Source organism: Promicromonospora sp. NFX87 (assembly GCF_048564965.1).
GTDB lineage: Bacteria > Actinomycetota > Actinomycetes > Actinomycetales > Cellulomonadaceae > Promicromonospora.
The window spans coordinates 5,911,425-5,967,255 of sequence record NZ_CP183413.1 but is presented as its reverse complement, the minus strand read 5'-3'; the positions used below and the strand labels follow the sequence as shown (position 1 = coordinate 5,967,255).

The following is a 55,831-nucleotide window of genomic DNA, read 5'->3' as shown; positions in this document are numbered from 1 at the left end:
GGCGCGTTCGTCGTGAACATCGGCGAGCTGCTCGAGATCGCCACCGACGGCTACCTGAAGGCGACCCTGCACCGGGTCGTCTCCCCGGCGCCGGGCACGGACCGGATCTCCATCCCGTACTTCCACGGCCCCGCGCTGGACGCGTCCATCCCGACGATCGACCTGCCACCCGCGCTCGCCGCCGACGCGCCCGGCGTGACCGCCGACCCGGCCAACCCGCTGCACGCGGTGTTCGGCGACAACTGGCTCAAGAGCCGGCTGCGCGCGCACCCGAACGTCGTGGAGGCGCAGCACCCGCACCTGCTGCAGAACGTCTGAACGGTGCGGATGTCGGGGTAGCGCGGCTTACGGATCCTTCAGAGACCGTGGGGGTCCGCCCTCTTGCCGCCGGTGCCCCGGCATCCGCACACTCTGGCTATGACGACCTCCCAGGACACCTCCGCCGCCGTCGCGCACTTCGCCGGACGCCTCGCCTTCGAGACCGACGTCGCCGACGTCCACACCGCGCTCGCGGGGCGGACCGCGGCGGACGCCCCGTTCACGCTGGTCGACGTCCGGTCCCAGGAGTCGTGGGACCAGGGCCACGTGCCCGGTGCGGTGCACCTGCCCGGCGGCAAGGTGCGCCTGCGGGCCGAGCAGACCATCGACCGCGACCGGCCCGTCGTGACCTACTGCTGGGGCCCCGGCTGCAACGCGGCGACCAAGGCGGCGCTCGAGCTCGCCAGGCTCGGCTACGAGGTCAAGGAGATGATCGGCGGCTTCGAGTACTGGGTCCGCGAGGGCTTCGCGTACGACACGGCGACCGGCCAGGTCCAGCCGGCCCCGGACCCGCTGGCCGCCCCGCTCTGACGGTTCGCCGGGGTCAGGCCGGGCGGTAGCGGTTCTCCGGGCGGCCCGTCGAGCCGTACCGGGGGCTGACCTGCGCGTGTCCCTCCGCGACCAGGTGCTCCAGGTAGCGACGGGCGCTGACCCGCGACATCCCTACCGACTCGGCGACCTCGGCCGCCGACGCGTCCTCCGCCCGGCCGTCCTCCGCGGTGCCGCACAGCCGGCTGAGAGCCTCCTGGACCAGGGTGCGGCTCCGCTCGGAGAGCCCCTTGGGCGGCAGGGTGCTCGCGGTCCGCGGCCCGGCCAGGAGCTGGTCCACCTCGTCCTGGTCGAGCGTGGTCTGGGCGCGGCGCACGTCCTCGCGCCGCTGCCACACCTCGTCGAGCCGCTCGCGCAGCGCGGCGGACGTGAACGGCTTGACCAGGTAGGCGACGACGCCCCCGGCCATCGCCTGCCGCACGCTCTCCAGCTCGCGTGCGGCGGTCGTGGCGACCACGTCGACGGGCGGGCCGGGCAGCAGCCGCAGCCGCCGGAGCACGTCGAGCCCGCCGATGTCCGGCAGGTGCAGGTCGAGCAGCACCAGGTCGGGCCGCAGGGCGGAGGCGAGCTGCAGCGCGTCGGCGCCGTTCCGGGCCTCGCCGACCACGACGAACCGCGGGTGGCTCTCCACGAACCCGCGGTGCACGACGGCGACCGCCGGGTCGTCCTCGACGACGAGCGTCCGCGCCTGCTCGGTCATGATCTCGTCTCCCTGGTTCCCGCGGCGGCCGGGGTGCGTTCGGCCGCCGCCGGCACCGACGCCGCCGGCACAGGCAACGGCAGCTCCACGGTGATCAGCGCCCCACCGAGGTCGCCGATGCCGATGACCGCCTCGCCGTCGCGCCGGTCCACCACGCGCCGGACCAGGGCCAGGCCGATGCCGCGGCTGTGCTCGCGGTCACCGGGCACCTTCGTGGAGAACCCTGCCTTGAACACCTGGTGGTGCAGGTTGGCGGGGATCCCGGGGCCGTCGTCGTCCACCCGGAGACGCAGGAGCTCGCCGTCGACCTGCAGCAGCACGCGGACGCGGCCCTCCGGGCCGACGGCGTCGACCGCGTTGTCGATGAGGTTCCCGAGCACGACGAGCGCGTCCGTGTGCAGGGACGAGGCCTCCGGCGTCGTGGGCCGGTCGAGCGCTGACGCGTCGTCGACGTCGAGGATCACTCCCCGCTCCCGTGCCGTGATCGTCTTGACCAGGAGCAGCGCCGCGAGCTCGGGGGACCGCACGCCCGGCGCCACGGCGGACGAGGTGAGCAGCCCGCCGTAGCCCGACCGCTCGATGAACGCGACCGCCTCCTCGGTGCGGCCCAGCTCCAGCAGGCCGGAGATCACGTGCACGGTGTTGGCGAACTCGTGCGACTGGGAACGCAGCGCGTCGGTGAGGCCGCGGGTCTCCAGGAGCCCCGCGATGTCCTCGGGCTCGAGCAGGTAGATCCGGCGCCGGACGAGGCGGGTCACCCAGGCCGCGCACAGCACGCCGACCGCCGCCGCGACGGCGAGCGCCCCGAGCAGCCAGCCGCGGTCGTCGGTCAGGTCGGCGCGCAGCTCGGACTCGAGGATGCCGACGCTGGCGGTGCCGATGACAGGGGCGGGGGCGGCGTCGTCGGCGGCGTGGCCGAAGACCGGCACCTTGACGCGCCAGGACGTGCCGAGCGTCCCGGTCTGGGTGCCCGTCCACACGTGCCCGGACAGCGGTACGGAGGGGTCGGTGGAGACGCGCCGCCCGATCTGCTCGGGGTCGGGGTGGGAGTAGCGGACGCCGTTCTCGTCGGTGACGACCACGTAGGTGACCTCGGAGGCCTCGCGGATCACCTCGGCGATCGGCTGGATCGTGGCGGACGGGTCCTCGTCGTCGTACGCCTCGAGGATGGCGGGCAGGCGCGCGACCGACTGCGCCACCCCGGTCATCCGGTCGACGTAGGCATCACGGAGCTGGCGCTCCTGCAGGGTGGACGCCACGAGACCGGTAGTGCAGACGAGCACGAGCACTATGACGACCTGCAGCATCAGCAGTTGTGCTCGGAGCGTCATCGCTCTTCTCACGGACGCCAGTGTGCACCGGCTGGCGGCAGATGCGGTAGCCGAGGGGTCGTGAACAAAACGACCACAACCTCCGTTGCGACCACAACCCGGCCCGTCGCGGGGGCGCTCCCTACGCTCACGCCGAGGTGGGCCGAGTACCGGCGACGTGGCCGAGCACAGGGCCCACCCTCTCGCGACTTTCAATCTGCCGCATCCGCTCAAAGGAGAAGACATGCGCGTCATACGAACCGGGGCTGCCTCGGTCGGGATAGTTCTGGCCCTGACCCTCACGGGCTGCTCGGCCCTGGAGGCAGGCGGCAGCGGTGGCGGCGACACGGCCATCGACGAGCTCAGCATCGTGGTCCCGGCGGGTCCGGGTGGCGGCTGGGACCAGACGGGCCGTGCCATGCAGGCCGACATGCAGGAGGAGGGTCTCGTCGGCAGTGCGACGGTGACCAACGTCGACGGTGCGGGCGGCACGGTGGGCCTGGCGAACATCGCCAACGCCACGGACCCGAACACCCTGCTCGTCATGGGCCTGGTCATGGTGGGCGCCGTCGAGACCAACGAGGCGCAGGCCCGGATCGAGCACACCACCCCGATCGCGCGCCTCACGGAGGAGCAGGAGGTCATCGTGGTCCCGGCGGAGTCGCCGTACGAGACCGTCGACGACCTCGTCGAGGACATCACGGAGAACGGCAAGGACGTGTCGATCACCGGCGGGTCCGCCGGCGGCACGGACCACATCCTCGCGGGGATGCTGCTCCAGGCCTCGGGCATGCCGTCGGAGCACATCCAGAACAAGCTGAACTACATCGCCTACTCGGGCGGCGGCGAGTCGCTGGCTGCGCTGCTGGGCAACAACGTGAGCGCGGGCATCTCCGGTGTCAGCGAGTACGCCGAGCAGGTTGCGGCCGGCGAGCTCCGTGCGCTCGCGGTGTCCGGCGAGGAGCGCGTCGACGCCCTGCCCGACACCCCGACCCTCACCGAGGCCGGGTATGACGTCGTCCTCACCAACTGGCGCGGCGTGGTCGCCCCGGGCAACCTCGAGGACGCCGACAAGGAGGCGCTGACCACTGCCGTCACCGAGCTCGCCGGGTCCGAGGCGTGGCAGGCCACCCTGGAGGAGAAGGGCTGGGACGACGCCTTCCTCGCGGGCGACGAGTTCGACACGTACCTTGAGGGCAACATCGCGGAGATCCAGGTGGTGCTCCAGGACATCGGTCTCATCCAGTGAGGCCCGACGACGCGGCGCCCTTCGCGCCCACAGCACCGGGTGAGCCGACGGCGGAGGCCGGCCCTCCGCCGTCGGACAGGCTCGAGCCGGGGGCCGCAGGGCCGCCGCGCCGTCGTTGGGGCGAGCTCGTCCTGGCCCTCGCCACGACCGTGCTCGGTGTGTACGTGCTGGTCGCCGCGGGCAGCATCACCGTGCCCAGCTCGACCAACACGCTGGGGCCGCGGGCCTTCCCCTACCTGGTGGGCGGGCTGCTCGCCGTCATCGGCGTGGTGCTGGTCCTCCTGGTCCTGAGCGGCCGGGGCGGCGAGGAGGAGGGTGGCGAGGACGTCGATCCCACCGTCCGCACCGACTGGCTGACGGTGGTCCTGCTCGTGGTCGCCCTGGTCGTCCACGTGTTCCTGATCAACGTCATCGGCTGGCCGTTCGCCGCGGCCGTCCTGTTCGCGGCCGCCGCGATGATCCTGGGCGCGCGCCCGTGGTGGCGCGCGGCCCTGACCGGGCTCGTGCTGGGCCTGATAGTTCAACTGATCTTCGGCGGGCTGCTGGGGCTGTCGCTCCCGCCGGGCCCGCTGCTCGAAGGGGTGCCGTTCCTCCATGGATAACTTCTCCGCGCTGCTCGAGGGGTTCACCACCGTCCTGCACCCGGTCTACCTGCTGTGGGCGCTGTTCGGCGTGTTCATCGGCACGGCGGTCGGCGTGCTGCCGGGCATCGGCCCGGCCATGGCCATCGCGCTGCTCCTCCCGCTGACCTACACGCTGGAGCCGACGGCGGCGATCATCGCCTTCGCCGGTATCTACTACGGCGGCATGTACGGCGGCTCGACGACGTCGATCCTGCTCAACACACCCGGCGAGTCCGCCTCGATAGTCACGGCGATCGAGGGCAACAAGATGGCCCGCGCCGGGCGCGGCGCCGCGGCGCTCGCCACCGCGGCCATCGGCTCGTTCGTCGCCGGCACCATCGCGACGGTCGCGCTCACGTTCCTGGCGCCGGTGATCGCCGACGTGGCGGTCCAGCTGGGCGATCCCGACTACTTCGCCCTCATGGTGGTCGCGTTCATCACCGTGGGCGCCCTGATCGGGTCCTCGGTCCCGCGCGGCCTCGCGTCGCTCGCGCTCGGCCTGTTCCTCGGGCTGGTCGGCACCGACACCCTGACGGGCCAGCAGCGCTTCACGTTCGGCGTGCCCAACCTGGCCGACGGGATCGACGTCGTGGTGGTCGCCGTCGGCCTGTTCGCCGTCGGAGAGGCCCTGTACGTGGGCTCGCGGATGCGGCACGGGCCGATCAAGGTCATCCCGATCGAGAAGGGCTGGCGCTCCTGGATGAAGCCGGACGACTGGCGTCGTTCCTGGAAGCCGTGGCTGCGTGGCGCCGCCATCGGCTTCCCGGTGGGCACCATCCCGGCGGGCGGGGCCGACGTCGCGACGTTCCTCTCCTACGCGTCCGAGAAGCGGCTCGCGAGCAAGGAGCGCCGCAAGGAGTTCGGCAAGGGCGCCATCGAGGGCGTGGCAGGTCCGGAAGCGGCGAACAACGCCGCCTCGGCGGGTGTGCTGGTCCCGCTGCTCACGCTCGGCCTGCCCACGACGGCGACCGCTGCCATCATCGTCGTCGCGTTCCAGTCCTACGGCATCCAGCCGGGCCCGCAGCTCATGCTGAACGAGTCCGGGCTGGTGTGGGCGCTGATCGCGAGCCTGTACATCGGCAACCTCATGCTCGTCGTGCTGAACCTGCCGCTCGTGGGCATGTGGGTGAAGGTGCTGCGCATCCCGCGGCACTACCTCTACGCGGGCATCCTCATGTTCGGTGCGCTCGGCTCGTACGCGCTGAACTTCTCGCCGGTCGACGTGCTGCTCCTGGTGCTCATCGGCGCGGCAGGGTTCTTCATGCGGCGCTACGGGTACCCCGTGGCACCGCTGGTGGTCGGCATGATCCTCGGCCCGATGGCGGAGGACCGGCTGCGCCGTTCCCTCGCGATCAGCCAGGGCGACCTGAGCTACCTGGTCGCGAGCCCGTTCGCCGCCTCGGCGTACGTGGCGATCATCGTGCTGGTGGTCGTGGGTATCTGGCTGAAGCGCCGGGAACGCGCTCAGGCCTAGGCTGCGGACATGGGTACAGCACTGATCACCGGCGGGTCCGCCGGCCTCGGACTCGAGTTCGCACGGCAGCTCGCGGCGGCGGGACACGGCCTGGCGCTCGTGGCCCGCGACGAGGAGCGGCTGAACCAGGTCGCCGCGGAGCTCCGCGCCGCCCACGGTGTGGCGGTCGAGGTGCTCCGGGCGGACCTGTCGGTGCCCGACGACGTCGCGCGGGTCGCACAGCGGCTCGCCGTCGTCGGCGGCAGGCCCGAGGACGGCGACCTGCCGCCCGTGGGGCTGCTCGTCAACAACGCGGGCTTCGCCACGAGCGCGAGCTTCGCGAAGGGGCGCGTCAGCACCGAGCGCCGCGGGATCGACGTCATGGTGAAGGCGGTCGTGGAGCTGAGCCACGCCGCCGTCGGGCAGATGCTCGAACGGGACCGGGGTGCGATCCTCAACGTCGGCTCGGTGGCGGCCCTCACCGCCGGCGGCACCTATGCGGCGGCCAAGGCGTACGTGCGGACCTTCACCGAGTCGCTCGCGGTCGAGCTCAAGGGCACGGGCGTCACCGCGACCCTGCTGTCCCCTGGCTTCACGCACACGGAGTTCCACGAGCGGGCTGGCATCCCCGAGTCGGCGATCCCGGAGTGGGGCTGGCTCGACGCCTCCGACGTCGTCCGGGTGGCGCTGGAGGACGTGCGCCGCGGCGTCGTCCTGTCCACACCCTCGGTGCGCTACAAGGTGGCCGCCGCCCTGCTGCGGGCGGCGCCGCGCTGGGCTGTCCGCGCCGTCGGCAAGTACCGCTGACCGACGACGTGGCCCGGCCGGCCGGGCGGTCCCGGCGCCCCCTGGCGCCGGGCCGTCAGAGCCAGCCGACCTTCTTGAAGATCCAGTAGAAGATCCCGCCCAGGCCGAGCATGCCGGTGAGCGCGAGCGGGTACCCCAGCGCCCAGTGCAGCTCGGGCATGTAGTCGAAGTTCATGCCGTAGATGGTGCCGATCAGCGTCGGCGCGAAGAGGATCGCGGCCCAGGCGGAGATCTTCTTGGTCTGCTCGCTCTGCTGGAGGCTGATCTCCGACATGCGGCGCATCTCCTCGTTCTGCTCCTGGGTCACCAGGGTGGAGTGCACGTTGAGCGCGTTCGTCAGCAGCGCGCGGAACGTGCCCGACGTCTCCGCGTGCTTGACGGCGTGGTCCAGCACGTTGCGGAGGCTGCGCAGCAGCTCGACCCAGAGCGGGTCGTGCGGGAGGTCGGCCTCCGCGTGCTCCGTGCCGGGCTCCCCGCCGACGTACCGCTGCTTGGCGTCGTGCAGCTCCTGGAGCATGTCCACCAGGGGGCCGGTGGCACGCTGCAGGCTGATCACCTCGCGGGTCGCCTCGTAGATGCGGAGCGACACCTCCGGGTCGCGCGAGAACAGCTGGTCCTCGATCTGGTCGATGTCACCGCGCAGCCGCGCGACGACGGGGCGATAGGTGTCCACGACCTCGTCCAGGAGCGCCGCGAGGATCGCGACCGGCCCCAGGCGCAGCAGGTCGGGCTCCTGCTCCAGCCGGCTCCGCATGGCGCCCAGGTCCGGTGCGGCGGACCGCCGGATGGTGACCACGAAGTCGGGCCCCACCCAGGCGTGCACCTCGCCGAACTCGACCCGGTCGATGTGCCCGTCGCCGTCGTCGTCCACGCTGCGCGCCGGATGTAGCACCACGAACAGCACGTCGTCGTAGTGCTCGATCTTCGGGCGCTGGTGCGCGTGGATGGCGTCCTCGACGGCGAGGTGGTGCAGGGAGAACTCCTCGGCCACCGCCCGGATCTCGTCGGGTTCGGGCCAGGCCAGGTCGACCCAGGCGGTACCGCCCCGCTCGCGGGTGACCTCGCAGGTCTCCTCGATGCTCGCCGGGTTCGCCGTGCGCTTTCCGTCCACGTACACCGCGTTGTCCATGATGCTCACAGCAGAACCCTCCCAGAGGTCCACGGCAACCCGGACCGGCGTCCGCCGCGACGTACCCTTGCACCGTGAACGCTGACTTCTCCCCGACCCCGCGCGAGCAGCTGGCAGAGCTCATCAAGGAGCTCGCCGTGGTGCACGGCAAGGTGACCCTGTCCTCCGGCAAGGAGGCCGACTACTACGTCGACCTGCGCCGGATCACGCTGCACCACCGGGCGGCCCCGCTCGTCGGGCACGTGCTCCTGGACCACCTCGAGGAGGTAGGGCTGGGCACCGCCGAGATCGACGCGGTGGGCGGGCTCACCCTCGGCGCCGACCCCATCGCGGACGCCCTGCTGCACGCCGCGGCCTCCCGCGGCCAGGACCTGGACGCGTTCGTGGTGCGCAAGGCCGCGAAGGCGCACGGCATGCAGCGCCAGATCGAAGGGCCGGACATCGCCGGGCGCAAGGTCGTCGTGGTCGAGGACACCACCACCACCGGCGGCTCGCCGATCGCCGCGATCGAGGCGGCGCGCGCGGCCGGCGCTGAGGTGCTGGGCGTGGCCACCATCGTCGACCGGGCCACCGGGGCAGGCGAGAAGATCGAGGCGCTCGGCGTGCCGTACCACTACCTGTACGGCCTGCAGGACCTCGGCCTCTCCTGAGCTGGTCAATACCGTAATCCGGTCGTCTCGATATCACTTGCCGTGAAGACTTTTGCCTAGCCCTACTGTATCTTTAGATTCATGGGGCCATTTGTCGCTTTAGTCCTGCTCGTCATCGGTCTGGTGGTGTTCACCATCGCCGCGGTGCGGGTGATGAAGCGCGGGCGCTCGCAGGATGTCGAGCAGTGGGCCGAGGCGAACGGGTGGGAGTACATCGGCAAGGATCCGATGCTCGCCCAGCGCTGGAGCGGACGGCCGTTCGGCATGGGCCTGGACCGTGAGGCTCGTGACGTGATGCGGGGGCACGTCGACGGCCACGACATCGTCTCCTTCACGTACACGTGGCGCTCGGGCTCGCCCGACGCCGACACGCGCCGCGCGGGTCTGCGCCGCATGGCGCACGTCGTGGCGCTCGACGCGCTGCCGGGCGAGCCGGTCGTGGACCTGTCGCCGGAGGGCATCCGCGAGAAGTGGCAGAAGCTCTTCGGTGCGCAGGACGTCCAGATCGACAACCCCGCGTTCGACGGCCAGTGGCTCGTGCGCACCTCGGACGAGTACTTCGCGCGCCGGGCTCTCGACGCACGCCTCGCGAACATCGTGATGCTGCCCGACTTCCACGGCTCGCGGCTCCGGATCGAGGGGCCGTCGATCATGCTGTGGCGGCCCGGCCGCACCGACGTGACGACCCTGACCGAGCGGGCCAAGCGTGTCGCGGAGGTCGCACGGATCGTGCTGCCCATGGAGAAGGGCGGGCCGCGCTTCGAGTCGGGCGGGACGATCAACGGCTTCGGGATCCCCGGGCTGACCTGACCTGGCCCGACCCCCGTCAACGAACCACGGCACGGGCGTCTGCGACCCGACCGCTAGGCTGGCGGCCATGATCGAGCGGACCACCGAAGCCTGGCTGACGGACATGGACGGCGTGCTGGTGCACGAGGGCACCGCCCTCCCCGGCGGCCCCGAGTTCATCAAGGCGTTGCGGGACAAGGAGCTGCCGTTCCTCGTCCTGACGAACAACTCGATCTTCACGCCACGCGACCTGCGCGCCCGGCTCGCCTACAGCGGCATCGACGTGCCGGAGGAGAACATCTGGACGTCGGCCCTGGCCACCGCCCAGTTCGTGGCCGACCAGATCCCGAACGGCAGCGCGTACGCGATCGGTGAGGCGGGTCTGACGACGGCGCTGCACCAGGCGGGCTACACGCTCACCGAGTCGGACCCGGACTACGTCGTGCTCGGCGAGACGCGCACCTACTCGTTCGAGGCCATCACCAAGGCGATCCGGCTCATCACCGGTGGTGCGCGGTTCATCTGCACCAACCCGGACGTGACGGGGCCGTCGCAGGAGGGCCTGCTGCCCGCCGCCGGGTCGGTGGCCGCGATGATCACCGCGGCGACGGGCCGCCAGCCCTACTACGTGGGCAAGCCCAACCCGGTGCTGTTCCGGTCGGCGCTCAACCTGATCGGCGCGCACTCGGAGTCGACGACGATGATCGGGGACCGCATGGACACGGACATCCTGGGCGGCATGGAGGCCGGCCTGGAGACGTTCCTGGTGCTCACGGGGTCGACGTCGGCCGAAGAGGTCGAGACGTACCCGTTCCGCCCGAGCCACGTGGTGAACTCCATAGCGGACATCGTCGACCTGGTCTGATGGGCACGACGACGGATACAGCCGGCCCCGAGCCCGAGGTCGGCGTCGGCCCCTGGTCCGGACCGCTGCCCGACGACCCGCGCTACGACCCGGAGCTCCTCGCCGACGGCGACCGCCGGAACGTCGCCGACCACTACCGGTACTGGTCCGTGGAGGCGATAGTCGCCGACCTGGACACGCGCAGGCACCCGTTCCACGTGGCCATCGAGAACTGGGCGCACGACCTCAACATCGGTTCGGTGGTCCGCACCGCCAACGCGTTCAACGCGGCGGGCGTGCACATCGTGGGCAGACGCCGGTGGAACCGCCGCGGCGCGATGGTGACCGACCGGTACCTGCACGTGACGCACCACCCGGACGCCGAGGCGCTGGCCGAGTGGGCACGAACGCTGAGCCCCGGCGGGCTGCCGATCGTCGGCATCGACAACGTGCCGGGCTCCGTGCCGATCGAGGGGTACGCGCTCCCGCGGGAGTGCGTCCTGCTGTTCGGCCAGGAGTCCACCGGCCTGACGGCGGAGGCGCAGGCCGCCTGCGACGTCGTCCTGCACATCACGCAGTACGGCTCGACACGGTCGATCAACGCGGGAGCCGCCGCCGCCATCGCGATGCACGCCTGGGCGACGCAGCACGCCTCGTAGGCCGTCGTACCAGGGCGAGCACGGGACGCCGTCGGCCCCGGGAAACATCGTTGCCTCCGGGTGAGGACTGGGCCAGGATCGTCCGGTGGGCCGGAACGACGAATGAGCAACGAGTCCCTGACCCGGGACCGGAACTTCGTGGTCTTCTGGGGTACCCAGACGCTCTCTGTGCTGGGCGACTCGTTCTCGATGATCGCCTTCCCGCTGCTCATGCTGGAGGCCACCGGCTCGCTGGTGCAGATGGGCCTGCTGACGAGCGTCATGGCGGTCGGTTCGCTCTCGATGGGCCTCGTCGGCGGGGCAGTGGTCGACCGGTTCGACCGGCGCAGGCTCCTGATCGCCTGCGACGTGGCCCGCCTGCTGCTGTTCGCCGCGGTACCCGTCTGCTGGGCGTTCGAGCCCCAGGTGTGGCTGCTGTTCGTCGTCGCGGGTGTCGCGTCGGTGTTCGGGCAGCTGTTCCAGATCACCTACATCACGGCGGTGCCCACCATCGTCGGCCGGGAACGCGTGGCCGAGGCCAACAGCAGGCTCCAGGCCACCGCCTCGCTGGCCAGCATCGGCGGGCCGGCGCTCGCCGGCCTGATCGCCGCGACGGCGGGCGTCACGGCGGCGATCGCCATGGACGCGGCCACCTTCGGCGTCTCGGCGCTCGGGCTGCTCGCCGTCCGACTCTCACGGGTGGCGCCCGCCGCGTCGGTGGAGCGTCCCGGTCTCGGACGCGACCTCCGGACGGGCTTCGTCACCGGCGCGCGGTTCCTGTGGCGCCACCCGGTGCTGCGCGTGCTGACCATCTCCCTGACGATCACCACCTTCGTCACGTACGGCCTGACCGACGTGATCATCTACCAGGTCCGTCACGGCCTCGGGGAGAGCGAGAACGTCGTCGGCTACGTTATGGCCGCGGCAGGGGCCGGGACATGCCTGGCAGCGGTCCTGTCCGCCCGCCTGCGCCGGACGCTCGGCTTCGGGGCCTGCTGGATCAGCGCCATGACCCTGTGCGGCCTGGCAGGCGTGGCGCTCGCGCTGAGCCGCGACGCGGTGGTCATGGGAGCGGCGGTCTTCGTGTTCTGGTTCGGGCTCATGCTCGCGGCGGTCTGCTCGATGTCGCTGCGCCAGCTCGTCACGCCCGACGCCCTGCTCGGGCGGGTCACCGCGGCGTTCTGGACCATCCACTACAGCCTGGCGCCGCTCGGCGCGGCAGTGCTCACGGCGGCCGCCGACCGCTTCGGCGCGTCCGGGCCGCTGCTCGCGGTGGCGGTCATCTATCTGACCGTGGTCAGCGCGGCGGTCTTCACCCCGATCCGCGAACGCAACCCGGAGGACCGCCCCGTCAGCTGAGGTCAGAGGGTCTTCGAGGGCGTCCGAAGGCGACGGACAGACGAAAACCACAGTGTTTCGGCCGTTCGACTGTCGAACGACCGCACACAGCTGCCTGTGGATCGTGGCAAGATCGAAGGTGCATACCCGGGCGGCCTTGGACAATCATTGCGACCGCCCATCTCACCAGTCATTTGGAGTTTCGCAGATGCCCATCGCAACCCCTGAGGTCTACGCCGAGATGATCGACCGGGCGAAGGCCGGCAAGTTCGCCTACCCCGCCGTCAACATCACCTCGTCGCAGACCATCACTGCCGCACTTCAGGGCTTTGCCGAGGCGGAGTCCGACGGCATCATCCAGGTTTCCGTGGGCGGCGGCGAGTACGCGTCGGGCTCGACGGTGAAGGACCGCGTCTCGGGCTCGCTCGCGCTCGCTGCCTACGCGACCGAGGTCGCCAAGGGCTACGGCGTCAACATCGCCATCCACACGGACCACTGCACGGCCGACAAGCTCGACTCCTGGGTCAAGCCGCTGCTCGCGATCGAGGCGGAGCAGGTCAAGAACGGCGGCCTGCCGACGTTCCAGTCGCACATGTTCGACGGTTCCACCGTGCCGATCGAGGAGAACCTCGTGATCGCGGCCGAGCTGCTCGAGCTGTCGCAGGCGGCGCGCACGATCCTCGAGATCGAGATCGGCGTCGTCGGTGGCGAGGAGGACGGCCACATGGCCGAGATCAACGACAAGCTGTACACGACGGTCGAGGACGGCCTGGCCACGGTCAAGGCGCTCGGCTCGGGCGAGAAGGGCCGCTACCTGACGGCCCTCACCTTCGGCAACGTGCACGGCGTGTACAAGCCGGGTGCCGTCAAGCTCCGCCCGGAGATCCTGCTCGACATCCAGAAGGCCGTCGGCGCGGAGATCGGCAAGGAGAACCCGTTCGACCTCGTGTTCCACGGTGGTTCGGGCTCGACGGCGGAGGAGATCTCCGCGGCCGTCGACAACGGCGTCATCAAGATGAACATCGACACCGACACGCAGTACGCGTACACGCGCCCTGTCGTCGAGCACATGTTCAAGAACTACGACGGCGTCCTGAAGGTCGACGGCGAGGTCGGCAACAAGAAGGCCTACGACCCGCGCGCGTGGGGCAAGGCAGCGGAGGCCGGTATGGCCGCCCGCATCGTCGAGGCCTGCCAGCAGCTCCGTTCGGCCGGCCACAAGATGTGAAGTAGGTCCGCGAAGTAGAGCGCCTGTCCGAGTCTCCCTGGTGAAACAGGGGAGACTCGGACAGGCGCTCTACTTCGCGGACCTACTTCGGCGCTACGAGGCGGGCGGGCCGCCCACACCTGCCGGGGCCGGCGTGTCGCCGGACGGCGGCGGGCCGGACGGGCCGTCGTCGTCCAGCTCGAAGCCCGGGTCCTCGTCCACGATGTCGAGGAGGTCGCCGATCCGGGTCACCTCCAGCAGGAAGCGCACCGTCGGCGGTGCACGCAGCACGCGTACCCGGTGCGGGCTGCGGCTCGCGAGGCGCGCGAGGAACGCGACGCCTGAGGAGTCCATGAAGGTCACGTGGTGCGCGTCGATCTCGACCGGGAGGCGTGACTCCTCGGCCGCGGCAGTGGCCTCGTGCAGATCGCCGCCGATATCGGCGTCGATCTCCCCGGAGAGGACGATCCGCGCACGCGAGCGGCCCACTATGACGTGGATACTGGCGGGGTCGCCGATCTCGGGGGTCTTGTGGCCGGGGTCCTGGGGGCTCCCGCCCTGCGGACCGCGCGGGGGGTCGTAAGTTCCGTCCTGCACGGTTCTCCTTCCGGGAGCAGTGGTCGTGGCGCTGTGTCGGTCCGATGATAGAGGTTGAGGTTCAGATCTCGGACCGTCCCAATCTACGGTTGAATGTCCTGCTGGAACAGCACCTCGAGCAAGAGATACCGTTGGGAGGGCATTTTGACCGATTCATCCGGTCTAACACCGTCCTCTCCGCCGCCGCGGCACCCCGGCCTTTCCGTATTCGGCCTCGGTCCGACTCAGGACGGGACAACGAACGGTAGAACCGACGGCGTGTCGAACGGAACGTCTGACGGAAACGGCTTGGACGCCGGCCCGCCCGCGATTCCCGCCGCCGCGAGCGTGCCCCCGAGCGTTCCGTCGAACCCGCCGTTCGGCGCCTACCGGACGTCCGGCGCGGAGCCGCGCAGGCACGCACCTAGCACCGGCATCCCGCGCACCCTGCCGCCGTCGATCGGCGACGTGGTCCTGCGCGCCGCGGTCAACGTGGGTATCCCCGTGTTCCTCACCGGGCCCACCGAGGACGGCATGCCGATGCTGTGGGCGAACAGCGCCTTCGAGCACTACGCCGGCGTGCGGTTCACCGACTTCGCGGGGTACACGGTGCGCCGCCTGGGCGAGATGCTCGTCGAGCCGCAGGACCTCGAGCGCATGACCGAGCTGGTGAACGCGGGCCAGGAGGTGCACGCGACCGTGAAGTCCCACCTGCGTGGCGGCACGCACGGCTGGGCCCAGCTGACGCTCACCCCTGCCCGAGCCGGCCACAGCGACCGCATCACCCACTGGATCGGGTTCAGCGTGGACGTCTCCGACCACATGGAGCAGCACGCGGCCCAGCTCGCGAGCCTCGAGGTCGAGCGGCAGCAGCGCGAGGACCTCGACCTCATCGCGCAGACCACCGAGATCCTCACCGACCTCGAGTACCCGTACGCCCTGCGCGACATCGCGGAGCTGCTCCAGTCGATGGTGCGCTGGGCGGGCTTCTACGTGAACGACGACGGCCTCAAGCACGCCGCCGGCATCGACGTCGCGGCGCCTCCCAGCGGCCGCGGACGCCGTCATGCGCGGTACATCGAGGGCGACAACATCGCGGACAAGTCCCTGCGCCGACGCCCGTCCGTCGACGCCCTCGGCGACTCCGTGACCACCGGGCCGATGCCCATCCTGGAGGTCGTCGACTCGGTCCAGGACGTGCTCGACGGCGTGCTCGACGGCCCCGTCCTGCTGCACCTCGACATCCCGCACGCGCCGCACTCGGCGTCGGGCTGGCTGCAGCGCGACCTCACGCTGCGCCTCGCCGACGAGCTCGGCAAGGCACCCGACTCGGTGGTGGTGCACCCCGTCGCCGGACGGCGGGACGTGCTCGGGCTGGTCGTGATCGTCCCGGACGAGGACGAGCCCGGCGACTACGTCGAGGCCGACGAGCCGGACACGCTGCGCACCGTCGTGGAGGTCGTGGCCCGCCGTGCGGGCAGCGCCATCGACAACGCGCGCATGTACGCACGGGAGCACCGCCTCGCCGAGACCCTGCAGCGCGCCATGCTCCCGGAGCAGGCGGACGTCGCCGGGCTCGACGTGTGGACCTACTACGCCCCCAACGCGGAGCACGCGCAGGTGGGCGGCGACTGGTACGACGTGCTGCAGATCTCGCCCGAGCTCGTCGGCCTGGTGATCGGCGACGTCGTGGGGCACGACGTCGAGGCGGCCGCGACCATGGGCCAGCTGCGTTCCGTGGTGCGCTCGTACGCCTTCGAGCTGTCGACGCCGAGCCGCGTGCTCGAACGTGTGGACCAGCTCGTGGCGGGCATGGGCATACCGCGCTCGGCAAGCATGGTGTACGCCTCCCTGAAGCGCGAGGACGAGCCGGACGTCTGGACCATCGGCTACTCGCGTGCGGGGCACCTGCCGCCCCTCCTGCTGCGTGCCGGCCAGGTGATCAAGCTGGACGAGGGCGGCGGCGCGCTCGTCGGCTTCGGGTCGCGCGAGCGGACGACGGGCGAGGCGCGCCTCCAGCCCGGCGACACGCTGTTGTTCTACACGGACGGCCTCATCGAGCGGCGCGACCGGTCCCTGCGGCTGGGGCTGGAGGCCCTGCTGGAGACGGCGTCGGCCATCACGGCGCGCGACGCCGCGGGCGTGGGCGAGGAGCTGCTGTCCCGCCTGGCCGACGCGCCGGAGGACGACGTCGCGATCGTCGTGGTGCGGATCCCCGACCCGACCGGCGACGCCGGCGAGACGGCCCTGTCGCCGCGGTGGCGGCGCTGGATGCTCCCGAGCGAGCCCTCCTCCATCGGACGGGCCCGGCACGCTGTGCTGCGCACCTGCCAGGCGTGGGGTATCGAGGAGTCGGCGCAGGCCGAGCTGGTCGTGTCGGAGCTGGTGGCGAACGGCGTGCTGCACGGCTGGGGGCACATCGCGCTGCGTCTGTACGACACGGGCGACGGCCTGCGGATCGAGGTCGAGGACAACAACCCGGCGCCGCCCGTGGCGACCGACGGGCACCCGAACCGCCTGGGCGGGTTCGGCATGCAGATCGTCGACCGCCTCGCGGAGTGGGGCTGGCGCCCCTCAGGCAGCGGCAAGCTGGTGTGGGCGAAGCTCCGCCGCCAACCCACCCCGCCCAAGTAACCCACCCCACCGAAGTAACCCACCCCACCGGTGATCTGTCGAAGTAGAGCGCCTGTCCGAGAAACGCGGGACTTACCCCCGCATTTCTCGGACAGGCGCTCTACTTCGACAGATCACCGGTGCCAGGCCAGGTGGATAACGTTTTACGCAGTTGACACGTCGCGGTGGGACAACGGGGAGCCGTCGTCGTCCCGCGATGTCATCACCGCGAACCCCGAGTCGGGAGCCGAGGGCTCGCACGAGTGCTCGTCGTCGATCCGGAAGAGCTCCATCGCCCCGCACACCTCGAGCACGAACAGGTCGCGCTCGTCGGCCCCGCGGATCACCGTGGCGCCGCCGCGCTTGCGGCCGGCGTCGGCCAGCGAGATGAGGAACGCGGCGCCTGTCGAGTCCATGAACGTGACCCGGCACATGTCGATCACGAGCAGCTGTCGGCGCAGGCCGACCACGCGCGCTGCGATCTCCGGGAACTGGTCTCGTTCGGCGAGGTCCAGGTCGCCGGCGATCACGAGCGTCGTCGTCGTGGGAGACGTCGCGATCTCGATCATGTGTCGAGCGTAACGACTGTTGCCCGATCGCACCGGATGAAAGGCAAAATTCACCGTCCTGGGCGCTGTCGCGGGCAATCCGGTGCGGCCTGGTTTGTCCATCCGCGCCCCGGAAGGGTCCGGAAGTGTGAGGATCTGAGCATGAGCACCCACGACAACCTCCTGCAGGGCCCGGCCCCCACCCTGCTTCCCGACGATTTCCCGGCCGCCCGTGAGCGCCTGACCAGCGGTGACGACCCCGTGGACGTGGCAGCGGAGGCCCCGGCGTCGTCCCTCGTCTGGGCAGTCCTGGCCGAGGGCGCGCTCGCGACGGGCAGCGCCCCCGGCGACGTCGAGGCCTACGCCTACGCCCGGACCGGCTACCACCGCGGCCTCGACGTGCTGCGCCGTGCCGGCTGGCGCGGGCAGGGCCCGATCCCGGCGAGCCACGTGCCGAACCAGGGCTTCCTCCGCGCGCTTCTCGCGCTCTCCGAGGCGGCCCACCGCATCGGCGAGGAGGACGAGGCGGAGCGCTGCGCGAAGTTCCTGGTGGACTCCGGCACGTCCGTGGACGAGGTACGCGCCCTCACGCCCACCACGAAGTAGACTCGGGCGCGGCCCGCGGGCGCCATCGTGCGCACGACGCGGGCAACCCGAGCAATCCGAGAAGGTGGAGATCCATGCCAGGCGTCGTGCTCGTCGGGGCCCAGTGGGGCGATGAGGGCAAGGGAAAGGCGACGGACCTCCTGGGCTCCCGCGTCGATTACGTGGTCAAGTTCAACGGTGGGAACAACGCGGGGCACACGGTCGTCATCGACGACGAGAAGTACGCGCTGCACCTCCTGCCGTCCGGGATCCTGTCGCTGGGCGTCGTGCCGGTCATCGCCAACGGCGTGGTGGTCGACATCGAGGTCCTGTTCCAGGAGCTCGACGCGCTGATCGCGCGCGGCGTGGACGTGTCCAGGCTGCTCGTGTCGGGCAGCGCGCACATCATCGCGCCCTACCACCGCACCATCGACAAGGTGACCGAGCGGTTCCTCGGCAAGCGCCGCATCGGCACCACCGGCCGGGGGATCGGTCCGGCGTACGCCGACAAGATCAACCGCGTCGGCATCCGCATGTGGGACCTGTTCGACGAGAAGATCCTGCGCGCCAAGATCGAGGGCTCGCTCGACCAGAAGAACCACCTGCTCGTGAAGATCTACAACCGGCGCGCCATCACGGTGGACGAGACGCTCGACGAGCTGCTCCAGTACGCCGAGCGCCTGCGGCCCATGGTCACGGACACCGCCGTCGAGCTGGACAAGGCCATCCAGGCGGGCAAGACCGTCCTGTTCGAGGCCGGGCAGGCGACCATGCTCGACATCGACCACGGCACCTACCCGTTCGTGACGTCGTCCAGCGCGACGGCGGGCGGCGCGGTGACCGGCTCCGGCGTCGGGCCCACCCGGATCGACTCCGTCATCGGCGTCATCAAGGCCTACACGACCCGCGTCGGCGAGGGCCCGTTCCCCACGGAGCTGTTCGACGACAAGGGCGAGTTCCTGCGCAAGACCGGCGGCGAGTACGGCGTCACCACGGGCCGTGCGCGCCGCACCGGCTGGTACGACGCCGTCATCGCCCGCTATGCGACCCGCATCAACGGGCTCACCGACATCGTGCTCACCAAGCTCGACGTGCTCACCGGCATGGAGAAGGTGCCCGTCTGCGTGGCGTACGACGTCGACGGCGTCCGCCACGACGAGATGCCCACGGACCAGACGGCGTTCCACCACGCGAAGCCGATCTACGAGGAGTTCGACGGCTGGTGGGAGGACATCTCCAAGGCCCGCTCCTTCGAGGACCTGCCGCCCAACGCCCAGGCCTACGTGAAGGCGCTCGAGGAGATGTCGGGTACCCGGATCTCCGCGATCGGCGTCGGCCCCAAGCGCGACGAGATCATCCCCGTGCACGACCTCATCCACAGCCGCTGAGTCCGTACCCGCTCAGAGAACCCACCAGAGAGCACGCCGCCACAGTGAAGATCCTCGTCATCGGGACCGGTGCCCGCGAGCACGCCATCATCCACTCCCTGCACCGGGAGACCGCGTCCGGGTCCGCCGCCCACGAGCTGCACGCGGCGCCCGGCAACCCGGGTATCGCCGGGCTGGCCACGCTGCACAAGGTCGACCCGCTGGACGGGACGGCCGTGACGGCGCTCGCCGAGCAGGTGGGCGCGGAGCTGGTCGTCGTCGGTCCCGAGGCGCCGCTGGTCGCGGGGGTCGCGGACTCCGTGCGGGCGGCCGGCATCCCGGTGTTCGGGCCGTCCGGCGAGGCCGCCCGGCTCGAGGGCTCGAAGTCGTTCGCCAAGGAGGTCATGGCCGCCGCGGGCGTGCCGACCGCCATGGCGCACGTGTGCACCGACGTCACGGAGCTCGCCGCCGCGCTGGACGCGTTCGGCGCCCCGCACGTGGTCAAGGACGACGGCCTGGCGGCCGGCAAGGGCGTGGTGGTCACGGACGACCGCGCGGCCGCGCTGGCCCACGGCGAGGCCTGCCTCGCGGGCGGGGGCACGGTAGTGGTCGAGGAGTACCTCGACGGACCCGAGGTCTCCCTGTTCTGCATCTCGGACGGCGCGAAGGTGGTCCCCCTGGTCCCCGCGCAGGACTTCAAGCGCGTCGGGAACGACGACGAAGGTCCCAACACCGGCGGCATGGGCGCCTACAGCCCGCTGGACTGGGCGCCGCAGGGCCTCGTGGACGAGGTGATGGCGCGCGTCGCCCAGCCGACCGTCGACGAGATGGCCCGGCGCGGCACGCCGTTCTCCGGCGTCCTGTACGTGGGGCTCGCGCTCACCAGCCGGGGCACGCGCGTGGTCGAGTTCAACGCGCGCTTCGGCGACCCGGAGACCCAGTCCGTGCTGGCCCGGCTCCTGACGCCGCTCTCGGAGGTCATGCTCGCGGCGGCCCTCGGCAAGCTCGCCGAGCTGGAGCCGCTCCGCTGGCGCCGGGAGGCCTCGGTGACGGTCGTCGTCGCGTCCGAGGGTTACCCCGAGCTGGCCCGGTCGGGTGACCAGATCACGGGCATCGAGGACGCCGAGGCGCTCCCCGGCGTGCACGTGCTGCACGCAGGTACGGGCCTCTCCGAGACCGGCGAGCTGGTCAGCGCCGGCGGCCGCGTGCTGTCCGTCGTGGCCCTGGGCACCGATCTGGCCGACGCCCGGCGCCGGGCCTACGAGGGTGTCGCGAGGATCGACCTCAAGGGCTCGCACCACCGCACGGACATCGCGCTGAAGGCCGAGCGCGGCGAGGTCACGGTTCCGTAGCAGCAGGGTCGCGGGACCGGGCGGGCAGCCGCACCGGAGGTCCGGTGCGGCCGCCCGCGTCAGGCTCCGCTAGGCCGTGCGCCGCCACTGCTGGGTGGCGGCCGCGGCGTCACAGGTCGCGAGCGCGAGGTCCCAGGAGTCCGCCGGGGTGGCGAGGCACAGGGTCGGGTCGACGACGCTGCTGATCGTCGCGTCGGCGTTGAGCTCCCACTGCTGCTCGGGCGTGCCCGTGCAGTCGGCGATGGCGAGCTTGCCGCCGACGGCGAGCGCACCGCTCGGCGCGACGCACATGTCGCCGTAGACCGTGAGCTGCCGGCCCGCACTCCAGTCGAACGACTGGTTGCCGCCCCCGTTGCAGTGCCACAGGCCGAGCTGCGTGCCGGCCGTCGTCGAGAAGCCCGGCACGTCGACGCACACGCCGTGCTGGACGCTGACGAGCGGCTCACCCGGCGGCGCGGGCGGCAGGTCGTTCAGGGCCTCCTTCTTGAGCAGGCGCCAGCCCCACTGGATCTGGGCCAGCCCCGAGGCGTTGGTGACCTCGAGGTCGCCGTCGCCGACGACCTCCGTCAGCGTGTAGGCGTCGCCCGTCCGCAGGCCGGGCCAGTAGACGATCCCGATGCCCTGGTCCCGTGCGACCTCCGTCAGCGCGCCGAGGTACGAGGTGTAGACGTCGCCCTCGTGGTTGCCGTAGTTGAGGCCTGTCGTCATCGGTGAGCCGGCCTCGCTGACGACCGTGCGCCACCCGTACCCGCCGAGGCGCGGGAGCAGGTTCGCCTTCCACTCGTCCTCGGTCGTGTGGTCCGCCCAGAACCCGTAGAAGTGCAGCGAGAGCAGCGTCCCCTTCAGCTCCCTGGCCGCGCCGACACCGGTGACGTCGTCGTTGTAGCCGGTCCCCGAGACGATCACGCGACCGCGGGGCACGTCGTCGTGGTCGTCCAGCCAGCCGGCGGTCAGGTCCACCCACTCGTCGAGGGTGTAGCCGAACGGCTCGTTCATGGGCTCGAAGTACACCTTCGGGTTGCGGCGGTACTCCGCCACGACCGTGTCCCACATCGCGTCGAAGGCGGCGGGGTCGTCGGCCAGTCCGTCCTTGGCGCTGTCCGCCTCCCAGTAGCTGAGGATGACCTTGAACCCGTGGTCCGTGGCGGAGTCGACGGCGCCCTGGTACGAGTCCCACCACTCGGTGCCGACGCTCGAGGGGTTGATCGGCAGCCGTACCGTGTTGGCGCGCGTCTCGAGCCGGAACTCCGAGAGGATGTCGGTCGCCTTGGCGTACGTCGTGGCGTAGTCGTCCTCCGTGCTCAGGCCGGAGGGCACGACCTCGTCGTCCGCGTAGTTGTCGCGGGGGTCCGCCCAGTTGACCCCGCGGAACTCGCTGGTGCCGGACGGCCCGACCGAGGGGGCGGCGACAGCGGTGCTGGGAACCACCGCCACCGCCGCTATGAGGAGGCCGGCGACCGCAAGGGCGCCGGTCCGGACTGCTCGTGTCATGGGGGGCTCCGATCTGGGGGCGCTTCGCTGCGCCGCCGTCCGAGGCCTCGAGGCGACTGTGCCGGCCCGATGCCTATGTTGGCGCAAACATTGCACGTCCGTCCGCAGTTGCGCAAGGTCCTGCTTCCTTCCCGGTTCCCTTGCGCGGCAACTCCCCAGGTCGTGCGGCCCTAGCGCGTCACCCCCCGGCGTTCCCGCACCGGCATGCCCGTCACGTCCATCAGGACGCCGATCATGCGCGCGCGGATGCCCGCGTCGTCGGTGACCGTGGTGGCGCGGCAGCGCACCCACATCTCACGGCCGTCGGCGGCGAGCAGCCGGTGCTCCAGGTCGAGCGGCTCGGCGGCCCCGGCGAGCTGCCGGGCGATCGCCGTCTGGACGGTCCGCACGTCCTGGGGGTGCACCCGCCCGGTCCACTCCTCGATGCCCGTGCACGTGGCGTCGTCCGGCAGGCCGACCAGGGCACGCCAGGTGCGGGAGTAGAAGACCTGGCCCGTGGCGATGTCCCAGTCCCAGGTGCCCTCCAGCGCCACGTCCTGGACCAGGGCGTTGCGCTCGACCTCGGTGCGCAGGTCGAGCACGAGCGCCCGTTCCCGGTACGCGGCCTCCGCGAGCGCCGCCTGCTGCCGCTGCAGGGAGGTGAGGCGGTCCTCCCGGTCGAGCGCGACGGCGACCATGGCTGCCCAGTGGTCGTACTTGTCGCGGGAGCTGGTGGCATGGATGTCCACGCCGCCGCCGATCGCGAGCATTCCCCAGTCGCTCTGGTCGAAGGTCACGGGCACGACGAACACGACGCCCTCGCCGGCCAGCGCGGGGGGCGGGAACTTGCTCACCGGCACGTGGGTGCCCACCAGGGCGGTCGCCTTGCGGGAGACCGCGGTGGTGCCGACGATCTCGAGCGTCCGTGCCCCGTTCACGGGGCCGGACGCCGGAGACGCGCCGGGGGCAGGCGCACCCTCGGGGCTCGTCCACAGGGCGAGCGTGGCGGGGCCGGGATGCCCGCGCGGGAGCCAGGTGAGGGCTCGGATCGCCCGGCCGTCGGCGTGCAGCAGGTCGAGGTCGAGCTCGTACTGCTCGGTGATCGTGCGTTCGAGCCGGCCGGACCGGGCCAGCAGCGTCTGCGTGCATCCGGCACTGAGGGCGACGAGCACGTCGGTGGCGGTCTGCGTGACCGCGCGGGACCGGGCGGCACGGCTGGGGGCGCGGGGTGCCTTCGGCGCGGGGTCGCCGCTCCCGCCGACGGGGCTCGGCCGCTCGCCGGGGGCCGTCGGCACCTGTCCCCGTCTGACCTGCTGGTGAAACTCCTCCTCCACCGACCGCAGCGCGGGGATGAGCTGCTCGATCGCCTCGGGGTGGGGTCGTAGCGCTCGTGTGCTCTCGGCGAGGCTGGTGAGCGTGGCCTGGGTGGGCGGCTGGCCCAGGGCTGCGGCGCTGCGGAACACGCGCTGCACGCCGCGCAGCCACGAGTCGAGGTCGGCGCCGGGTCCGAGGCGGGCCTCCGCCCCGTCGAAGGTCGCGCGTGCCACCTCGCCGAGCCGCCGCCACGCCGACGAACCCTCCTGGGTGGGCGGTCCCTCGACGAGCGCACCCGTACGCGCATCGAGGCAGCCGCACGACTCGCGCGTCACCAGGGTCGAGCGCGACAGGTGCTGGCCCACGACGCGCTCGCCCCGGATCCGGGCGAGCAGCAGCGAGACGGCGAGCTCCCCGACCTGGTCGTGGTGCGGGTCCACCGACGCGAGGCGGGGCCGCACGCGGGCGCCCGCCTCGGAGTGGTCGAACCCGACGATCGCCTGGTCACCAGGGAGCGACAGGCCCTGGGCCTGCAGCGCGCGGGAGAACCCGATCGCGTTGCGGTCCGTCGCGGCGAACGTCGCAGTGGTCGGCAGTCCGGGACCGCCCACGACGGCCTGCGCGACGGTGGCGGCGCTCGCCTCCTGGTTGTCGGCGGTGCGGTAGAGCCACTCGGGCCGGGGCGTGATGCCGTGCGCGAGCAGCGTGGCGCGGTAGGCCTCGTGGCGCTGGACGATGTCGGCCTGCCGCAGGCTGCCGAGGAACCCGATCTGCCGGTGCCCGTGCGCGATGAGGTGCTCGACGGCGGCCCGTGTGCCGCCCTCGTTGTCCGGGGTGATCACCGGGGCGTCGATGCTGGTGGTGCGCCCGCTGATCAGCACGACCGGCGTTCCCTCCTCCTCGATCCGGAGCAGCGTCGCCTCGTTCACGGCCGAGGTGATGACGATGACGCCGTCGACCTGGCCGAGGCTCACGGACGCCGTGCCCGGTGGCCGGTCCGGGAACTGCTCCCGCTCCAGGTCCGCCGGGTAGGTCTGCACCGCGACCACGCGATGCCCGTCCGGCCGGACGGTGCGTGCGATCCCGGCGAGCACCCGACCGAAGTAGTAGCCGCCGACCACCGGGGACAGCACCCCGATCACATACCTGCGCTTTCCGATAAACATGCAAATACACCCGTCTTCGTTGACGTTGTGCAAAATTCACCCGAGGGTGCATGCTACGTGGTTATGGTCCCAACGTCGCGACCGAATGATCCTGAACTGTCAGAATTTTCGACTCATCGGCGCCGACCGACGATTGTTGACGTCGCCAGAGCCGCCGGCGTGTCCACGGCGGTCGTCTCGTACACCCTGAACGGGCGCAGCGGGGTCTCGCCGACGACCCGTGAACGGGTGCTCCGGGTCGCGGACGAGCTCGGCTGGCGCCCCGCCACGGCCGCCCGGTCGCTCCGTAGCGGCCCGGCGGCGGCCGCCCTCGTCGTCGTGCACGACCAGCCTTTCGGCACCCGTGCGGCGTTCCCGCTCGACCTCGTGTCGGGCGCGCTCCAGACCCTCGGCCCGGACACGCTCACGCTCGCCGTGCACGTCGCGGGGTCGCCGGCGGACGCCGCCCAGCTCATGGACCGCTGGTGGACCGAGCGCCGCTACGCGGCCTTCGTCGTCACCGGTGTCCGGCGGGACGACGCCCGGCTCGCCGCCCTGCGCACCCTCCCCGCGCCGACGGTGGTGGTGGGCGCTGTCTCCGACGGCGCCCCCGCCACCTGGCAGCACGTGGTGCTGGACGACGGCGACGCCTTCGCGCAGGTGGGCGTCTTCCTCGCCGAGCTGGGGCACCGCCGGATCGCGATGGTCGCCGGGTCGGAGCACCTCCTCGCGCCGGTCCGCCGCGCCGCCGCGCTCGAGGCGTCCCTCGTGCGGTACGGCATCGAGCTGCGCACGGTCGCGGGCGACGGCCCCGAGCGCGCGGCGGCGGCGCTGCGCCCGCTGCTCTCGGCGAGCGACCGCCCCACGGCGATCGTGACCGACGACGACGCCACCGCCGGGCTGGTGCTGGACGTCGCCCGGCGGCTGGGCCTCGGCGTGCCGTGGGACCTGTCGGTGGTGGCCGGGACCGACTCGCCGGCGTGCTACCTGACGACGCCGTCGCTCACCGCGGTGCCGTACCCCGTCGAGGAGCTCGGCCGGGCCACCGGCTGGGCCCTGCGCGCGGCGCTCGGCACTGCCGTGTCCCGGCGTGCGGTGGGGGTGGACCCGACGGAGGGCGAGGCGCCGCCGTCGGGCACCGTGCCGGTGGGCAGGCTCGTCGTCCGTGGCTCGACCGCGCCCCCGGTCGGTGACTAATCGTTTAAGGCGGTTCTGCGGGAGCCAAACGGTAGGCAAAGTAGCGACATGCCACGGCGGAACGAGCCGCCGCGGTGCGCGTGTCGCCATCCGGCCTCCTGTGCCGGCGCGGGACGCGCTCGGTACGGCCAACGGAGGTCACCGTGTCTACAGCACAACGCCGCACGCGCGGCACATCCCCACTCAGGTCCCGCCCACGCAGGTCCCGCACCGTGGTGGCGGCAGCAGTGGGTGCACTCCTCGCAGCCCCCGCACTGGTCGCCGGGAGTGCGCCGGCCGTCGCGCTCGAGGACAACCCGTTCGTCGGGGCCGGGCAGTACGTCAACCCGGACTGGGCGGACCTGGTCGAGACGGCCGCCGGTGAGGTCGGCAACGCGGGCGTCGCCGCCGACATGCTGGCGATCGCCGACGAGCCGACGTCGGTCTGGATGGACCGGATAGCGGCGATCGCGGGCACCGAACGCCAGCACGGCCTGGAGTGGCACCTCGACCAGGCAGACGCCCAGTCCGGTGGCGCGCCCTTCGTGTTCAACGTGGTCATCTACGACCTGCCGGGCCGCGACTGCCACGCCCTCGCCTCGAACGGTGAGCTGCCGGCCACCGCGGCGGGGATGCAGCGGTACAAGACCGAGTACATCGACCCGATCGCCGCGCTGCTGAACCAGCCGGAGTACGAGAACCTGCGGATCGTCGCCACGATCGAGCCGGACTCGCTGCCCAACCTCGTGACCAACCAGTCCGACGCCGACTGCGCCGCCTCGGCGCCGTACTACCGCGAGGGGGTGCAGTACGCGCTGACCGAGCTGTACGAGGTCGGCAACGTGTACTCCTACATCGACGCCGGCCACTCGGGCTGGCTCGGCTGGCCGAACAACTCCAGCGGCGCCGCGCAGGAGTTCGCCAACGTCATCGAGGGCGGCACCTACGGGTGGTCCGCGGTGTCCGGCTTCATCACCAACACGGCGAACACCACGCCGCTCGAGGAGACGTACCTGCCCAACCCCGAGCTCCAGGTCGGCGGCAGCCCGCTCAAGTCGGCCGGCTGGTTCGAGTGGAACCCGGACTTCGACGAGGTCGACTGGACCGCGCACCTCTACGACCTGATGGTCGCGCAGGGCGCACCGTCGAGCATCGGCATGCTCATCGATACCGGCCGCAACGGCTGGGGCGGCTCTGCCCGTCCGACGGCGGCCAGCACGTCCACGGACCTGAACACCTACGTGAATCAGTCCAAGGTGGACCGCCGCAACCACCGCGGCGCCTGGTGCAACCCGTCGGGCGCGGGGATCGGCGAGCGGCCGACCGTCACGCCGTCGGGTCACCCCGAGTCCCACCTGGACGCCTACGTCTGGGTGAAGCCCCCGGGTGAGTCGGACGGCGCCTCGACCGAGATCCCGAACGACGAGGGCAAGCGCCTCGACCGGATGTGCGACCCGACGTACCAGTCCAGCGAGCTGGGCGGGAAGCTCACGGGCGCTCTGCCGGGTGCGCCGCTGTCGGGCCACTGGTTCCAGGCGCAGTTCGAGATGCTGGTCGCCAACGCGTACCCGGCCATCAGCCCGACCGATCCCACGGACCCGACGGACCCCACGGACCCGACGGACCCGACCGACCCGACCGACCCGCCGGTCGAGGAGTGCACCGCGGCGGCCTGGAGCGCTTCGGCCATCTACGTGGGCGGGAACACCGTGTCGCACAACGGCCACGAGTGGCGCGCCAAGTGGTGGACGCAGAACCAGGCGCCCGCGCCGTCCGAGTGGGGGGTGTGGCAGGACCTGGGCGCCTGCTGACGCGGGGTCTCGACAGGCTCGACTGACGCAACAGACGGTCTCGGCAGGCTCGGCCAACGGTGGTCGAGCCTGCCGAGACCGTCTCGCTGCGTGTCGGCGTCATCTCCACGAACTCGGGTGACGTTAATATCGCCGCCTGCCGACAGGGGAGTTGTCGTGGCTGAGCGCGTCACGTTCGAGAGCACCACGGGGCCTCGCCTCGCGGGCATCGTCGATCTGCCCGAGGGCGAGGTGCGCGGCTGGGGGGTGTTCTCCCACGGGTTCACGCTGGGCAAGGACTCGCCGGCCGCCGCCCGGATCTGCAAGCAGCTCGCGGTCGAGGGCATCGGGATGCTCCGGTTCGACAACCTCGGCCTCGGCGACTCCGAGGGCGACTGGGGCGACGGTTCCTTCACGCACAAGGTCGCCGACACCGTGCAGGCGTGCCGGTTCATGGCCGACCAGGGGCGTCCGGTCCACCTCCTGGTCGGACACTCGTTCGGCGGCGCGGCGGTGATCGCGGCCGCCGGGGAGGTCCCGGGCGTGCAGGCGGTCGCGACGATCGGCGCACCGGTCCAGCCGCGGCACGCCGAGCACAACTACGACGCCGTCCTGGGCCGGGTCTTCGACGACGGGCACGCTCCGTGGATGGTGGGCGGGCGTGCGCTGACGCTCAAGCGGCACTTCGTGGAGGACGTCCGGCGGGCCGAGCTGCGCTCGAAGATCCGCGAGATGGGCTCACCGCTGCTGGTCATGCACTCGCCCACCGACAGCACCGTCGACATCTCGAACGCGGGAGAGATCTTCCGCGAGGCGCGGCACCCGCGCTCGTTCGTGTCGCTGGAGGGCGCGGACCACCTGCTCACAGCGCCGGGTCAGGCCAAGCGCGCGGCCCGCATCATCAGCGCCTGGGCGGACCAGTACCTGACGGTCTGACGGCGCGGCGCAGGTCACTGCTCCTGGGCAGCGGGGCGCCCTGGCGCACAAGTAGACTCTCCCCGGAATCCCCATCGCCTTTCGCCAGTCAGCTAGGAGCTTTCGTGGGACGCGTTGTCGTCGAGGTCATGCCCAAGCCCGAGATCCTGGACCCCCAGGGCAAGGCTGTGGTCGGAGCGCTGCCGCGCCTCGGCTTCACCCAGTTCTCCGGTGTGCGTCAGGGCAAGCGGTTCGAGCTCGAGGTGGACGGTGAGGTGACGCCCGAGATCCTCGCGGCCGCCCAGGAAGCCGCAGCCACCCTGCTGTCCAACCCGGTGATCGAGGACGTGGTCTCCGTCACCGAGGCCACGGAGGACGCCGACGTCGCCGGTGAGGCGAGCGGCGCGCCGGTGAACGCCTGATGTCGGCCACCGAGCCGACGTCGGCCGCCACGCCGATGCCCGGGATCGAGGACGCCCGCATCGGCGTCATCACGTTCCCCGGCACGCTCGACGACCGTGACGCGGCGCGCGCCATCCGCCTGGCCGGTGCCGAGGCGGTGTCCCTGTGGCACGCGGACGCGTCGCTGCAGGACGTCGACGCCGTGGTGCTGCCCGGCGGCTTCTCCTACGGCGACTACCTGCGCGCGGGTGCGATCAGCCGGTTCGCGCCGGCGATGGCCGCGGTGGTCGACGCCGCCAACGGCGGCATGCCGGTGCTCGGCATCTGCAACGGCTTCCAGGTCCTGACCGAGGCGCACCTGCTGCCGGGCTCGATGGTCAAGAACGACCACCTGCACTTCGTGTGCCGGGAGCAGTCGCTGGTCGTCGAGAACGCGCGCACGGCCTGGACCAACGAGTTCCGCCGCGGGCAGCAGATCAAGATCCCGCTGAAGAACCAGGACGGCCAGTTCGTCGCGGACGAGCGCACGCTCGACGAGCTCGAGGGTGAGGGCCGCGTCGTGTTCCGTTACGACGGCTGGAACCCGAACGGCTCCCGCCGCGACATCGCGGGCATCACCAACGACCGCGGCAACGTGGTGGGGCTCATGCCGCACCCCGAGCACGCGGTCGAGGCGGGCTTCGGTCCGGCGTCCGCCGAGGGGCCGCGCGCCGGCGTCGACGGGCTGACGTTCTTCACGTCGGTGCTGTCCTCGCTGGTCCACGCGTGACCTTCGGTCCGGTCCGGGCAGGCGTGCATGGCCGCTGAGGTTCTCGCCGGGATCAGCATCGAGAACGTCGGCTGGGAGCACGGCGAGGCCGTCCGGCTGCGTGCCGAGCAGCAGCGTGAGATCGACGCACGGTACGCGCAGCCGGGCGTGCCTCCGGTGACGTCCGGGCCGGACCCGCGCGACCAGGTGGATCCCTCGATCGTGTTCGCGACCCTGCTGCTGCGCGTCGACGGCGAGCCCGCCGGGCATGCCGCGATGCGCGACCTGTCGGGCCGCGACGACCACCAGGGCGGCCTGCACCCCGACGGGACCGCCGAGGTCAAGCGTGTGTACGTGGCGCCGGGCTTCCGCGGTCGTGGGCTGTCCCGCACCCTGATGAACGCGGCGGAGGACGTGGCCCGCGCCGCGGGCGTGCGGCACCTGATCCTGGAGAGCGGGCTCATGCAGCCCGAGTCGCTGGGGCTGTACCTGCGGCTGGGCTACGACCCGGTCGAGCCGTTCGGCGTGTTCGCGGACGAGCCCGACTCGCGGTGCTTCGGCAAGTGGCTGGGGTCCGGGTCTCGACAGGCTCGACCAACGGAAGACGTCGAGCCGCGCCCGCTGGTCGAGCCTGTGTCGGTGGTCGAGCCTGTCGAGACCCCGCAGATCCACGAGGTGTCCTGGGACGACCCCGCCGCCGCAGCGCTGCGCCGCGGCATGTGGGCCTTTCACCAGGAGCGCTACCCCGAGCTCGTGCGCGACGTCGAGGCGCGCGGCGGGTACGACGTCTTTGACGCCGAACGCGGCCGCGACGCGCGGGCGACCTTCCTTGCGACGCTCGACGGGCAGCCGGTGGGCTGCGCGACGCTCGCGGCGGCGCAGGTCGGACCGGCGCACCTCACGGCGGACCCGCTGACCGGCTATGCCGGGCTCGCGCGGCCGGGCGTCGGCCTCGGCGCCGAGGACCCTCGCGGCTTCGAGATGCGGAGCGTGTTCGTCGACCCGTCCGCCAGGCGGGCGGGCGTCGCGAAGGCGCTGGTCCGGCAGATCGAGGAGAGTGCCCGACGCCGGGGCGGGCTCGCGCTGTACCTCGTGACGGGCGTCCGGCAGCCCGAGGCGCTGCGCCTCTACGTGCGGCTCGGCTACCGGCCGGTGCTGCCGTTCCCGCCGCACGCCGCCGCGGACGACCCGCTGCTCCTCTTCCTGGGCAAGGCCCTCTGACCCTGCGCTCTCGGGGCGGGGCTCACCGCCCCCGGAGATACTCCAGCTGCGCCCGCACCGACGAGCGGGCCGCGATCAGCACGGACGCGTCGACGTCGGCGTAGACGGCGCCGGTGACCGCGTCCAGGAGCGTGTCCGGGAGCGGCGACGCGACGTCGGGCAGCTCCGCCCCGAGACCCGTGAGCGCCGCACGTACCTGCTCCAGCCGCTCCAGGCGGTGCTGGCGGTACGCGTGCACCGCCGAGCCGAGGTCCTGGATCACCGGCCCGTGCCCGGGCAGACCGAGGACGGGACCCGGCAGGCCCAGCGCGCTCAGCCGGTCGAGCGAGGCCAGGTAGTCGCGCAACGATCCGTCCGGCTCGGCCAGCACGGTGGTCCCGCGGCCCAGCACCGTATCGCCGGTGAGCACGACTGACGACGACCCGTCTGACACCACGAGGCACACCGAGTCGGCGGTATGCCCGGGTGTGGCCAGCGCCTCTATGCGCAGGCCGGCGACCTCCAGCACCTCGCCGTCGGCCAGCGAGTCGACGCCCGCACCGCGGCTACCAACGCTGAACTCGGGCAGCCCACCTCGCGAGGGCGCCCCGGTCAGTTCCCGGAACCTGGCCAGTCCGCCCGTGTGATCCGGATGCCGGTGGGTCACGAGCGCGAGCTCCACCGGGCCGGCTCCGGCCAGCTCGGTGAGGTGCGGTTCCAGCGCCGGGCCCGGGTCCACCACCACACAGCCCGACGAGCCGGGCGCGCGCAGCACGTACGACCGGGTGCCGTCGAGGGTCATCGGGCCGGGGTTGTCGGCGCGCAGCATCCGCGCGTTGGGGGCAACGGAGTCCACCGCATCACCCTATCCAGTGGTCAACAGGGCTTGTGCGAGTACGAACTCCGGTGTGAGATCGGTAAATCACCTCCCAAGGTCGAGAGGAACTCCAGGATGTCTGCCATCCATGGCGCAGCGCAGCACCCCCGCGCCCGCACGACCGTCCTCCGCGCAGCAGCGGCACTCCTCGCCGCGACCGCACTCGCCGTGACTCCCCTGCTCGTCCCGGGTGCGGCACCGGCCGCCGCGAACGCCGAGGTGGTAGTGAGTGCGGGCCCGGTCGTGTTCGTGGAGGACGGCGACACCGCGACCGTCACGGTCACCGTCCAGGCAGACAGCGCGGTCCTCGCCGAACCGGTCCGCGTCGACTGGCGCACGGGTTCCGGCACTGCCACCGCTGACACGGACTACGAGGCAGGTTCGGGCACCCTCGAGTTCACGGCGGGTACGCCGTCGGGCACCGAACGCACGATCACCGTCCGGACCAGGGTGTCGGAGGCGGGGGAGACGGCGGAGACCGTCCCCCTGGCGCTGGCATCCCGCGACGCGGAGGTCGCTGCCGACCCCACCGTCGTCGTCCGGGCGCACGGCCTGCCCTACCTGGACGAGCGCCTGCCCGTCGAGGAGCGCGTCGCCGACCTCGTGAGCCGGATGACGCTCAAGGAGAAGGTCGGGCAGATGACGCAGGCGGAGCGCGGCAACGTGGCCGGCTCCCCGGCGGTGATCACGGAGCTCGGCCTGGGCTCGATCCTGAGCGGCGGTGGCTCCACGCCCGCCGACAACACCCCGGAGGGCTGGGCCGACGCGATCGACGGCTTCCAGGGGCGTGCGCTCGCCACCCGCCTGCAGATCCCGCTGCTCTACGGCGTCGACTCGGTGCACGGGCACGGCAACCTGGCCGGCGCGACGATCCTGCCGCACAACATCGGGCTCGGCGCCACGCGCGACCCGCTGCTCGTCGCCAGGGCCGAGCGCATGGTCGCCACCGAGACCCGGGCGACGGGCATCCCGTGGACGTTCGCACCCTGCCTGTGCGTGGTGCGCGACGACCGCTGGGGCCGGACCTACGAGTCGTTCGGGGAGCACCCGGCGCTGGCGAGCGTGCTCGGCGCGGCCGCGGTGCTCGGGTTCCAGGGCTCGCGCCTGGACAGCAGCAGGTCCGTCCTCGCGACGGCCAAGCACTTCGTGGCCGACGGCGACACCGCCTACGGCACCGGCGAGGGCGACTACACGGTGGACCAGGGCATCACCGAGCAGAGCCGCAGGCACGTCGAGTCCGTGGACCTGCCGCCGTACGCCGCGGCGATCGTGGCCGGCGTCGGCTCTGTCATGCCCAGCTACTCCAGCATGGACTGGACCGACGACGGTCTCGGCAACCCCGTGAAGATGCACGCCCACGACGAGCTGATCAACGGGTGGCTCAAGCGGGACCACGGCTTCGACGGGTTCGTCATCAGCGACTACCAGGGCATCCACCAGATCCCGCCGCTCGCGGCCGACTCGCCCACCACCCAGCAGATCGTCACCAGCGTGAACGCGGGCGTGGACATGTTCATGGAGCCGTCGCAGTTCGAGCGGTTCCACACGCGGCTGGTGGCGGCGGTGCAGGACGGCGCGGTGACGCCGGAGCGCATCGACGACGCCGTGTCCCGCATCCTCACTGCTAAGTTCGAGCTGGGGCTGTTCGAGGAGCCCTTCGCCGACCGGTCCCACGCGGACGACATCGGCTCGGCGGCGCACCGGGAGATCGCCCGCACGGCGGTCGCGGAGTCGCAGGTGCTGCTCAAGAACAGCCGGCGCGCGCTGCCCGTGGACGACGACGACAGCATCTACGTGGCCGGCCGCAACGCGGACGACCTCGGCAACCAGGCCGGCGGCTGGACCGGCACCTGGCAGGGCTTCTCGGGCGACGTCACCGAGGGCACCACGATCCTGGAGGGCATCGAGGCCGCCGCCGACGACGTGACGTTCAGCGAGGACGCGTCCGCCCCGACCGACGGGGCCGACGTCGGCGTCGTCGTGGTAGGCGAGACCCCGTACGCCGAGGGCTTCGGCGACGTGGGCGGACCGGAGTGGGCCTGGGACCCGGCCGACGGCGGCATTCCCCGCGAGGAGAAGTCGATGTCCCTCCAGCCCGGCGACGCGGAGGTCGTCGAGAAGGTCTGCGCCGAGATCGAGACCTGCGTGGTCCTGATCGTGTCGGGAAGGCCGCAGGTGATCACCGAACAGCTCGGCTCGATCGACGCCCTGGTCGCCTCCTGGCTGCCAGGCACGGAGGGCGCCGGAGTAGCCGACGTCCTGTTCGGCGACCGCCGCTTCACGGGCAAGCTCCCGCTCTCCTGGCCCCGCTCAGCAGACGACCCGGTGGTCAACGTCGGCGACAAGAACTACAACCCGCTGTTCCCCTTCGGTTGGGGCCTGTCCACAGGCGGCCGCACGTCAACCCTGGACGACCACCGCCTAGACCTCCAGGACACCGTCCTGGACGAGACCACCGGCGTCCCACCGCAGGCCGCACAGGCGATAGCCAAGTCCGACGTGGCCCTCCTGGAAGGCAAGAAGGCCCAAGCCCTCCGCCTCCTGAAAGCAGCCACCACCACCCCGCCGAGATAGAACTGCAGCGAAGTAGAACTCCGGCCCGCCAGGGTTCTACTTCGCTGCAGTTCTACTTCATCACGGTTCTACTTCGCGGAGGCGAGAGCCTGTTCTACGTCCTCGATCAGGTCCCGCGTGTCCTCCAGGCCGATCGACAGCCGCACCGTGGTCTCCGCGATGCCGACGGCGGCCCGCCCCACCGCACCGAGCTTTCGGTGCGTGGTCGTCGCCGGATGCGTGATGAGCGACTTCGCGTCCCCGAGGTTGTTCGAGATGTCGATCACCTGGAGCGCGTCGAGGAACCCGAAGGTCCGCTTCTTCGCGGTCTCGGCGTCCGTGCCCTTCGGCACCGCGAGGTCGAACGTGACCACCGTGCCGCCGCCGCTCATCTGCGCACGCGCCAGCTCGGCCTGCGGGTGCGAGTCGAGGAACGGGTAGCGCACGGCGCCCACCCCGGGCAGCTCCTCCAGGGCGTGCGCGACGGCGAGCGCGCCCGCGCCCTGCGCCGCGAGCCGCACCGGCAGCGTCTCCAGCCCCTTGATCAGCGTCCACGCGTTGAAGGGCGAGAGCGACGGCCCGGTGTTGCGGATGAACGTCTGCACGGGCCCGGTCACGTACTCGGTCGTGCCGAGGATGGCCCCGCCCAGCACGCGCCCCTGCCCGTCGATGTGCTTGGTCGCGGAGTAGACGACGACGTCCGCGCCCAGCTCCAGCGGCCGCTGCAGCAGCGGAGTGGCGAACACGTTGTCGAGCACGACGGTCGCCCCGGCGGCGTGCGCGAGGTCGGCGACGGCGCGCACGTCCACGATGTCCTGCATCGGGTTGGAGGGCGTCTCGAAGAACACGACGTCGGCCGGCGTCGAGAGCGCCTCCTCCCACTGGGCGAGCACGTGCCCGTCCACGTAGTCGGTGCGCACGCCCCACTTCTTGAAGATCTCCTCGAAGATCACGACGCTGGACCCGAACAGGGCCCGGGCCGCGACGATCCGCGATCCGGACTGCACGAGCGCGGCGAGCGACGTGAACACCGCGGACATCCCGGTCGCCGTCGCGTAGCAGGCCTCGGCGCCCTCCAGCAGGCGCAGGCGCTCCTCGAACGTGTGGACCGTCGGGTTGCCGTAGCGCGAGTAGACGAACCGGTCGATGTCACCGGCGAACGCGGCCTCGGCCTCGGCCGCCGAGTCGTAGACGTAGCCCTGGGTGAGGAACAGCGCCTCGCCCGTCTCCTGGAACTCGGTCCGCTGGTGCCCGCCGCGCACGGCGAGCGTCGCGGGGCGGACGTTCCGGGGCAGCGGCTTGCGGCCGGACCCGCCGGGGGTCGCGTCGGGCGGGAACGCCCCGGTGACCGTCACTGAGCGCCCTCCGTCCAGGGCAGCCCGGCGACCTTCCAGCCCTGCTGGTCGCGGACGCCGTCGGCTCCGGGCGCGCCCTCGAAACCCTCCAGCACGTTGTACGACGGCGCGATGCCAGCCGCCGTGGCGAGCCGCGCCGCGCCGATCGAACGCTGGCCGGAGCGGCACAGGAAGACGACCGGGCCATCCGTGACACCCGCGGCCTTGAGCTCCTCCAGGAACTGCTGGTTGGGGCGGCCACCGGCCCGCACCCACTCGCTGAACACCGGCTGCTTCTCGAGAGACGCCGTGTCGGGGATGCCTATCGCGCGCCACTCACCCTCGGTGCGGACGTCCACGAGGGTGGCGGCCGGGTCGGCGGCGAGCAGGTCCCAGGCCTGCTGGGGCGTGATGTCGCCGGCGTAGCCGTCGGCGGGGCGGGCTTCGATGTGCGCGGGGACGCTCATGTGCTCCTCCATCGGTCGTGGCGGTAGCACCCTCGTCCGTCCTCGCCAGGGGCGGGAACGCTGGGTTGCTGCGGCGTCGTCGTGCCACGTCACTCGGCCGCTCGGGATGGTCGCTGTGATCCTACGACACGACGTCCGGCAGGTGGGATGCCGTCTCGCTCACTGGTCGGGACTACGGTCGGAGTGTGGATGACACTGTGGACAAACCTGTGGAAGCTGTGGATGACGCTGTGGACCACGTTGTGGACGAGCAGGAGCTGACCGGCGGCAACACCACCGGCGTCGTACGGATCGGCGACACCGTCCACCGCGCGGCGGGCCCCTGGACGCCCACCGTCCAACGGCTGCTCGCCCACGTCCGCGCCGCCGGGGTGACCGAGCTCCCCGCACCGCTCGGCCTCGACGACCAGGGCCGGGAGATCGTCTCGTACCTGCCCGGCGACGTCCCCGGCTGGCCCGCTCCGGCGTGGCTCTGGTCCGAGGACGTCCTGGCCGAGGCGGGCCGCCTCCTGCGGCGCTTCCACGACGCGACCGCCGGGTTCCCCCGGTCGGACGCCGTATGGCGCCTCCCGGCCACCGAACCGGCCGAGGTGATCTGCCACAACGACGCCGCGCCGTACAACATGGTCTTCCGCGACGGCCGCCTCGCGGGCCTGTTCGACCTCGACACCGCCTCGCCCGGTCCGCGGGTCCGCGACCTGGCGTACCTCGCCTACCGGATCGCGCCGTTCTCCTCGGACGCCTTCGCGGGTGCCACCTACGACGTCGCGCACCTGGATCCGACGGCGCGGCTCGACAGGCTGACCGAGGCGTACGGAGCGGAGTTCCGGCGCGCGGAGGTGCTGGACGCGATGGCCGACAAGCTCCGCGACCTGGCCGCCTGGTCGGCGGCCCGGGCGGACGGCGACGGGCCGGCCGAGCTGCGTGAGCACGCCGCGATGTACCGGGCCGACGCCGACCGGATCGCCGCGCTCGTCTCACAGCCGGAGCGACCGGATCGTGAGACCAATATCTGAGACGAGCGTTGACAGGAATTTTGCCGCAGCACAGGATGACGTCAGGTCATGAGTGCCAGCGTCAAGCCCCGGCTCGCTGGTCGGCAACCCTCCTACCGCGGTGGGGTGCCCCGGGTGACGACCTGGCCGCGCGCAGCCGCGCGTGGCAAGCGCGGGGGAACCTCCCCCAGGACTGTGCTGGAGGACGTCATGTCTGCAACCACCCTCGCCCACAACGACGCGGTCGCCGACGTCGCCCCGCTGCGGCCCGTCGTCGGCGGCGCGACCCTCGTCCCGCTGGTGGACGGCAGCCGGGTCCCGTACGCGAACCTCGACGTCGCCGCGTCGGCGCCTGCCCTGCAGGCCGTGGCCGACCGCGTCACCCAGGTGCTGCCCCTGTACGCCAGCGTGCACCGCGGCGCCGGGTACCTCTCCCAGGTGAGCACCGCGCTCTACGAGACCGCCCGTCGCACCATCGGAGCGTTCGTGGGCGCCCGCGACGACGACCTGACGATCATCACGCGAAACACCACCGACTCCCTGAACCTGCTCGCGGGCTGCGTCCCGGCGCAGCCCGACGGCGAGCCCGGCCGCGTGCTCGTCCTCGACGTCGAGCACCACGCGAACCTGCTGCCCTGGCAGCGCGGCACCGACGCGACCGTGCTGACCGGTGGCGCGACGGTCGCCGAGACGCTCGACCAGATCCGCGAGGAGCTTATCGACGCCGCCGCCGCGGAACGCCCGTTCGCCCTCCTGGCCCTCACCGGCGCCTCGAACGTGACGGGGGAGTCGCTCCCGGTCGACAAGATCGTCGCGATCGCCCACGAGTACGGCGCCCGCGTGGTGCTCGACGGCGCCCAGCTCGTACCCCACCGCCGCATCTCCCTGGAGACCACCGGCGTCGACTACCTCGCCTTCTCCGGGCACAAGACCTACGCCCCGTTCGGCGCGGGCGCCCTGGTGGGCCGCCGTGACTGGCTCGACGCCGGCACGCCCTACCTCGCAGGTGGCGGCGCCGTGCGGCGCGTGCGCGTAGCGGGCACCGAGTGGCACGAGGGCCCCGCCCGGCACGAGGCTGGATCGCCCAACGTCATCGGTGCCGTGGCCCTCGCCGCGGCGTGCGAGGAGCTCGCCGCGCTCGCCCCCGCCGACGTCGCGGCGCACGAGAACGCGCTCCGCCGTCGTCTCGTGTCGGGGCTCGAGGCGATCGACCGCGTCGAGGTCGTGCGCGTGTGGGCCGACGCCGTCGACCCGGTGGGCGTCGTGACGTTCACCGTGACGGGCTACGACCCGGGCCTCGTGGCCGCGTACCTGTCCGCAGAGCACGGGATCGGCGTGCGCGACGGCCGGTTCTGCGCCCACCCGCTGCTCGGCCGCCTCGGGTTCGACGCCGGCGCGGTGCGTGCCTCGGTCGGCGTCGGCACCGCGGGCGAGGAGGTCGAGCGCCTGATCGCCGCGGTGGGCCGCCTGGTGGCCGACGGCCCGCAGGCCGGGTACGACGTCGTCGACGGGCTCTGGGTAGTGACCGACGACCCGCGCCCCGTCCCGGAGGGCTCAGGGCTCGCGGGCCTGCTGGCGACCGCGGCCCTGGGCTTCGACGAGGACTTCGGCTGCCTCCCGGACGAGGACTAACCGGTGTCAGACGCGCAGGTCACGCGAGTGACCTGCGCGTCTGACACGTCAGAGAGGGAACATCCGCGGGCGGGGGAGCTCCGCCTCCAGCTGGGCCGCCAGCGCCAGCAGCGTGAGCTCCCCGCCCGGCCTGCCGATGATCTGCACGCCCATCGGCAGCCCCGCGGGTGCGTCCGCGGTGGCCTCGGTCCAGTGCGTCGGCACGGTGATCGCAGGCAGCCCCGCGACGTTGAGCATCGACGTGAACGGCGTGTACTGGCACTGCTGCTCGAAGTTCCGCTCGGGGTCCTCGGCGTCGTACCAGCCGATGGGCCGGGGCGTGAGGGCGAGCGCGGGCGTGAGCACGGCGTCGTACGCGCTGACCTGCGCCACCAGGGACCGCTCGAAGGCGGTGAGCGTGCGCACCGCCTCGGCGAGCTGCCGCGCGGGCACCTCGCGACCCGACCGGATCAGCCACTGCGTCAGCGGCTCCAGCCTGCCGAGCGTCTCCGGGTCGTCGATCGGCACCGCTGAGGCGCCGCCCATCCACAGCGTCCGGAACGCCGGCGCGTACTCGGGGGCCGCGGCCAGCGCGGTCTCCTCGACGTCGTGCCCGAGCCCGGACAGCGCCCGCACGCCGGCCTCCAGCGCGACGCGCGCCTCGGGTGACACCCCGATGTCGTAGAAACCGTCCCAGGCCGACGAGGTGGTCACGCCGATGCGTGCGCGGCTGCCTCCCGGCCCGCGTCCGCCCGTTCCCGGCGCGGGCAGCGCAGCGCGCTGGGCCGTCGCCAGGTAGGCCCCCGCCTCGTACGACGGTGCCCGCAGCGAGTACGGGTGCGCGACGTCGCCCCCGGCGCGCCTCGGGAGCATCGCCTCGAGCAGGAGAGCGGTGTCCGCGACGGTGCGCGCGATCGGTCCGTTCACGACCAGCCCGCCCAGCGAGTCGACGCCACTGCCCGCGGGCAGCAGCCCCCGCGTCGGCTTGAGCCCGACGACGCCGCAGGCCGCCGCCGGGATCCGGATCGATCCGCCGCCGTCGGACCCGGGGGCGAACGGCAGCATGCCGGCCGCCACCGCCGCGGCCGCCCCGCCGCTCGAACCGCCGGCGCCGCGGGTCAGGTCCCACGGCGTGCGCGCGGGCGGGGTGTGGACCGGCTCGGTGTAGGCGGGGAAACCGAGCTCGGGCGCCGCGGTCTTGCCGAGGCTGACGATGCCGGCGTCGTCGAGGATCCGGACTATCTCGTCGCTCTCCTGGGCCGGCGGCAGGTCCGCGAACGCGCGCGACCCGAATCCGGTGGGCACACCTGCGCGGTTCCACAGGTCCTTGTCGCCCGTGGGCAGCCCCCACAGGCTGCCCGGCGCCGGGGTCGCGGCCCGGCCCGGCCCGTCGTCGTCCCGCTGGAGCGCTGCCGCCCGCTCCCTGGCGAGCTCCGGCGTGACCGTGGCGAAGGCCCCGACGCCGGGGTTCAACCGCTCCACCCGCTCGAGGAAGTGGTCGGTGACCTCGGCCGGCGTGAGCTCTCCGGAGGCGAGGAGGTCGCGGAGCTCGACGGCGGTCCGCTCATGCAGGGCATCCATCCGGCCAGGCTATGTGTTCCGCCACCGTCGGCCGGGCGCTCGGCCGGGGTCGGAGAAAGATCCCGAATGTCTTAAAGGCGCGCCGAGACGGCAAATCCCGTCGCGCAGAATGTGCTTCTGCGGCATATGTTCGTGGAGTGCTGTCACCTTTTTAGGCGCACCACAGAGGTGTGCCAGAGGTGACGAGAAAGATCTCGAAGGGGGAGAGAACTATGCCATTCCTGAATACAGGTCTCGTTGTGCCGGGCGCGGTCGACTGGTTGGAGCCGCTCACGAGCGCTCTCGGTGCGATCGCAAGCTTCATCCCGAAGCTGCTCGTGTTCCTGATCGTTTTCCTCATCGGGTACTTCATCGCCAAGGCGGTCGCCCGGTTCGTCGGGATGATCCTGACGCGGATCGGCTTCAACAGGGTGCTGGAGAAGGCAGGGGCCAACAGGCTGCTCGCCGGCTCGGGCATCGAGCCGATCTCGCTGCTCACGAAGATCATCTACTACTTCATCCTGCTGATCACGCTGCAGCTCGCGCTGAGCGCGTTCGGGCCCACCAACCCGGTGAGCGCGATCGTGAACGACATAGTCGCCTGGCTCCCGAGCCTCGTCGTCGCAATCGTGATAGTGGTGATCGCCGGTGCGATCGCCAATGCGGTGAAGGACCTCATTCTCAACTCGATGGGCGGCGTTTCCTACGGCCCGCTCGTTGCGAAGGTGGTCTCGTTCTTCATCATCGCGCTCGGTGTTATCGCCGCGGTGAACCAGATCGGCATCGGTACCACTGTGACAATGCCGGTGCTCGTGGCATTCCTGGCTACCGTGGCGGGAATTCTGATCGTCGGTGTCGGCGGTGCGCTGATCAGCCCGATGCGTTCGCGTGTCGAAGGCGTCCTCGACAACCTGTCGGGTGCCGGCGCCGCAGCCGCACCTGTCGCCCAGCCCGTTGCCACCCCGGGTGCCGCTCCCGACGGAGCCCCCGGTACGGCGGGTTCGTTCGCGCCGCCGCCGCGCGACGTCTGATCGTCTGACCGGCCGGCACACCACGACGCCGGGGTCGCACCGTCCTGGACGGTACGACCCCGGCGTCGCGTCGTGTGCGACTCAGAAGTCGCGGTTGTCCCCGAACTCCCGGTTGTCCGGCACCGACGTCACGCGCGTGCCATCGGCCCCGAAGTCCCGGTTATCGGCCATGTCCCGGTTGTCGGCCGTGGCCGACGCAGCACCCAGGATGCCGATGGCCGCGGTGAGGACGGCTGCGGCGCCCGCGGCAGCGATTCGTGCGGACTTCTTCATGGTGCGCCTCCTTTGTCGCCGGAAGGGCGGTCCCCCGGCGCGACCACGTTGAGGCAAGGCGCCCGGCGACTCAACGACTTTTGGCTGACGCCGAATGTGCGGGCCCCGACGGCGGCGGTGTGCTATCCGTTGCTCAGCAGCTTCTGGGCCGCGCCCACCACCTCGACGAACCGCTCCATGTCCGGCTCGTCCTCCGTCGGCTGGAGGGCCACGGTGCTCGCGCCCGCCTCGCCGTACCGCCGCACGCCGTCGGCCAGCGCCTGGGCGTCGCCCCACAGGGCGTAGGAGCCGAGGGCGTCGTCGTCGGCCACGTCCATGCCCCAGGCGGTGAGCTCGGCGCGCAGGCGGGTGGCCGCGTCGGGGCCGGTCGCGGCGGACACGTTCTGGATGACCGGGAACGGCGCGGCGGCGTCGTGGCCCGCGGCCGCCCGGCCCTCGGCGATCCGCTCGAGCACGGCGGGCAGCCCGGCCAGACCGACGGAGCCCTCGAGGACCACGCCGTCGCCGATCTCGCCGGCCAGGCGCAGCGACTTCGGTCCGGTGGCCGCGACCGGGACGGGCACGGGCCGCGCGGGCGGCCAGTCGAGCGCGACGTCGTCGAGGGACACGTACCGGCCCGACGTCGTGACCCGCTCACCGGCGAGCAGCGCGCGCAGCGCCGTCGAGTACTCCCGCATGAGGGTCAGGGGCGACGCGGCCCTGGCGCCGACCTGCGCCATCCACGACTGCACGCCGTGCCCGATACCCGGGACGAGCCGGCCCGGGAACATCGCCTCGACGGTCGCGACCTCCATCGCGGTGAGCGCCACGTTCCGCAGGGGCGTCGGCATGACGCCGATCCCGACGCGGACGTGGTCGGTGGCGGACAGGATCGCGCTGGCAGCGGAGATACCACCGGTCTGGAAGCAGTCCTCCCACAGCCAGATCTCCTCGATGCCCGCCGACTCGACGGCGCGGGCGAGCGGGATGATGCGGGACGGCAGGGTCGACGGTCGGATGATGCACGCCAGTGTGGTCATGGACTCACGCTGTCACGGAGCGGGCCGTCAGATCCAGCCCTTACGTGCGGCGTGCCAGCCGAGCTGGATGCGGGTCGAGACGCCGGCCACGCCCATCAGCACCTTGACCCGACGCTGCACGGTGCGCAGGGAGAGCCCGAGCTGGTTGGCCACCGACTGGTCGGTAAGACCGGCCAGCATGAGCGCGAGGATCCGGCTGTCCTCCTCGTCGAGCTCCGAGGTCTCGGCGCGTTCACCCGGCGGTGCGAAGGGCGTCGCGTCGCGCCACACGCTCTCGAACAGGGCGATCAGGGCGTCCAGCAGCCCGGACGGATGGATGATCAGCGCGCCCACCAGGTCGGGGGCCAGGTCGGAACCCTCGGTACCCGCCTCGACGACGGTCTGGATCGGCACGAAGGCGAGCCGGCGGTCGATGAGGAACAGCTTGATCGGCACCCGCTCCGAGAACCGCACGTCCTCGCCGTTCTCGATGGCCTCGGCGATGTCGTCCACCCGCAGCACGCCGGTGTCGAGGAAGACGCGGTCGACGACCACCCGGTACCGCACGCCGCGCGCGACCGCCTGGTCCTCGGCGGTGTTCTCGTCGGCGGGCATCACGAACACCGGCGGCTTGGTGAACGACTCGACGGTCTCGCGCGCGCCGAGCTGCAGCTGGATGATGCGCTGCTTCACGGCGTCCGCCCCTCGGACCACGTCGACGACGTCGGTCGCCGGCCGAAGCGCGGACGAGCGCCGGAACTCCTCCTCGAGCTCGATCAGCTCGACCTGCGCGGCACGGATCTCGTCCTTGCGCCGGGCGAGCAGCGCGCCCAGCGCGATCTCGGGCGGCGCGGCCTGGAAGCGGGAGTCGTCGGCGCTCTGCCGGGTCGCCAGGCCGTGGCTCTCCAGCGCGCGGAGCACGTCCAGCGCGTCGCCGGGGTCGCAGTCGAGGCGGCGACCGAGCTCCGCCGCGTCGAGGGACGGGGAAGCCACGAGGTCGCGGTACGCGAGGGACTGGGACTTCGTCAGGCCGAGCACGTCGCCGAGCATGGGGTCCTCCCGCCGGATGAAGTTCGCAGCGCCCTGGCGAGGATACGGGATACCCTCCGGCACGTGAGCACCGAGGACGTGAGGCTTTCCGCTGACGACGGCGAGTCGGTCGCCGCCCGCTGGTTCCTGCCGGACGGCGACCCGGTGGGCGTCGTGGCGATCGCGCCCGCGATGGCCATGCCGATGCGGTTCTACCGGCACCTCGCGGCCTGGCTCGCGGAACGCGGCTTCGCGGTGCTCACCTTCTCGTACCGCGGTTCGGAGCCCGAGCTCTACGGCCCGATGCGGGACTCGTCGGCGACCGCCCTGGACTGGTACCACGACGCGGAGCTCGCTGCCGGGCACGCCCACGCCCGGGCTGCCGCCGCCGGCGTCCCGCTCACCTGGGTGGGGCACTCGTTCGGCGGCCAGAGCCTGGGCTTCCTGTCCGACGTCGGCGTGGACAGCTGCGTCATGGTCGCCTCGGGGACGGGCTGGCGGGGCAAGGCCGTGCCGATGATCAAGCGCTGGTCGCCGCTCCTGTGGCGAGCCATAGCGCCCGTGGCGATCGCCGCCGTCGGCTACTACCCGGGCCGTCGTCTCCGGATCCTGGACGACCTGCCGGCCGGGGTCATGCGCCAGTGGGGGCGCTGGTGCCTGCACCGGGACTACCTGTTCAGCGAGCACCCCGAGCTGCGGGACCGGTTCGCGAAGGTGCAGACGCCGGTCACCGCCCTCTGGACCGCCGACGACGAGCTCATCTCCCCGGAGTCGATCCGGTACTGGAGCAAGGAGTTCCCGAACGCGCCGATCGAGTTCGTCGAGCTGCGTGCCGCCGACCACGGCCTGAGCCGGATCGGCCACTCGGGCTTCTTCCGCCCCAAACGTGCGATCCTCTGGGAACAGGTCCTCCTCCCCGTCCTCCCCACCTCCTCCGCGAAGTAGAGCGCTTGTCCGGACGCCCGCTCTACCTCGCGCGCCGTGCTGCGCCGAGATAGAGCGGGCGTCCGGACAAGCGCTCTACTTCGCGGATCCTTGGGGTGGTCAGAGGGGGGTGACGGTGCCTCGGAAGTGGCGGGTGTTCCTGCCCGAGCGCCAGCCCTCGTAGACGAAGCCCCGCCCGCCGGTCGGGCCCGCCCCGTCGGTCGAGCCTGTCGAGACCTCGTTCGCGTAGCGGATCGAGACGTCCACCGTGCTCGGGAGCAGGACCGGCTTGAAGAACTCGACCGTCCACTCGTACGTCTCGCCCCGCCGTGCGGGCCCCACCTCGGCCAGCGCCCGTGCCGCGGTGTACATCCCGTGCGCGATCGCCCGGGGGAACCCGAACGCCTTGGCGCCCAGGCCCGACGTGTGGATCGGGTTCTGGTCGCCGGAGATCGCTCCGTAGGCCCGGCCCGTGCCCGCGCCGAGCTTCCAGCGTGCGGTCGGCAGGGGCGCCGTCCACTCCTCGCGGGGTGCCTCGGCCGCGTCCTCGCTGCTGCCGGGGGCCGTGACGCCCTTGGCGAGGTACGTCGACACGCTCTGGTAGGCGAGCTCGCCGCCGACCAGCACCTCGGCGACCAGGTCCACCTGGACGCCGCGGCGGTGGGGCCGGGCGTCCTGCGCCCAGGCCCGCACCGTCAGCGCGTCGCCGAGCCGTACCGGCCGGAGCACCCGTGCGGTGTTGCGCAGGTGCACCATGCCGAGCAGCGGCAGCGGGAAGTCGCCGCGCACCATGACGGCGGTCGCCAGCGGGAACGCGAGCACGTGCAGGAACCCGGCAGGCAGCACCTCGGACGACGGCTCACCGAGCAGCCGCTGGTACGCCGCGAGGTGCCCCGCCTCGCCCGCGGTGCCGACGTCCGCCACCTGGTACGCCAGCCTGGGCAGCTGCACAGCGCCCTTCGGGCGCTTGCTCGCGGAGCCGGCGAGGCCCTTGGCGAACAGGCCGCCCAGCCTCGGCAGCTGGGCGAGCTCTGTCACGTCGTACGACGCCGGTGCTCCCGGCACTGTCAGCTCTGTCATTTGCCCAGCATGGACTGGCCGCAGACGCGCAGCACCTGTCCGTTCACGCCGCGGGCGACCGGCGACGACAGGAAGGCGATGGCCTCCGCGACGTCGATCGGCAGACCGCCCTGCTGGAGCGACGGGATGATGCGCCGGCCCACCTCGCGCGTCGCGAAGGGGATCGACCGGGTCATCTCCGTCTCGATGAAGCCCGGCGCCACCGCGTTGGCCGTGCCGCCCAGCTCCGCCACGAGCGGCGCGGTGGCGGCCGTGTGGCCGATCACGCCGGACTTCGAGTACGCGTAGTTGGTCTGGCCCTTGTTGCCCGCGATGCCCGACGTCGAGGCGAGCGACACGATGCGCAGCCCCTCCACCCCGGCGGCCAGCAGCTGCTCGTTGATCCGCAGCTGCGAGGCGAGGTTCACCGCGATGACGGCGTCCCACTGGGCGGGCTTCATGTTCGCGAGCAGCTTGTCGCGCAGGATGCCCGCGTTGTGCACCAGGATGTCGAGGCCGCCGAGGTGCCGCGTCGCCTCCAGGATCTTGGTGCCCGCGTCGGCGGCGGTCACGTCGAGCTGCACCGCGGTGCCCTTGATCTCGTTCGCGACGGCGGCCAGCGACTCACCGGCGGCCGGCACGTCGACGACCACTACCTTGGCGCCGTCCCGGGCCAGGGTGCGTGCGATCGCCGCGCCGATACCGCGCGCGGCACCGGTGACGACGGCAACCTTGCCCGCCAGGGGCTGCTGCCAGTCGACGTCGTCGAGGTCGTCCGCCGGACCGACGGGCAGCACCTGGCCGTCGACGTACGCCGACTTGGCGGACAGGAAGAAGCGGAGCGTGCCGAGCACGGAGGTCGAGTCGACGGCGGCGCCACCGGTGAGCTGCACGCCGTTCGCCGTGGCGCCGGCCCGCAGCTCCTTGCCGACCGAACGCGTGAAGCCCTCGAAGCCGGCCCGGGTGGCGGCCACGGCCGGCGAGTCGCCGGCCTCCGGCGCGCGCGAGACGACCACTACCCGGCCGTTGCCCGCGAGCCTGCGGAGCGTGCCGCCGAGGGTGAGCACCGCCTCCGAGACGGCCTCGGGGGACTCGGCGGCCGTGCCGACCAGCACGACGCCGCCCCAGCGGACGTCGTCGGCGCCCTCGGTCGAGCGACGCACGTCGACGTCCCACGACCCGAGGGCCTTGGCGATCGCGTCGGCGTCGCCGGCCGAGGCGCCGTCCGACACGACGAGCACCGGACCCACCGTGAGGGGGGCGTCGGCCGCGTAGCGGCGCAGGATCGCCGGGCGCGGGAGGCCCAGCTTCTTGGCGATGGTCTTGGTGAAGCCGCGGTTCACGGCCACCGTGTACTTGTCTGACGGGGCGGACTGGACAGCCACGAAATTCCTTCCGGTTCTAGGGAGAGGCTCAGACGGACTCGACGACGGCGACGGCGCCGAGGCCACCCGCCGCGCAGACCGAGATGAGCGCACGTGCCGGACGGCCGGTCTCGGCGGCCTTGGCGGCCACCAGCTTCGCGGCGGTGGCGATGATGCGTCCGCCGGTCGCCGCGAACGGGTGACCTGCCGCGAGCGAGGAGCCGTTCACGTTGAGCTTGCTGCGGTCGATCTTGCCGAGCGCGCCGTCGAGACCGAGCTCGGTACGGCAGTACTCCTCGTCCTCCCACGCGGCGAGCGTGGTCAGCACGGTGGAGGCGAACGCCTCGTGGATCTCGAAGAAGTCGATGTCCTCGAGGGTCAGGCCGTTGCGGGCCAGCAGACGCGGCACGGCGGCGGCGGGCGCCATGAGGAGCCCCTCGTGGCCGTGCACGAAGTCGACGGCGGCCGTCTCGGCGTCCACGAACTTCGCGAGGATCGGGAGGTCGCGCTCCTCTGCCCACTCGCGCGAGGAGAACAGGACGGCGGAGGCGCCGTCGGTCAGCGGCGTGGAGTTGCCTGCCGTCATGCTCGCCGGCTCGGCGAGCTTGGTGCCGAACACCGGCTTGAGCTTCGCCAGCTTCTCGAGCGACGTGTCGGGACGCAGGTTGTCGTCGCGGGTCAGGCCCTTGTACGGGGTGACCAGGTCGTCGAAGAAGCCGGACTCCCAGGCGCGGGCCAGGTTCTGGTGCGAGTTGAACGCGATCTCGTCCTGCGCCTCGCGCGAGACGCCCCACTTGGCGGTGGTGATCGCCTGGTGCTCGCCCATGGAGAGGTGCGTGCGCGGCTCGCCGGTGCCGGGGGTGGCCGGGGCCAGATCCTTGGGGCGGACCTTGAGCAGCGCCTTGATCTTCGCGCTGGTCGTCCTGGCGTGGTTCGCGTCCAGGAGCGCGGCCCGCAGGCGGTCGCTGACGACGATCGGCGCGTCCGACACGGTGTCCGTGCCGCCGGCGATCGCGGACTCGATCTGGCCCAGCTTGATCTTGTTGGTCACGGCGATCGCGGCCTCGAGACCGGTGGCGCACGCCTGCTGCACGTCGTAGGCGGGCGTCGTGGGCGCCAGCGAGGAGCCCAGCACCGACTCACGGATCAGGTTGAAGTTCTTGCTGTGCTTGAGGACGGCTCCACCGGCGACCTCGCCCAGGCGCTCGCCCTGCAGGCCGAACCGGGCGACCAGGCCCTCCAGCGCCGCGGTGAACATGTCCTGGTTGCTGGTCCGGACGTACTTCTTGCCGGCGCGGGAGAACGGGATGCGGTTGCCGCCGATGATCACGGCTTCGCGCGTGGACGGGACGGGGGAGGGGGTAGTGGACACGTCGCTGTTCCTTCTCACTTCGTCGTCGGGCAAGTGGCTTCGTAGATCGAGCCTCGTCGAGGCCAGGACAGGCCGCTACCCGGTTCGCACCCGGGGTGGTGCCCAGGACTCACAGTACCTGATACTCTCAGTCTCGTGAGACGAATCACAAGACCTCTAGCGAGTCACGGTGGGGAGGCGGACCGATGAGCATCGGAGTCGACGGTCGTTCGACCCGCTGGGACGACCACCGCACGGCACGCCGGGCGGAGCTCGTCCGGGCCGCGCGCAAGGCTGTGCACCGCCTCGGACCTGCGGTCTCGATGGACGAGATCGCCGCCGCGGCGGGTACGTCGAAGTCAATCGTCTACCGGTACTTCGACGACAAGGCGGGCCTGCGGCTCGCCGTCGCCGAGACCGTGGTGATGCAGATGCACGACGCGCTGCGCGCCGCCGCGCAGCGCGCGGACAACCCCGAGATGGCGCTGCGCGAGATGGTACGGGTCTACCTCGAGATGATCGAGAGCTCGCCCAACGTCTACTGGTTCGTCACCCGCACCGCCATCGGCGGCAACGAGCCGGCGCCGGTCGAGAGCGGACGCCGTGGCCGTCGCGCCACTGCCGCCGAGGAGGCGGCGGACGCCGCCGTCCCGACTACGCCGGTCGACCTGCACCCGCTGGGTGCCTACCTCGACTCGGTCATCGAGCTCGTCGCCGAGCCGTTCGCACGTGCCACCGACGTCCCCCAGGCCGATGCTGCCGCCTGGGCCGCCGGCGCCGTCGGCTTCGTGCGGGGCTCCGGCGAGTGGTGGCTCGGCCACCGCAACGTCGAGTCCAGCCCGCTGACCCGGGAAGAGCTCACCGAGCGCGTGACGCTCTGGCTCTGGACCGGTCCGGTGGGCGTGCTGCACCACAACCGCCCTGGTCCCGCACCAGTCACCGCCTGACCCGCCCGCCCCCGAAAGCTCTTCGACCCACCCTCCCGAACCCAGTACCTGGCCTGCCGGCCGAAAGACCGAGGAGAACCCGATGACGACCACCTCCGAGTCCGTGACGACCCCCACGGCCACCGAGGCCGCTGGGCCCGCACCCGCGGCGCCCCGGCCGGCGTCGGGCGTCCGCGTGGACGTGCCCGCCCTGGAGCAGATGCTGCTCGGCCGCTGGGCCGAGGAGCGTGCCGAGGCTCGTCACATGGTCGCCACGCACCCCGAGCTCTGGAAGCGGGAGGGGATCACCAAGGAGGAGCACCGGGAGATCGCCCTCGCCCAGATGAAGCAGATGGTGCCCTACGGCCACGTCCTGCGGGCGTTCCCGGAGCGCCTCGGCGGCCGCGCGCAGGCGGGCGCCAACCTCGTGGGGTTCGAGGAGCTGGTCGCCGCCGACCCGTCGCTGCAGATCAAGGCGGGCGTGCAGTGGGGTCTGTTCGGCTCCGCCATCCTGCACCTCGGTACCGAGGAGCAGCAGGACCGGCTGCTTCCCGGCGCGATGGACCTGAGCGTGCCCGGCGCGTTCGCGATGACGGAGACCGGCCACGGCTCCGACGTCGCCTCGATCGGCACGACCGCCACGTACGACCCCGAGACCGAGGAGTTCGTGCTCAACACCCCGTTCCGCGGGGCGTGGAAGCAGTACCTCGGCAACGCGGCCAAGCACGGCGTCGCCGCGACGGTGTTCGCCCAGCTGATCACCAACGGCGTCGACCACGGTGTGCACTGCTTCTACGTGCCGATCCGCGACCCGCAGACCATGGAGTTCCTGCCCGGCGTCGGCGGCGAGGACGACGGCCAGAAGGGCGGCCTCAACGGCATCGACAACGGCAAGCTGCACTTCACGAACGTACGCGTGCCGCGGCAGGACCTGCTCGCCCGCTACGGCCAGGTGGCCCCCGACGGTACCTACACGTCCACCATCGACAGCCCCGGCCGCCGGTTCTTCACCATGCTGGGCGCCCTCGTGCAGGGCCGCGTCTCGCTCGACGGCGCGGCGATCTCCGCGGCGAAGATCGGTCTGGCGATCGCCACGAAGTACGCCGACCAGCGGCGCCAGTTCTCGCCGTCCGCGGGTGCCGACGAGCTGACCCTGCTCGACTACGCCACGCACCGTCGCCGCCTCTTCCCGCGTATCGCCGAGGCGTACGCGATGCACTTCGCGCACGACGAGCTGCTCGACATGTTCGACGCCGTGTTCTCCGGCCGCGAGGACACCCCGGCGATGCGCGAGGACCTCGAGACGACGGCCGCCGCGCTCAAGGCGACCTCCACCTGGTACTCGCTGGACACGCTGCAGGAGTGCCGCGAGGCCTGCGGTGGCGCCGGCTTCCTCTCGGAGAACCGCTTCACCAGCCTGCGTGCCGACCTCGACATCTACACCACGTTCGAGGGCGACAACCACGTGCTGCTGCAGCTCGCCGCCAAGCGCCTCGTGGGCGACTACGGCAAGCGGATGGCCGAGGCGGCGAAGTCGCCGGGCGGCATGGCGGGCATCGTGGCCGGGCAGGCCAAGGACGCGGTGCTGCACAAGCTGCCGCTGAAGCGGCTCGGCCAGACCGTGGCCGACGGCGGCCGTGCGCGCTCCGCGGGCCGTCTGCTGGACGCGGAGGTGCAGCGCGAGCTGATCGCCGGACGCTTCGAGGGCATGGTCGCCTCGACCGCGATGGGCATGCGCCCCGCGCTCAAGGCCGACTCGATCCGCGCGCAGGAGATCTTCGACGACAACCAGGTGAACCTCATCGGGTCCGCCGCCGCGTGGGCGGAGCTGGTGCGCTGGGACGCGTTCACGAAGGCCATCGGCAAGGTGTCCGACGCCGGCACCCGCAAGGTCCTCACCCTGCTCCGCGACATCTACGGGCTCACGACCATCGAGCGTCACCTCGACTGGCACCTGACCAACGGTCGCCTCTCGACGGGCCGCGCGAGGGCGGTGACCTCGACGATCGACCGGATGCTCAAGGAGCTTCGTCCGCACGTGCTCGACGTCATCGACGCCTGGGGCTTCACGCAGGAGCACCTGCGCGCCCCGATCGCCGACGGCTCCGAGAAGGTCCGTCAGGACGAGGCGGCCGCGTACTACCGCCAGCTGCGCGCGAGCGGCACGGCACCGGTCAGCGAGAAGGAGCTGCGCAAGCGGGACGCGAAGAGCGCCTGACGACGGCACCGCAGCAGCAGACGAGGGGTCTCGACGGGCTCGACCACCGGTGGTCGAGCCCGTCGAGACCCTCGTCATGTACCGGGCAGGGTCACGCGGCGTCGGGTACCGCCGCCACGACGGGAACCGGGAGCTGCTGCACGGGAACCTGGACGGGCTCGTCCGAGGGCTCCTCGTCCTCGGCCCCGCGCGCGAGCGGCCCGCCGAGCGTCACGGGCTCGCCCGGCTCCGTCGTCGGCTCAGGCGTCGCCCGCACGGCGAAAAAGGTGCCCGCCAGCCCCAGGAGGGCGGCGAGCACGGCGAGCGGTACGAGCTGGTACGCGACGGTGAATCCGAGCAGTGCGCCGCAGCCGACCGCCACGGCTGATCCACGGACTAGTACACGGGTCATCAGGAGCCTCCCTGCCAAGGTATCTCCGAGGAGCAATGCCTGACCCCAGGGGACTCCCATGGATCGCTGGGCGCCTGCGGACGGTCGTCGGGCGCCTGGTGCACGCGACCACATGAGCGGGGGTCCGGCTGAGCTGGGGCTCATCAGATTGTGTGGCGAGCCTGCCTCGCCTCGTTTCCAGGAAACCTCAAGCCGGGCACCTTCGCACGCCGAACCGCGGCCCCGATGGTCACGAACAGGTCACGGGCGCGGGTCGCCCGGGCTGGTCGCCGTCGAGATCACACGGGGTTGCACTGGGCGGTGGCGGTGAGGATCAGCCCGACGTCGGGCCGCCATGGCTCAAGGTTCCACGTGGACTTGTCGGGTGCGCCCACCGCGTGACACACGAGCTGGTCGCCCATCGTCGAGGTGTCCGCTTCCGGCTCGGCGGCCACCAGCTGGGTTCGGATCAGGTCCAGCCCCGCCTGGCCGGCGTACCGCGCCCAGTCCGTCGGGTCGACGGCGAGCGAGCGTCCGCCCTCGTTCTCGCCCCAGGTCGCGCTCTCGATCGCCTCTGTGCCGACCACGAACGTGACGGGCAGCAGCTCGGTCCGGTCCGTGGGCGTGGGGGACTCCGACCCCGCGGCCGGCTGGACCGGTTCGACCTCCACCAGGGCGTGGGTGGCGTCGACGTCGGTGACGTCGATGCGGGGCGCTTCGTCCTCGGTGTCCGACGGCGGCGCGGGCGGGCCGATCGCCGCGACGGGGTCATCGTTTCCGTCCAGCACGGTGATGCTGCCGTCCGTGTCGACGTCGAGCGCGCCGGGGGACGCGAGCGCGAGACGTGCCGAGCGCCCGGGGGCGAGCGTGAGGGTGACCGTCCGGGTGCCCGGTCCGTCCTCGTCCGCCCGTACGTCGGCGGCCTTCAGGGTCACGATCTCGAGGACCACGTCGCCCAGGGTGACCGTGCTGGTGCGCTGCTCGGGTCGACCGCCGCCGGGGGTCTGCGACTCTCCGGGTGGCTGCGCCGCCGCGGTGGGTGTCGGTTCCGCGTCCGCTCCCCGCGCGCCTTCTGCCCGGTCGGTCAGGCCACAGCCGCTCAGGGCCAGGAGAGTGGCCAGTGCGACGCACACGGCGAGGGACGACTGGGCGGCTCGTCGGATCGGCACCACCCCATTGTGCGGGCAATCGGCATCGTGCGGGTGATCGACACGGACGGCGCGCTGGGTGGCGCGTGTCGGCGTCAGCCCCTATCTTTAGAACATGCGTTCGAACAAGGTGCTGGTGACTCGTGGTCCCGCCGATGTGCCGGGCCAGTCTCCGCGTGGTGCTGCTGCACCGCGCGAGTCAGGGTTCGCGAACGGATTCGCGGATCTTACGGAGGCGGTCGACGCCGTGGCTGCGGTCGACGCGCTCCTTGCCTCGCTCGCTGCCTCACGGGCGGTCCTCATGGAGTCCGTCCGGGAGTGGGTGGCCGACCAGCCCGAGCTGTTCGACGCTCCCGAGGCGGATGCGGAGGAGCCGGCCGGGCTGGCACCCGAGCTCGTCGAGCGGCTGGCCAAGGTCCTGCGGATGCCGGAGAGCTCGGCGATCGCGCTCGTCGAGGAGTCCCGTGCGCTGGTGCACGAGCATCCCCGCACGCTTGCCGCGCTGCGCGGCGGGCACATCACCCACGCGCACGCGCAGACCATCCTCGGCTACACGGACGGGCTGGGGCGGAGCAACCGGGTGGCGCTGGAGACCCGCCTGCTGAAGAGCGCGCGCAGCACCACCCCGGGCGAGCTGAGCCTTGTCGCGCGGGTCGAGCGCGAGCGTCGACTCCGCCCGGAACGGCCGACGGCGGCACCGGTGGTACGTCAGGCGGCGGCCGCCCGGCGGCAGCGGCTCAGCGCTTCCCCCACAGGTCGTCCCACGCGGTGAACGGGTCGTCGGTCCGTGGCGCCTGCTGCGGGCTGCCGCCGGCCGCCACGGCCGGTGCCTGGTTGTCCCACGCCGAGCCGGCCCACGTCGAGCTGCCCCAGCCGGGGCTGTTCCACGTGGGGCCGGCCTGGTCGTAGGGATCCTGGCCGCCACTGCCCTGGTCGTTGTTGTGGGGGAGCCAGTCCTGGGGTGCGCCGGACCCGCCGGCCCACTGATCGCCCGGTCCCGTTCCGTACTGCTCGGCGGCATACGCGGTGGGGTACGAGGGGTCGTACTGCGCCGTGTACCCGTCGACCGGCGTCGCGAGCTCGTGCGCCTGGCTCGGCTCCGGCCACTGCTGCGCCGTCTCGGTCTGCCCTGACCAGGCGGTGGACTCGCTCTGCCGCGACCAGGACGGCGCGGGCGGGGAAGGGACCGGTGCCGGCTGCTCCGGCTCGGTGACCGGCGCCGCGTGCCGCTTGGCCTTGTAGGGCCGGATGTCGGCGGTCCGGGTGCCGGCGCTCTGGCCTGGCGCGGCGACCGCTGCGAAGGTGGTGGTGGCGAGGTACTGCTCGAACGGCACGTCGAAGGTCTCGTCCTCCGCCCACGCGCCGTCCCAGGCCGCGGTGGACCGGGACGCGCCGGTGCGGCGGCCGTCGTCGGGCATCGGGGGGAGGCGGATCTCGCCCGGGCTGTGCAGCAGCTGGTCGTGCATCTGCCCGACCCAGTTGACCGCCAGCTCGAAACGCATGGCGCTGAGCCCGTTCACGCCGAGCTCACCGCCGAGCGCAGGGTGCGGGTTGAAGGCGTAGACGTCCTCCTCGCCGAGGTGGATGCCGCGGCTCCGGGCGTCGCGGACCAGGTCGTCCATGAGGTAGGTGGCGCGACCCTCTGCCGACTCGAGCTCGGCGTACATGGTGACTGCCGACGCCCAGCGGAGTTCGAGCGTGCCCTCGACCGTGTCCAGGAACCACCATCCGTCCAGCGACTCGAGGAAGATGTCGCCGAAACAGGTCGCGAAGCGCGGGGTCTGCTCGCGAAGCCCCAACCACTGCCATGAGGAGAGCCCGAACTCGAAGGAAACCTTCGGAAAAGTTCGAAGCAGCTTCATGACCGAATGAAACCACTGTCGGGTAAACGCCGGGAACCCCCCGGTGACATCTTTGTTACGAGCCTACTCAATAGTGGCGCGGTCGCGGTGCGAGGGCGCCGCACCGGAGATGCGGCGCCGGGCGCCCAGGGCCGGGGAGCCGGGACCGCGCCGTCGGTCCGGCCACCGCAGCAGCCCCGACGTGATCGCCACACCCAGCAGGAGGAGCAGGCCGCCGCCCGCCTCGGCGAGGTTCGGCACCTCGCCCAGCGCCAGCCAGGCGACGCTCATGCCCACCACCGGGACCAGCATCGTGAACGGCACCACGGCGCTCGCCCGGTACCGGTCCAGCAGCGTGTTCCAGATGCCGTAGCCGACCAGGCTCGCGAGCCACGCGGTGTAGAGCGTGGACAGCACGGCGGCCCACGTGGGGTGCGTGAGGGCGTGGCCGACGGCGGCCGGCCCGTCCAGCACCAGCGAGAGGGCGAACATCGGCACCGGCACCACGAGCGCCGACCACACGGTCATGGACAGACCGGCCAGCGGGCTCTGCCTGCCTCCCGCAGCCTGCGTCGCCGAGCCCAGCCGGCGCACGATCACGTTGCCGGTCGCCCACGACGCCGCGGCCGCGAGCGTGAGCAGGAACGCGAGGCCCGGCGTCGCCGCCGAACGCCCGACACCGACGATCACCAGGCCCACCGCACCCAGCAGCACGCCGACGAGCTGTGGCGCGGTCGGGCGCTCGCGGAGCGCCACCGACGCGAACAGCACCGTGAGGACCACCTGCGCCTGCAGCACGAGCGAGGCGAGGCCGGGCGGCATGTCGAGCCAGATCGCCGTGTACATCAGGGCGAACTGGCCGAGGCTGAGGAACAGGCCCACCACCAGCACGTCCTTGAGGGCGGCCGCCGGCCGCGGGACCAGGAAGATCGCCGGGATCAGCACCACGACGAAGCGGATCGCCACGAACAGCACGGGGGGCACGTCGTCGACGCCGACGTCGATCGCCAGGAAGTTGGTACCCCAGATGATCATGACGAGCACGGCGAGGAGCGAGTGGCGCAGGGGCATGCGGTCATCGTCGTTCGGAGCAACCG

The 55,831-nt window shown here is 71.9% G+C and carries 51 protein-coding genes and 1 riboswitch (1 of these 52 running past the window's edge); of the genes, 30 read left to right on the top strand and 21 right to left on the bottom strand.

The genetic code is table 11. The features are described from left to right. Together ACNYC2_RS26765 and ACNYC2_RS26760 are read left to right on the top strand one after the other, a co-directional pair. Positions 1-318: the end of an isopenicillin N synthase family dioxygenase gene (locus tag ACNYC2_RS26765; RefSeq protein WP_419704656.1), read on the top strand. 687 nt of this gene lie to the left of the window's left edge; 318 of the gene's 1,005 nt are visible here — the last part of the coding sequence; its start codon lies off the left edge, out of view; its stop codon occupies positions 316-318. A 99-nt stretch (positions 319-417) separates the two neighbouring features. After that, the gene (locus ACNYC2_RS26760) at positions 418-849 is read left to right on the top strand and encodes a rhodanese-like domain-containing protein (protein ID WP_419704655.1); all 432 of its coding nucleotides are present in this window, start codon (positions 418-420) and stop codon (positions 847-849) included. 13 nt (positions 850-862) lie between these two features. On the opposite strand, the gene ACNYC2_RS26755 is transcribed toward ACNYC2_RS26760, so the two are convergent. Next, positions 863-1,567, bottom strand: a complete 705-nt coding sequence (locus tag ACNYC2_RS26755) for a response regulator (RefSeq protein WP_419704654.1) — start codon at positions 1,565-1,567, stop codon at positions 863-865. Beyond that, on the bottom strand, positions 1,564-2,910 hold the full coding sequence (locus ACNYC2_RS26750) for an ATP-binding protein (RefSeq protein ID WP_419704653.1): 1,347 nt from the start codon (positions 2,908-2,910) through the stop codon (positions 1,564-1,566). Before ACNYC2_RS26750 ends, ACNYC2_RS26755 begins: the two co-directional genes overlap by 4 nt. A gap of 211 nt (positions 2,911-3,121) precedes the next feature. Here ACNYC2_RS26750 and ACNYC2_RS26745 point away from each other — a divergent pair, with 211 nt between their 5' ends. Genes ACNYC2_RS26745 through ACNYC2_RS26730 form a run of 4 tightly spaced genes read left to right on the top strand, consistent with a single transcriptional unit; the run spans position 3,122 to position 7,009 of the window. Further along, the gene (locus ACNYC2_RS26745; RefSeq protein WP_419704652.1) at positions 3,122-4,126 is read left to right on the top strand and encodes a Bug family tripartite tricarboxylate transporter substrate binding protein; all 1,005 of its coding nucleotides are present in this window, start codon (positions 3,122-3,124) and stop codon (positions 4,124-4,126) included. Further along, complete coding sequence (locus ACNYC2_RS26740) at positions 4,123-4,728, top strand: tripartite tricarboxylate transporter TctB family protein (RefSeq protein WP_419704651.1); 606 nt, start codon at positions 4,123-4,125, stop codon at positions 4,726-4,728. The genes ACNYC2_RS26745 and ACNYC2_RS26740 overlap by 4 nt, the downstream gene beginning before the upstream one ends. After that, positions 4,721-6,223, top strand: a complete 1,503-nt coding sequence (locus ACNYC2_RS26735) for a tripartite tricarboxylate transporter permease (protein WP_419704650.1) — start codon at positions 4,721-4,723, stop codon at positions 6,221-6,223. The genes ACNYC2_RS26740 and ACNYC2_RS26735 overlap by 8 nt, the downstream gene beginning before the upstream one ends. A 9-nt stretch (positions 6,224-6,232) precedes the next feature. Continuing rightward, positions 6,233-7,009 (top strand): SDR family NAD(P)-dependent oxidoreductase, encoded by a 777-nt coding sequence (locus ACNYC2_RS26730; RefSeq protein ID WP_419704649.1) that lies wholly within the window; start codon positions 6,233-6,235, stop codon positions 7,007-7,009. A 55-nt stretch (positions 7,010-7,064) separates the two neighbouring features. Here the strand turns inward: ACNYC2_RS26730 and ACNYC2_RS26725 are convergent, their stop codons facing one another. Further along, positions 7,065-8,147: a magnesium and cobalt transport protein CorA gene (locus ACNYC2_RS26725; RefSeq protein ID WP_419704648.1), complete on the bottom strand. Its 1,083-nt coding sequence runs from the start codon at positions 8,145-8,147 to the stop codon at positions 7,065-7,067. Between the two features lie 65 nt (positions 8,148-8,212). Here ACNYC2_RS26725 and pyrE point away from each other — a divergent pair, with 65 nt between their 5' ends. From pyrE to fbaA, 6 genes are all read left to right on the top strand, one after another. After that, positions 8,213-8,788, top strand: a complete 576-nt coding sequence (gene pyrE / locus ACNYC2_RS26720) for an orotate phosphoribosyltransferase (protein WP_377136327.1) — start codon at positions 8,213-8,215, stop codon at positions 8,786-8,788. 81 nt (positions 8,789-8,869) lie between these two features. Beyond that, positions 8,870-9,598: a hypothetical protein gene (locus tag ACNYC2_RS26715; protein ID WP_419704647.1), complete on the top strand. Its 729-nt coding sequence runs from the start codon at positions 8,870-8,872 to the stop codon at positions 9,596-9,598. 67 nt (positions 9,599-9,665) lie between these two features. Further along, positions 9,666-10,442 (top strand): HAD-IIA family hydrolase, encoded by a 777-nt coding sequence (locus ACNYC2_RS26710; RefSeq protein WP_357503765.1) that lies wholly within the window; start codon positions 9,666-9,668, stop codon positions 10,440-10,442. Next, positions 10,442-11,080 carry a TrmH family RNA methyltransferase gene (locus ACNYC2_RS26705; protein ID WP_419704646.1) on the top strand — a complete coding sequence of 213 codons (639 nt, stop codon included), beginning with the start codon at positions 10,442-10,444 and terminating at the stop codon, positions 11,078-11,080. Before ACNYC2_RS26710 ends, ACNYC2_RS26705 begins: the two co-directional genes overlap by 1 nt. A gap of 102 nt (positions 11,081-11,182) precedes the next feature. Beyond that, positions 11,183-12,418, top strand: a complete 1,236-nt coding sequence (locus ACNYC2_RS26700; RefSeq protein ID WP_419704645.1) for an MFS transporter — start codon at positions 11,183-11,185, stop codon at positions 12,416-12,418. Positions 12,419-12,605: 187 nt separating this feature from the next. Further along, positions 12,606-13,625 (top strand): class II fructose-bisphosphate aldolase, encoded by a 1,020-nt coding sequence (fbaA, locus tag ACNYC2_RS26695; protein WP_377136323.1) that lies wholly within the window; start codon positions 12,606-12,608, stop codon positions 13,623-13,625. 93 nt (positions 13,626-13,718) lie between these two features. Here the strand turns inward: fbaA and ACNYC2_RS26690 are convergent, their stop codons facing one another. Further along, positions 13,719-14,201 (bottom strand): STAS domain-containing protein, encoded by a 483-nt coding sequence (locus ACNYC2_RS26690; RefSeq protein WP_419704644.1) that lies wholly within the window; start codon positions 14,199-14,201, stop codon positions 13,719-13,721. A gap of 258 nt (positions 14,202-14,459) precedes the next feature. Between ACNYC2_RS26690 and ACNYC2_RS26685 the strand changes: the two genes are divergently transcribed. After that, positions 14,460-16,814 (top strand): SpoIIE family protein phosphatase, encoded by a 2,355-nt coding sequence (locus tag ACNYC2_RS26685; RefSeq protein WP_419704643.1) that lies wholly within the window; start codon positions 14,460-14,462, stop codon positions 16,812-16,814. A gap of 143 nt (positions 16,815-16,957) precedes the next feature. On the opposite strand, the gene ACNYC2_RS26680 is transcribed toward ACNYC2_RS26685, so the two are convergent. Then, on the bottom strand, positions 16,958-17,362 hold the full coding sequence (locus ACNYC2_RS26680; protein WP_357503776.1) for an STAS domain-containing protein: 405 nt from the start codon (positions 17,360-17,362) through the stop codon (positions 16,958-16,960). A gap of 141 nt (positions 17,363-17,503) precedes the next feature. Here ACNYC2_RS26680 and ACNYC2_RS26675 point away from each other — a divergent pair, with 141 nt between their 5' ends. The 3 genes from ACNYC2_RS26675 (at position 17,504) to purD (ending at position 20,645) form a co-directional block, all read left to right on the top strand. Continuing rightward, a complete protein-coding gene (locus ACNYC2_RS26675; RefSeq protein WP_419704642.1) occupies positions 17,504-17,947 on the top strand; it encodes a DUF3151 domain-containing protein in 444 nt (147 codons plus the stop codon). A gap of 74 nt (positions 17,948-18,021) precedes the next feature. Continuing rightward, positions 18,022-19,314 carry an adenylosuccinate synthase gene (locus ACNYC2_RS26670; RefSeq protein ID WP_419704641.1) on the top strand — a complete coding sequence of 431 codons (1,293 nt, stop codon included), beginning with the start codon at positions 18,022-18,024 and terminating at the stop codon, positions 19,312-19,314. 44 nt (positions 19,315-19,358) lie between these two features. Continuing rightward, on the top strand, positions 19,359-20,645 hold the full coding sequence (purD, locus tag ACNYC2_RS26665; protein WP_419704640.1) for a phosphoribosylamine--glycine ligase: 1,287 nt from the start codon (positions 19,359-19,361) through the stop codon (positions 20,643-20,645). Between the two features lie 69 nt (positions 20,646-20,714). Here purD and ACNYC2_RS26660 read toward each other — a convergent pair whose 3' ends face one another. Together ACNYC2_RS26660 and ACNYC2_RS26655 are read right to left on the bottom strand one after the other, a co-directional pair. Then, a complete protein-coding gene (locus ACNYC2_RS26660; RefSeq protein ID WP_419704639.1) occupies positions 20,715-22,136 on the bottom strand; it encodes a ricin-type beta-trefoil lectin domain protein in 1,422 nt (473 codons plus the stop codon). Between the two features lie 170 nt (positions 22,137-22,306). After that, positions 22,307-24,595, bottom strand: coding sequence for a substrate-binding domain-containing protein (locus ACNYC2_RS26655; RefSeq protein WP_419704638.1), 2,289 nt, complete (start codon positions 24,593-24,595; stop codon positions 22,307-22,309). A 63-nt stretch (positions 24,596-24,658) separates the two neighbouring features. Between ACNYC2_RS26655 and ACNYC2_RS26650 the strand changes: the two genes are divergently transcribed. The 6 genes from ACNYC2_RS26650 to ACNYC2_RS26625 all read left to right on the top strand — a co-directional run bounded on the left by ACNYC2_RS26650 (position 24,659) and on the right by ACNYC2_RS26625 (position 30,826). Next, positions 24,659-25,771, top strand: a complete 1,113-nt coding sequence (locus ACNYC2_RS26650; protein ID WP_419704637.1) for a LacI family DNA-binding transcriptional regulator — start codon at positions 24,659-24,661, stop codon at positions 25,769-25,771. Positions 25,772-25,998: 227 nt separating this feature from the next. After that, positions 25,999-27,561 (top strand): glycoside hydrolase family 6 protein, encoded by a 1,563-nt coding sequence (locus tag ACNYC2_RS26645; RefSeq protein WP_419704636.1) that lies wholly within the window; start codon positions 25,999-26,001, stop codon positions 27,559-27,561. A 156-nt stretch (positions 27,562-27,717) separates the two neighbouring features. Beyond that, the gene (locus ACNYC2_RS26640; RefSeq protein WP_419704635.1) at positions 27,718-28,476 is read left to right on the top strand and encodes an alpha/beta hydrolase family protein; all 759 of its coding nucleotides are present in this window, start codon (positions 27,718-27,720) and stop codon (positions 28,474-28,476) included. A 104-nt stretch (positions 28,477-28,580) separates the two neighbouring features. Beyond that, complete coding sequence (purS, locus tag ACNYC2_RS26635) at positions 28,581-28,877, top strand: phosphoribosylformylglycinamidine synthase subunit PurS (RefSeq protein WP_357503794.1); 297 nt, start codon at positions 28,581-28,583, stop codon at positions 28,875-28,877. Further along, complete coding sequence (purQ, locus tag ACNYC2_RS26630; protein ID WP_377136312.1) at positions 28,877-29,626, top strand: phosphoribosylformylglycinamidine synthase subunit PurQ; 750 nt, start codon at positions 28,877-28,879, stop codon at positions 29,624-29,626. Before purS ends, purQ begins: the two co-directional genes overlap by 1 nt. A 27-nt stretch (positions 29,627-29,653) precedes the next feature. Beyond that, complete coding sequence (locus ACNYC2_RS26625; RefSeq protein ID WP_419704634.1) at positions 29,654-30,826, top strand: GNAT family N-acetyltransferase; 1,173 nt, start codon at positions 29,654-29,656, stop codon at positions 30,824-30,826. A gap of 22 nt (positions 30,827-30,848) precedes the next feature. Here ACNYC2_RS26625 and ACNYC2_RS26620 read toward each other — a convergent pair whose 3' ends face one another. After that, positions 30,849-31,634 (bottom strand): MBL fold metallo-hydrolase, encoded by a 786-nt coding sequence (locus tag ACNYC2_RS26620; RefSeq protein WP_419707910.1) that lies wholly within the window; start codon positions 31,632-31,634, stop codon positions 30,849-30,851. A gap of 123 nt (positions 31,635-31,757) precedes the next feature. Here ACNYC2_RS26620 and ACNYC2_RS26615 point away from each other — a divergent pair, with 123 nt between their 5' ends. Further along, a complete protein-coding gene (locus ACNYC2_RS26615) occupies positions 31,758-34,256 on the top strand; it encodes a glycoside hydrolase family 3 N-terminal domain-containing protein (protein ID WP_419704633.1) in 2,499 nt (832 codons plus the stop codon). A gap of 68 nt (positions 34,257-34,324) precedes the next feature. On the opposite strand, the gene ACNYC2_RS26610 is transcribed toward ACNYC2_RS26615, so the two are convergent. Together ACNYC2_RS26610 and ACNYC2_RS26605 are read right to left on the bottom strand one after the other, a co-directional pair. Further along, a complete protein-coding gene (locus ACNYC2_RS26610; RefSeq protein WP_419704632.1) occupies positions 34,325-35,590 on the bottom strand; it encodes an O-succinylhomoserine sulfhydrylase in 1,266 nt (421 codons plus the stop codon). Further along, positions 35,587-36,036, bottom strand: a complete 450-nt coding sequence (locus tag ACNYC2_RS26605) for a rhodanese-like domain-containing protein (RefSeq protein WP_419704631.1) — start codon at positions 36,034-36,036, stop codon at positions 35,587-35,589. Before ACNYC2_RS26605 ends, ACNYC2_RS26610 begins: the two co-directional genes overlap by 4 nt. 230 nt (positions 36,037-36,266) lie before the next feature. Between ACNYC2_RS26605 and ACNYC2_RS26600 the strand changes: the two genes are divergently transcribed. Continuing rightward, positions 36,267-37,052, top strand: coding sequence for a phosphotransferase (locus ACNYC2_RS26600; protein WP_419704630.1), 786 nt, complete (start codon positions 36,267-36,269; stop codon positions 37,050-37,052). 44 nt (positions 37,053-37,096) lie between these two features. Then, positions 37,097-37,210, top strand: a riboswitch (SAM riboswitch). 31 nt (positions 37,211-37,241) lie between these two features. Continuing rightward, positions 37,242-38,663 carry an aminotransferase class V-fold PLP-dependent enzyme gene (locus tag ACNYC2_RS26595; RefSeq protein ID WP_419704629.1) on the top strand — a complete coding sequence of 474 codons (1,422 nt, stop codon included), beginning with the start codon at positions 37,242-37,244 and terminating at the stop codon, positions 38,661-38,663. A 48-nt stretch (positions 38,664-38,711) separates the two neighbouring features. Here the strand turns inward: ACNYC2_RS26595 and ACNYC2_RS26590 are convergent, their stop codons facing one another. Further along, the gene (locus ACNYC2_RS26590; protein ID WP_419704628.1) at positions 38,712-40,223 is read right to left on the bottom strand and encodes an amidase; all 1,512 of its coding nucleotides are present in this window, start codon (positions 40,221-40,223) and stop codon (positions 38,712-38,714) included. 170 nt (positions 40,224-40,393) lie between these two features. Here ACNYC2_RS26590 and ACNYC2_RS26585 point away from each other — a divergent pair, with 170 nt between their 5' ends. After that, the gene (locus ACNYC2_RS26585) at positions 40,394-41,233 is read left to right on the top strand and encodes a mechanosensitive ion channel family protein (RefSeq protein ID WP_419704627.1); all 840 of its coding nucleotides are present in this window, start codon (positions 40,394-40,396) and stop codon (positions 41,231-41,233) included. Between the two features lie 81 nt (positions 41,234-41,314). Here the strand turns inward: ACNYC2_RS26585 and ACNYC2_RS26580 are convergent, their stop codons facing one another. The 3 genes from ACNYC2_RS26580 to ACNYC2_RS26570 form a co-directional block, all read right to left on the bottom strand. After that, a complete protein-coding gene (locus ACNYC2_RS26580; RefSeq protein WP_419704626.1) occupies positions 41,315-41,506 on the bottom strand; it encodes a hypothetical protein in 192 nt (63 codons plus the stop codon). Between the two features lie 122 nt (positions 41,507-41,628). Next, the gene (locus ACNYC2_RS26575; RefSeq protein ID WP_419704625.1) at positions 41,629-42,525 is read right to left on the bottom strand and encodes an LLM class flavin-dependent oxidoreductase; all 897 of its coding nucleotides are present in this window, start codon (positions 42,523-42,525) and stop codon (positions 41,629-41,631) included. 27 nt (positions 42,526-42,552) lie between these two features. After that, complete coding sequence (locus ACNYC2_RS26570) at positions 42,553-43,554, bottom strand: helix-turn-helix domain-containing protein (RefSeq protein ID WP_419704624.1); 1,002 nt, start codon at positions 43,552-43,554, stop codon at positions 42,553-42,555. A 63-nt stretch (positions 43,555-43,617) separates the two neighbouring features. On the opposite strand from ACNYC2_RS26570, the gene ACNYC2_RS26565 reads away from it, so the two are divergent. Continuing rightward, on the top strand, positions 43,618-44,478 hold the full coding sequence (locus tag ACNYC2_RS26565) for a serine aminopeptidase domain-containing protein (protein ID WP_419704623.1): 861 nt from the start codon (positions 43,618-43,620) through the stop codon (positions 44,476-44,478). A 99-nt stretch (positions 44,479-44,577) separates the two neighbouring features. Here the strand turns inward: ACNYC2_RS26565 and ACNYC2_RS26560 are convergent, their stop codons facing one another. Genes ACNYC2_RS26560 through ACNYC2_RS26550 form a run of 3 tightly spaced genes read right to left on the bottom strand, consistent with a single transcriptional unit; the run spans position 44,578 to position 48,252 of the window. Further along, the gene (locus tag ACNYC2_RS26560; protein ID WP_419704622.1) at positions 44,578-45,537 is read right to left on the bottom strand and encodes a MaoC/PaaZ C-terminal domain-containing protein; all 960 of its coding nucleotides are present in this window, start codon (positions 45,535-45,537) and stop codon (positions 44,578-44,580) included. Next, entirely contained in the window at positions 45,534-46,901 is a 1,368-nt protein-coding gene (locus tag ACNYC2_RS26555; RefSeq protein WP_419704621.1) for a 3-oxoacyl-ACP reductase, read from the bottom strand. The genes ACNYC2_RS26560 and ACNYC2_RS26555 overlap by 4 nt, the downstream gene beginning before the upstream one ends. 28 nt (positions 46,902-46,929) lie before the next feature. Continuing rightward, entirely contained in the window at positions 46,930-48,252 is a 1,323-nt protein-coding gene (locus ACNYC2_RS26550) for an acetyl-CoA C-acetyltransferase (protein ID WP_419704620.1), read from the bottom strand. Between the two features lie 185 nt (positions 48,253-48,437). Between ACNYC2_RS26550 and ACNYC2_RS26545 the strand changes: the two genes are divergently transcribed. Both ACNYC2_RS26545 and ACNYC2_RS26540 read left to right on the top strand, forming a co-directional pair. Further along, positions 48,438-49,178, top strand: a complete 741-nt coding sequence (locus ACNYC2_RS26545; RefSeq protein ID WP_419704619.1) for a TetR/AcrR family transcriptional regulator — start codon at positions 48,438-48,440, stop codon at positions 49,176-49,178. Positions 49,179-49,260: 82 nt separating this feature from the next. Further along, a complete protein-coding gene (locus ACNYC2_RS26540; RefSeq protein WP_419704618.1) occupies positions 49,261-51,375 on the top strand; it encodes an acyl-CoA dehydrogenase in 2,115 nt (704 codons plus the stop codon). 91 nt (positions 51,376-51,466) lie between these two features. Here ACNYC2_RS26540 and ACNYC2_RS26535 read toward each other — a convergent pair whose 3' ends face one another. Continuing rightward, a complete protein-coding gene (locus ACNYC2_RS26535; RefSeq protein ID WP_419704617.1) occupies positions 51,467-51,766 on the bottom strand; it encodes a hypothetical protein in 300 nt (99 codons plus the stop codon). A 278-nt stretch (positions 51,767-52,044) separates the two neighbouring features. Continuing rightward, positions 52,045-52,914, bottom strand: coding sequence for a DUF2599 domain-containing protein (locus ACNYC2_RS26530; protein ID WP_419704616.1), 870 nt, complete (start codon positions 52,912-52,914; stop codon positions 52,045-52,047). A 94-nt stretch (positions 52,915-53,008) separates the two neighbouring features. On the opposite strand from ACNYC2_RS26530, the gene ACNYC2_RS26525 reads away from it, so the two are divergent. After that, the gene (locus ACNYC2_RS26525) at positions 53,009-53,665 is read left to right on the top strand and encodes a hypothetical protein (RefSeq protein WP_419704615.1); all 657 of its coding nucleotides are present in this window, start codon (positions 53,009-53,011) and stop codon (positions 53,663-53,665) included. Here ACNYC2_RS26525 and ACNYC2_RS26520 read toward each other — a convergent pair. Both ACNYC2_RS26520 and ACNYC2_RS26515 read right to left on the bottom strand, forming a co-directional pair. Further along, positions 53,631-54,755 (bottom strand): T6SS immunity protein Tdi1 domain-containing protein, encoded by a 1,125-nt coding sequence (locus tag ACNYC2_RS26520; protein WP_419704614.1) that lies wholly within the window; start codon positions 54,753-54,755, stop codon positions 53,631-53,633. The two genes, ACNYC2_RS26525 and ACNYC2_RS26520, sit on opposite strands and share 35 nt — an antisense overlap. Before the next feature lie 63 nt (positions 54,756-54,818). After that, entirely contained in the window at positions 54,819-55,805 is a 987-nt protein-coding gene (locus ACNYC2_RS26515; protein WP_419704613.1) for an EamA family transporter, read from the bottom strand. Between the last annotated feature and the right edge of the window lie 26 nt (positions 55,806-55,831).

What these genes read in the sequence shown, in the direction of transcription:
- ACNYC2_RS26760 (WP_419704655.1), top strand. Translation starts at nt 418, where the DNA reads ATGACGACCTCCCAGGACACCTCCGCCGCCGTCGCGCACTTCGCCGGA.
- ACNYC2_RS26755 (WP_419704654.1), bottom strand. Translation starts at nt 1,567, where the DNA reads ATGACCGAGCAGGCGCGGACGCTCGTCGTCGAGGACGACCCGGCGGTC.
- ACNYC2_RS26745 (WP_419704652.1), top strand. Translation starts at nt 3,122, where the DNA reads ATGCGCGTCATACGAACCGGGGCTGCCTCGGTCGGGATAGTTCTGGCC.
- ACNYC2_RS26735 (WP_419704650.1), top strand. Translation starts at nt 4,721, where the DNA reads ATGGATAACTTCTCCGCGCTGCTCGAGGGGTTCACCACCGTCCTGCAC.
- ACNYC2_RS26730 (WP_419704649.1), top strand. Translation starts at nt 6,233, where the DNA reads ATGGGTACAGCACTGATCACCGGCGGGTCCGCCGGCCTCGGACTCGAG.
- ACNYC2_RS26715 (WP_419704647.1), top strand. Translation starts at nt 8,870, where the DNA reads ATGGGGCCATTTGTCGCTTTAGTCCTGCTCGTCATCGGTCTGGTGGTG.
- ACNYC2_RS26710 (WP_357503765.1), top strand. Translation starts at nt 9,666, where the DNA reads ATGATCGAGCGGACCACCGAAGCCTGGCTGACGGACATGGACGGCGTG.
- ACNYC2_RS26705 (WP_419704646.1), top strand. Translation starts at nt 10,442, where the DNA reads ATGGGCACGACGACGGATACAGCCGGCCCCGAGCCCGAGGTCGGCGTC.
- ACNYC2_RS26700 (WP_419704645.1), top strand. Translation starts at nt 11,183, where the DNA reads ATGAGCAACGAGTCCCTGACCCGGGACCGGAACTTCGTGGTCTTCTGG.
- fbaA (WP_377136323.1), top strand. Translation starts at nt 12,606, where the DNA reads ATGCCCATCGCAACCCCTGAGGTCTACGCCGAGATGATCGACCGGGCG.
- ACNYC2_RS26680 (WP_357503776.1), bottom strand. Translation starts at nt 17,362, where the DNA reads ATGATCGAGATCGCGACGTCTCCCACGACGACGACGCTCGTGATCGCC.
- ACNYC2_RS26675 (WP_419704642.1), top strand. Translation starts at nt 17,504, where the DNA reads ATGAGCACCCACGACAACCTCCTGCAGGGCCCGGCCCCCACCCTGCTT.
- ACNYC2_RS26670 (WP_419704641.1), top strand. Translation starts at nt 18,022, where the DNA reads ATGCCAGGCGTCGTGCTCGTCGGGGCCCAGTGGGGCGATGAGGGCAAG.
- ACNYC2_RS26660 (WP_419704639.1), bottom strand. Translation starts at nt 22,136, where the DNA reads ATGACACGAGCAGTCCGGACCGGCGCCCTTGCGGTCGCCGGCCTCCTC.
- ACNYC2_RS26655 (WP_419704638.1), bottom strand. Translation starts at nt 24,595, where the DNA reads ATGTTTATCGGAAAGCGCAGGTATGTGATCGGGGTGCTGTCCCCGGTG.
- ACNYC2_RS26650 (WP_419704637.1), top strand. Translation starts at nt 24,659, where the DNA reads ATGGTCCCAACGTCGCGACCGAATGATCCTGAACTGTCAGAATTTTCG.
- purQ (WP_377136312.1), top strand. Translation starts at nt 28,877, where the DNA reads ATGTCGGCCACCGAGCCGACGTCGGCCGCCACGCCGATGCCCGGGATC.
- ACNYC2_RS26625 (WP_419704634.1), top strand. Translation starts at nt 29,654, where the DNA reads ATGGCCGCTGAGGTTCTCGCCGGGATCAGCATCGAGAACGTCGGCTGG.
- ACNYC2_RS26620 (WP_419707910.1), bottom strand. Translation starts at nt 31,634, where the DNA reads ATGCTGCGCGCCGACAACCCCGGCCCGATGACCCTCGACGGCACCCGG.
- ACNYC2_RS26615 (WP_419704633.1), top strand. Translation starts at nt 31,758, where the DNA reads ATGTCTGCCATCCATGGCGCAGCGCAGCACCCCCGCGCCCGCACGACC.
- ACNYC2_RS26605 (WP_419704631.1), bottom strand. Translation starts at nt 36,036, where the DNA reads ATGAGCGTCCCCGCGCACATCGAAGCCCGCCCCGCCGACGGCTACGCC.
- ACNYC2_RS26595 (WP_419704629.1), top strand. Translation starts at nt 37,242, where the DNA reads ATGTCTGCAACCACCCTCGCCCACAACGACGCGGTCGCCGACGTCGCC.
- ACNYC2_RS26590 (WP_419704628.1), bottom strand. Translation starts at nt 40,223, where the DNA reads ATGGATGCCCTGCATGAGCGGACCGCCGTCGAGCTCCGCGACCTCCTC.
- ACNYC2_RS26580 (WP_419704626.1), bottom strand. Translation starts at nt 41,506, where the DNA reads ATGAAGAAGTCCGCACGAATCGCTGCCGCGGGCGCCGCAGCCGTCCTC.
- ACNYC2_RS26575 (WP_419704625.1), bottom strand. Translation starts at nt 42,525, where the DNA reads ATGACCACACTGGCGTGCATCATCCGACCGTCGACCCTGCCGTCCCGC.
- ACNYC2_RS26570 (WP_419704624.1), bottom strand. Translation starts at nt 43,554, where the DNA reads ATGCTCGGCGACGTGCTCGGCCTGACGAAGTCCCAGTCCCTCGCGTAC.
- ACNYC2_RS26560 (WP_419704622.1), bottom strand. Translation starts at nt 45,537, where the DNA reads ATGACAGAGCTGACAGTGCCGGGAGCACCGGCGTCGTACGACGTGACA.
- ACNYC2_RS26545 (WP_419704619.1), top strand. Translation starts at nt 48,438, where the DNA reads ATGAGCATCGGAGTCGACGGTCGTTCGACCCGCTGGGACGACCACCGC.
- ACNYC2_RS26540 (WP_419704618.1), top strand. Translation starts at nt 49,261, where the DNA reads ATGACGACCACCTCCGAGTCCGTGACGACCCCCACGGCCACCGAGGCC.
- ACNYC2_RS26535 (WP_419704617.1), bottom strand. Translation starts at nt 51,766, where the DNA reads ATGACCCGTGTACTAGTCCGTGGATCAGCCGTGGCGGTCGGCTGCGGC.
- ACNYC2_RS26525 (WP_419704615.1), top strand. Translation starts at nt 53,009, where the DNA reads ATGCGTTCGAACAAGGTGCTGGTGACTCGTGGTCCCGCCGATGTGCCG.
- ACNYC2_RS26520 (WP_419704614.1), bottom strand. Translation starts at nt 54,755, where the DNA reads ATGAAGCTGCTTCGAACTTTTCCGAAGGTTTCCTTCGAGTTCGGGCTC.
- ACNYC2_RS26515 (WP_419704613.1), bottom strand. Translation starts at nt 55,805, where the DNA reads ATGCCCCTGCGCCACTCGCTCCTCGCCGTGCTCGTCATGATCATCTGG.